Below are 56,047 nucleotides of genomic sequence, written 5' to 3' on the forward strand. Positions count from 1 at the left end.
ATCGCGCCGACCAGGGCCCCGAAGAAGCCCGCCGCCTGCCCGGCCTGGTAGATGCCCAGGGCCTGCCCGCCATAGGTGGCGGCCAGGGAGCCGGCGATGCCGAGGAGGATGGTCATGATCCAGCCCATGCTGTCGTCCCCGGGTTTCAGGAAGCGCGCCAGCAGGCCGACGATCAGGCCGATGAAGATGGTTCCAATGATGCCCATGGCAATCCCTCTGTGGTGAAGTGGAACAAGCCAAAGCCTAGACAGCGCTTTGGCTTGTCGCCATTTCAGAGGGGCGGTTGCCGTAAGAAGTTCGCTCAGCCGGCGATCAAAGCCTCTACTTCGGCGATCTTGGCCTTCAGCGTGGCCATGTCGGCGCAACGCAGGGTAGCGTGGCCAACCTTGCGCCCGACCTTGAAGGCCTTGCCGTAGTGGTGCAGGTGGCAATCGTCGATGGCGATGACTTTGTCTACCGCCGGCACTTCGCCGATGAAGTTGAGCATGGCGCTTTCGCCGACCTTGGCGGTCGAACCCAGCGGCAGGCCGGCAACGGCGCGCAGGTGGTTCTCGAACTGGCTGCACTCCGAGCCTTCGATGGTCCAGTGCCCGGAGTTGTGCACGCGCGGGGCGATTTCGTTGGCTTTCAGGCCACCGTCGACCTCGAAGAACTCGAAAGCCATCACGCCGACATAGTCCAGCTTCTGCAGCACGCGGCCAACGTAGTCTTCGGCCAGGGCCTGCAGCGGGTGCGCGTCGCTTGCCACCGACAGCTTGAGGATGCCGCTCTCGTGGGTGTTGTGCACCAGCGGGTAGAAGCAGGTTTCGCCATCGCGAGCGCGCACGGCCACCAGCGACACTTCGCCGGTGAACGGCACGAAGCCTTCCAGCAGGCACGGCACGCTGCCCAGTTCGGCGAAGGTGTCGATTACGTCTTCCGGTTTACGCAGGACTTTCTGGCCCTTGCCGTCATAACCCAGGGTGCGGGTCTTGAGCACGGCCGGCAGGCCGATGCTGGCCACGGCGGCGTCGAGGTCGGCTTGCGAGAGGATGTCGGCGAAGGCTGGGGTGGGGATCCCCAGGTCACGGAACATGCTCTTCTCGAACAGGCGGTCGCGGGCGATGCGCAGGGCTTCGGCGCTTGGGTACACCGGCACGAACTGCGACAGGAAGGCGACGGTTTCCGCCGGCACACTTTCGAACTCGAAGGTCACCAGGTCGACTTCGTCGGCCAGCTGGCGCAGGTGGTCCTGGTCGCCGTAGTCGGCGCGCAGGTGCTCGCCCAGGGGCGCGGCGCAGGCGTCCGGGGCCGGGTCGAGGAAGGCGAAGTTCATGCCCAGCGGGGTGCCCGCCAGGGCCAGCATGCGGCCCAGCTGGCCGCCACCGATTACACCGATCTTCATATCGTCAGCCTCAAGCCTGGCGCGGGTCTGGATTGTCCAGCACGGTGTCGGTCTGCTCGGTGCGGAACTGCTTGAGCGCCGCGTGGAACTGCGGGTGCTTGGCACCGAGGATGCTCGCCGACAGCAGGGCGGCGTTGATCGCGCCGGCCTTGCCGATGGCCAGGGTGGCCACCGGGATACCGGCCGGCATCTGCACGATCGACAGCAGCGAATCGACGCCCGAGAGCATCGACGACTGCACCGGTACGCCCAGCACCGGCAGATGCGTCTTGGCGGCGCACATGCCCGGCAGGTGGGCGGCGCCACCGGCACCGGCGATGATCACCTCGATGCCACGGCCTTCGGCCTCATCGGCATACTGGAACAGCAGATCCGGGGTGCGGTGGGCGGAAACCACCTTCACTTCGTAGGGAATGCCGAGTTTTTCCAGCATATCGGCGGTGTGGCTAAGGGTGGACCAATCGGACTTGGAGCCCATGATCACGCCAACCAGTGCACTCATCGTCGAGCCTCTTCGCTTGTGCGCCCGCAGGCGCGTCAAAAAACAACAAGCCACGCGGGACGACCGGCGTGGCTTGTTTGCTGATCTGGACCGGAGCTATCCGGTCGAAAGGCCGCGCAGTATACCGTAACGCAGGCCCATCACGGCACCCCCGGCGACCAACTGTCGCCCTTATTTTTCGGGGCCTTGGCTGACTTTTGGGTCAACTGAACCGCCTTCCAGCTTGCGCCACAGCAAGCGCACGTTGGCCTTGCGCACCAGGGCACAGCGATACAGGCGGATTTCCAGCGGTACATGCCACTGGCTGGCGCCGCAGACCACCAACTCGCCACGCTCCAGCTCGCCGCGCATGGACAACTTCGGCACCCAGGCGATGCCCATGCCTTCCAGTGCCATGCTCTTGAGGCTGTCGGCCATGGCCGTTTCATACACCGTGGTATAGCGCAGGTTGCGCTGGCGCAGCAGCAGGTTGACCGAACGGCCGAGGAAGGCGCCGGCGCTGTAGGCCAGCAACGGCACGCTGCCCTCGCCTTCCAGGTCGAACAACGGCTTGCCATCGGGGCCGACCGCACACACCGGGAGCATTTCGGTGTTGCCCATGTGCAAGGAAGGGAAGATTTCGGCGTCCATCTGCAGCGCGGCATCCGGGTCGTAGAACGCCAGCATCAGGTCGCAGCCACCCTCGCGCAATGCATGCACCGCATCACCCACGTTGGTGGCCACCAGGCGGGTGGCAATGTTCAAGCCGTCGTTGCGCAACTGGGCGACCCAACGCGGGAAAAACCCCGAAGCCAGCGAGTGCGCCGCCGCCACCTGGATCACCTCGCCCTGCCCGCCTTCAAGGTGATGCAAATGACGAAGAACTTCGCTCAACTGGTCGACAACAGTACGCGCGGTGACGAGAAACAGCTGCCCGGCCTCGGTCAGTTCGATGGGGGTGCGGGAACGATTCACCAAAGTCAGCCCCAAGGCCGCTTCCAGGCTGCGGATACGCCGGCTGAAGGCTGGCTGGGTGACGAAGCGGCGCTCGGCCGCTTGCGAGAAACTGCGGGTTGAGGCCAGGGCACTGAAGTCCTCCAGCCATTTGCTTTCGAGGTTCATCGACTACTCCGCAACGCGTGCACCAAAATGGAACACGCTCGATTGTCAATCGGCGTCACATCAAACCGTATGCCGTTTGTGCATAGGTTAGCGTGCAACAGCATTGGCCGACAAATCTGCCCAGCCCTAGCATTGGCGGCATTCCGGCAGGTGCCGGGTCAAAATCGAGATGATATCCATCATGTCCTCCGCTGCATCGTTCCGCGTCGAAAAAGATCTGCTTGGTACCCTTGAAGTCCCTGCCGATGCCTACTACGGCATCCAGACTCTGCGCGCTGCCAACAACTTCCACCTCTCCGGTGTTCCGCTGTCGCACTACCCGAAACTGGTAGTCGGCCTGGCGATGGTCAAGCAGGCAGCTGCTGACGCCAACCGTGAGCTGGGGCACCTGAGCGATGCCAAGCACGCCGCGATCAGCGCAGCCTGCGCACGACTGATCAAGGGCGACTACCACGAGCAGTTCGTGGTGGACATGATTCAAGGCGGTGCTGGTACTTCCACCAACATGAACGCCAACGAAGTCATCGCCAACATCGCGCTGGAGGCCATGGGCCATCAGAAGGGTGAGTACCAGTACCTGCACCCGAACAACGATGTGAACATGGCGCAGTCGACCAACGACGCCTACCCGACCGCGATCCGTCTGGGTCTGCTGCTGGGCCACGACGCCCTGCTGGCCAGCCTCGACAGCCTGATCCAGGCGTTCGCTGCCAAAGGTAAAGAATTCGACCACGTACTGAAGATGGGCCGCACCCAGCTGCAGGACGCCGTACCTATGACCCTGGGCCAGGAATTCCGCGCCTTCGCCACCACCATGACCGAAGACCTGCAGCGCCTGCGCTCGCTGGCTCCGGAACTGCTGACCGAAATCAACCTGGGCGGCACCGCCATCGGTACCGGCATCAACGCCGACCCTGGCTACCAGGCCCTGGCCGTACAGCGCCTGGCAACCATCAGCGGCCAGCCGCTGGTGCCGGCTGCCGACCTGATCGAAGCCACCTCCGACATGGGCGCCTTCGTGCTGTTCTCCGGCATGCTCAAGCGCACCGCGGTCAAGCTGTCGAAGATCTGCAACGACCTGCGCCTGCTGTCCAGCGGCCCACGCACCGGCATCAACGAGATCAACCTGCCGGCGCGTCAGCCAGGCAGCTCGATCATGCCAGGCAAGGTCAACCCGGTTATCCCGGAAGCCGTCAACCAAGTCGCCTTCGCCATCATGGGCAACGACCTGGCCCTGACCGTCGCTGCCGAAGGTGGCCAGCTGCAGCTGAACGTGATGGAGCCGCTGATCGCCTACAAGATCTTCGACTCGATCCGCCTGCTGCAACGCGCCATGGACATGCTGCGCGAGCACTGCATCGTCGGCATCACCGCCAACGAACAGCGCTGCCGTGAACTGGTCGAGCACTCGATCGGCCTGGTCACCGCCCTGAACCCGTACATCGGCTACGAAAACGCCACCCGTATCGCCCGCGTTGCCCTGGAAAGCGGCCGCGGCGTGCTGGAACTGGTGCGCGAAGAGAAGCTGCTGGACGAAGAGATGCTCAACGACATCCTGCGTCCGGAAAACATGATCGCTCCACGTCTGGTTCCGCTGAAGGCGTAACCCGACCGTAGCAAACAGTCTCACCAGGTCGAGGGACTAGACACCTCTCAACCTTTCAAGGGCCCGAGCGCACGCATCGGGCCCTTTTTTTATGCGCGTGTCACCCCACCTGTGGGAGCGGCTTTAGCCGCGAAGCAGACAACGCGGTGCCTGGCACCGGCTGCGCCGGTGTTCGCGGGTAAACCCGCTCCCACAGGGGCAACACACCCCGGCACACAACTTGCTCCATAATGCCCCTCAGCCCCACGGGACACCGAGCATGCTGCACAGCCACCTCACCACCCTCAATGCCGTTTCGCTGATCCTCCAGGTGTTCCAGGAACAAGACGTGGACCCGCAGCAGCTGCTCGCCGGCAGCGGCATTGGCCTGGCAGACCTTGAGCACCCGGACGCCCGCATCACCACCCAGCAAGAGCTGCAGGTATGCGCCAACGCCCTGGCCCGGCGCGAGGACATCGGCCTGGAGCTGGGCCGGCGCATGCATGTGTCGTGCTACGGCATGCTCGGTTACGCGCTGCTCTCCAGTGCCACTTTGGGTGACGCCCTGCGGCTGGCGCTGAGCTTTCCGGCACTGCTGGGAACAGTTTTCCAGTTGCGCCTGGTGGATGATGGCCAGCGTGTGTGGCTGTGCGCCAGCGACCACTACGACGCGCCAGGGCTGGCCGCCTTCAATGCCGAGTTCTGCCTGGTGTCGCTGAAAGTGATCTGCGACGACCTGCTCGGCCGCCCGCTGCCCTTGCTGGCGGCACGCTTCGAACACCCCCGCCCCGATTACCACGCGCTCTACGCCGGTGCATTCGCCTGCCCGCAGGGCTTCGATGCGGGCGACAACGCTTTCGCCTTCGAACGCCGCTGGCTGGACATGCCGCTGCCGCTGGCCGACCCGATCACCCACAAGGCGATGAGTGAACGCTGTCGGCGTTTGAACCTGGAGTTCACCGGGCGCCAGGCCTGGCTGGGGCGGATTCGCCAGCTGCTGCTCCAGCAGCTGGATGCGGCGCCTGGGCTGGAGGGCCTGGCACGGCAGATGAACTGTTCGTCGCGCACCTTGCGCCGGCACTTGCAGGCGCTGGGCAGCAGTTATCAACAGCTGCTCGACGAGCTGCGCTTCGAGCGGGCCAAGCAATTGCTGGCCGAGGACCAGATGCCGATCTACCGGATTGCCGAAACGCTGGGGTTCAGTGAGACGGCGAGTTTCAGGCATGCCTTCCAGCGTTGGAGCGGCGTGGCGCCGAGCCATTTTCGCGGTTGACCTGAACCGGCCCTATCGCGGGGCAAGCCCGCTCCCACGTGACACCTGTGGGAGCGGGCTTGCCCCGCGATAGGGTCTGCCAGGATGACTTGGCCACATTGATCCCCTTTTGGCCGTTTGCAACGTCCCCCGGTCTGCCGGCCGCCCACCAGAATGGGCCCACGCCAGTGATTACCCGGAGAACAACAAATGCTGACGATCTATTCCGATGACCACCGCCTGCACCACGGCCGCTGCGAGCTGATCGACGGCAAGCTGATGCCCTGCTTCGAGATGCCCTCGCGCGCCGACCATGTGCTGGAACAGGTGAAAAAGCGCAACCTTGGCGACGTCCAAGGCCCGACCGACTTCGGCCGCGCCCCGCTGCAGCGCATCCACAGCGCCGACTACCTGAACTTCTTCGAAGGCGCCTGGGCACGCTGGGCCGCGCTTGGTCACGACGGCGACCTGTTGCCCTTCACCTGGCCGGCACGCACCCTGCGCCAGGTCAAACCTACCGGCCTGCATGGCGAGCTCGGTTACTACAGTTTCGACGCCGGCGCGCCAATCACCGCCGGTACCTGGCAGGCCGCCTACAGCGCCGCGCAAGTCGCGCTCACCGCCCAGGCGGCAATCCAGCAAGGCGCCCACTCGGCCTTCGCCCTGTGCCGCCCACCAGGGCACCACGCCGCCGCCGAAGTGATGGGCGGATATTGCTACCTGAACAACGCCGCCATCGCCGCCCAGGCTTTCCTCGACCAGGGCCGGCGCAAAGTGGCCATCCTCGATGTCGACTACCACCACGGCAACGGCACCCAGGACATCTTCTACCAGCGCAACGATGTGTTCTTCGCCTCGATCCACGGCGACCCGCAGGACGAATTCCCGTTCTTCCTCGGCTATGCCGACGAGATCGGCGAGGGTGCGGGCGAAGGCTGCAACATCAACTACCCACTGCCCGCCGGCAGCGACTGGGCGGCCTGGAACACTGCGCTGGAAGCGGCCTGCCAGCGCATCGCCGAGTACGACGCCGACGTGCTGGTGATCTCCCTGGGCGTGGACACCTTCAAGGACGACCCGATCTCGCAGTTCAAGCTGGACAGCCCGGACTACCTGGAAATGGGCAAACGCATCGCCCAACTCGGCAAGCCGACCCTGTTCGTGATGGAAGGTGGCTACGCTGTGGAGGAAATCGGCATCAACGCGGTCAATGTGCTGGAAGGCTTCCAGCGCGCCCAGCCAGGAGCCTGAACATGGTCCGACTCAAGCGTCTGCTCGCCCCACTCATCGCAGCCAGCCTGTTCACCGGCGCCCTGCAGGCCAACGCCGCACCGGGCACCCTGCGGGTGTACAACTGGTTCGACTACATCACCCCGCAAACCCTCGTCGACTTCCAGAAGGACAGCGGGGTCAAGCTGATCTACGACATCTTCGACACCAACGAGGCGCTGGAAGCCAAGCTGCTGACCGGCAACTCCGGCTATGACGTGGTGGTGCCGTCCAACGTGTTCCTTGCCAAGCAGATCGAGGCCGGGGTGTTCCAACCCCTGGACCGCAGCAAGCTGCCCAACTGGCAGCACCTGGACCCGGCGCTGATGAAACTGATCGAAGCCAACGACCCGGGCAACAAATTCGCCGTGCCCTACATGTACGGCACCGTGCTGATCGGCTTCAACCCGGCCAAGGTCAAGGCAGTACTCGGTGATAACGCGCCGGTGGACAGCTGGGACCTGATCTTCAAGGAAGAGAACATCGCCAAGCTCAAACAGTGCGGCGTGGCGCTGCTCGACTCGCCGTCGGAGATTTTGCCGCTGGCGCTGTCGTACCTGGGCCTGGACCCCAACAGCGGCAAGCCGGCGGACTATCAGAGGGCTCAGGACCTGCTGATGAAGATCCGCCCGCACGTGACCTATTTCCACTCCTCCAAGTACATGGCCGACATCGCCAATGGCGACATCTGCGTGGCGGTGGGCTATTCCGGCAGCTTCTCCCAGGCGGCCAACCGTGCGCGCGAAGCCAAGAACGGCGTGGTGGTGGACATGCGCCTGCCCAAGGAAGGCGCGCCGATCTGGTTCGACATGCTGGCGATCCCGAAGAACGCGGCCAACCCGGAAGATGCCCACACCTTCATCAACTACCTGCTGCGGCCTGAGGTCATTGCACCGATCAGTGATTTCGTCGGCTACCCGAACCCGAACAAGGATGCGACCGACAAGGTCAGCCCGGCGATCCGCAACAACCCCAACCTGTACCCCACGGCCGAAGCGATGGCCAAGTTGTATACCCTCAAGCCGCTGCCGCGGGATGCCGAGCGGGCGCGGACGCGGGCCTGGACCAAGATCAAATCCGGCACCTGAACCATCGCGGGGCAAGCCCGCTCCCACGCAGCCTGTGTACGGCTCGTGGGAGCGGGCTTGCCCCGCGATAGCTACTTCCAGGCCTTGCGCAGCCGCATCAATGCATCCGCAATCTGCGCTTCAGGCACCGCCGCAAACCCCAGCACCAGCCCCGCCCGCTTATCCACAGGCACCTCGCTGTCATCCAGCCAGTAACTACTCAACGGATTGAGCTCCACCCCCACCGCCTCGGCCCGCGCCACCAGTTCCTGCTCGCGTGCAAAGTTATCCACAGCCACTTTCACATGCAGCCCCGCCGCCACTTCCGGCATTGCCCCCAGCCCCGGCACATCCACCGGCCAGCCAGCCTTCAACACATTCCTGCGCGCCAGCGCCGCCCGGCGCATGCGACGGATATGCCGCTGGAAATGCCCCTGGGCCATGAACTGCGCCATGACGCACTGGCTACCCACTTCCGAATGGCGCACCGCCAGCGCCTTGGCCTGGCTGAACACCTGCACCAGAGGTTTGGGCAGCACCAGGTAGCCCATTCGCAGCGCCGGGAAAGCGATCTTGCCGAAAGTGCCGACGTACAACACCCGGCCCTGCCGATCCAGCGCAGCCAGCGGCGCCAGGGGCGCGCCGCTGTAGCGATACTCGCCGTCGTAGTCGTCCTCGACGATCCACCCGCCCTGGCGCTCGGCCCAGGCCAGTAACGACAGGCGCCGGGCCAGGCTCATGGTGACGCCGGTCGGGTACTGGTGGGCCGGGGTCACATAGGCCAGCCGACAGTCCGGCAGCTCGGCCAGGCGCGCACAGTCCATGCCCTCTTCATCCACCGGCACGCCGCTGACCCTTGCCCCCGCCAGGGCGAAGGCGTGCCCGGCGGCGCGATAGCCTGGGTTTTCCACAGCCACGCCGTCACCGGGCTGTAACAGCAGCTGTGCACAAAGGCTGATCGCCTGCTGCGCGCCACTGGTGATCACAATTTGTTCAGCCGTGCAGGAAAGCCCCCGCGAGCGACGCAGATACGTGGCGATCAGCTCACGCAACTGCACCTCTCCCGCCGGGTCGCCATAACCGAGCAGCGCCGGGTCGGGATTTCGCCAGAAACCCGCTTGCAGCTTGGCCCAAACCTCGAAAGGAAACAGATCGAAGGCGGGCAGGCCGACCCTGAAAGCCTTCGGCGAGCCGCTTCTGGGTGGCGGCAAATGATGATTTTTCAGACGCTGCAATGGCTCGCTACACGCGATGAAACTGGATAAATCCTCAGTGTCAGATGCCTGAAATGTGGATAAACCTGTTGATAAACCCCGGGATAACCCTGTGGACAGTTGTGTGGATAGTTTTCCCAGCCGGCTCACGTAGGTGCCATCGCCTACCCGGCTTTCGATGAAGCCTTCGGCATACAGCTGGTCGTAGGCGCGCACCACGCTGTTGCGCGACAGCGCCAGCATCGCCGCTAGGTCGCGGGTAGCCGGTAGCCTTGTGCCACCTTCCAGGCGCCCATCCAGCACGCGGGCGCGCAGTGCCTGATACAGCTGTTGGCTGAGCCCGCGGCGGCGGCGGTCGAGGACGATGCCGGCCGGATCGAAAGGCAACGCGTGGGTACGCTCGCTCATGGCATTGGACCTATTAAAACAGTCATGAATGGCTCTTACACAGAACCAATAGCCTGCCTAGGATGAAGCCACTGCACAAGGATCCCCGGCATGTACAACAGCAAACCGCACCAGGAACACGACCTCGGCCGCCTGCACCAGCACATGCTGCAAACCCGCCTGGCCACACTGGTCAGCCATGGCGAACAGGGGCTGCTGGCCACCCATTTGCCGGTGCTGGTCGCCACCGACGAGGGCGAGTTCGGTACGGTCTATGGCCACCTCGCCCGGGCCAACCCTCAATGGCAGGACCTGGCGCAAGGCGCTGAAGCCTTGCTGGTATTCCCCGGCGCCGACGCCTATGTGAGCCCCGGGTTCTACCCGAGCAAGGCCGACAACCCCAAGGTGGTGCCCACCTGGAACTACACGGCGGTGCATGCCTGGGGCCCGGCGGCGGTGATCCACGAGCCCGCCGCCTTGCTCGACATCGTCAGCCGCCTGACCGACCGCCACGAGCAAAGCCGCGCAGCGCCGTGGCGCGTGGCCGATGCCCCTGCGGACTACCTCGACGGCATGCTGCGCGCCATCGTTGGCATCCGCCTGCCCATCACGCGTTTGCAGGGTGCACGCAAACTCAGCCAGAACCGTTCGGCACAAGACATCGCCGGGGTACGCGAAGGCCTGGCCGCCAGTGCCGACCCTGTGGATAACCAACTCGCCGCGCACATGCGCGACCTCTGAAGGAAAAGGCCCATGACCAGCATTACCCTGCGCCCGGTGGGCGCGAACGACCACGCCGCCTGGCTGCCCCTGTGGCAGGCCTACCTGCGCTTCTATGAAACCGAACTGCCCGAGGCGGTCAGCGCCAGCACCTGGCAACGCCTGCTGGACGGGTACGAGCCGACCCATTCGGCGCTGGCCTGGGTCGATGGCAAGGCAGTGGGGATGGTCAACTTCATCTACCATCGTTCCAACTGGAGCATCGAGCCTTCCTGCTACCTGCAGGACCTCTACGTGGACAGCGCAGTGCGGGGCCTGGGCATCGGCCGACAGCTGATCGAGCATGTCTACGCCACGGCCAAGGCCGACGGCTGCGCCAAGGTGCACTGGCTGACCCACGAAACCAACGCCACCGCCATCAGCCTGTACGAGCAGGTTGCCGAGCGCCCCGGCTTCATCCAATTTCGCAAAGTACTGTAGGCCGCCCATGACCGACGCATTGAACTGGAAACCCGCCGGTACGCCCAATGCCGCCCCCCTCGAAGGCCGTTTCATCCGCCTGGAGAAGCTCGACCCGGCGCGCCATGGCGATGACCTCTGGGAGGTGCTGCAAGGGCCAGGCTCGGACCCGGTGCTGTGGGACTACCTGCCTTATGGCCCGTTCGGCGAACGCGCCAGCTTCGACCGTTGGCTCGACGGTAACGCCGCCAGCCGCGACCCGCTGTTCTACAGCGTGATCGACCGTGCCAGCGGCCAGGTGCAGGGCATCCTCAGCTACATGTCGATCGTGCCGGAACAGGGCCGCTTCGAGATCGGCCATATCGCCTTCGGCGCGGCCATGCAGCGCACGCCCAAGGGCACCGAGGCGGTCTACCTGCTGAGCCAGCTGGGCTTCGCGCTGGGCAACCGCCGGCTCGAGTGGAAGTGCAACAACGCCAATGCTCGCTCCAAGCGTGCGGCAGAGCGGTTCGGCTTCGTCTTCGAAGGGGTGTTCCGCAATCACATGGTGGTGAAGGATCGCAACCGGGATACAGCCTGGTACTCGATTACCGATGCCGAGTGGCCGGCCGTGGCGGCGGGGTTCGAGCGTTGGTTGAGTGAGGAAAACCAACAGCCGCAGGGCCAGGTAGAAACCCTCGAGGCATGTCGCAAAGGCTGAAAAGTTGACTGGGGCAGCCGGCCTCTTCGCGGGTAAACCCGCTCCCACAGTACAGTGCAGGGCCTGAGGCTGGCGCGCTATCTGTGGGAGCGGGTTCACCCGCGAAGGGGCCAGCGAATTTAGCGCAAAAAAAGGGGAGCATTCGCTCCCCAGAGGTTAACCGCTTGTAGATGAAGGCTTATCTCAGCCTTCGATCTCGATCAGGATCTCGCCCGGGGTAACCCGGTCGCCCTTGGCCACATGGATGGCCACGACCTTGCCGGCGATCGCCGCCTGCACTTCGGTCTCCATCTTCATGGCTTCGGTGATCAGCACCGCTTGACCGGCCTTGACCACGTCACCTTCCTTGACCAGCACATCGACGATGTTGCCCGGCATGGTGGTGCTGACGTGGCCCGGTGCGCTGGCCTGCTTGCGCTTGCTGCTGCCACCGCCAACGAACTCGTTGAGTGGCTCGAACACCACTTCTTCCGGCATGCCGTCGATGGACAGGTAGAAGTGACGCTTGCCTTCGGCCTTGACGCCCACACCGGTGATGTCGACGCGGTAGGTTTCGCCGTGCACGTCGATGACGAACTCGGTCGGCACGCCTTCACCGCTCACCGAACCCACCGCGCCGGCTTCCGGAATCGGCAGCAGGGCTTCGGGGGTAAGGGTGCCGGCTTCGCGCTCTTCGAGGAACTTGCGCCCGATGTCCGGGAACATGGCGAAGGTCAGCACGTCTTCTTCACTGCGCGCCAGGGCGCCGATGTCACTGCGCAGCTTGGCCATTTCCGGCTTGAGCAGGTCGGCCGGGCGCACGTCGATCACTTCTTCGCTGCCGATGGCTTGGCGGCGCAGCTGCTCGTTGACCACACCCGGGGCCTTGCCGTAGCCGCCTTGCAGGTACAGCTTCACTTCGTTGGTGATGGTCTTGTAGCGCTCCCCGGCCAGCACGTTGAAGAACGCCTGGGTGCCGACGATCTGCGAGGTCGGGGTGACCAGCGGCGGGAAGCCGAGGTCTTCGCGCACCCGTGGGATCTCTGCCAGCACTTCGCCCATGCGGTTGAGCGCGCCTTGCTCCTTGAGCTGGTTGGCCAGGTTGGAAATCATCCCGCCCGGTACCTGGTTGACCTGCACGCGGGTATCCACGGCGGTGAACTCGCTCTCGAACTGGTGGTACTTCTTGCGCACGGCATAGAAATACAGGCCGATTTCCTGCAGCAGCTCCAGGTCCAGGCCGGTATCGAACTCGCTGCCCTTGAGCGCCGCGACCATCGACTCGGTGCCCGGGTGGCTGGTGCCCCAGGCGAAGCTGGAAATGGCGGTGTCGATGTGGTCGACGCCGTTCTCAACGGCCTTGAGCTGGCACATCGCGGCCAGGCCGGCGGTGTCGTGGGAGTGGATGAACACCGGCAGCGACTGTTCGGCCTTGAGTGCCTTGACCAGCTCGCCAGTGGCGAACGGGGTCAGCAGGCCGGCCATGTCCTTGATTGCCACCGAGTCGCAACCCATGGCTTCCATCTGCTGGGCCTGCTTCACGAAGGCATCGATGGTGTGCACGGGGCTGGTGGTATAGGCGATGGTGCCCTGGGCGTGCTTGCCGGCGGCCTTGACCGCCTCGATGGCCACACGCAGGTTACGCACGTCGTTCATGGCGTCGAAGATGCGGAATACGTCGATACCGTTGACCGCAGCCTTGGCGACGAAGGCTTTGACCACGTCGTCGCTGTAATGGCGGTAGCCCAGCAGGTTCTGGCCGCGCAGGAGCATCTGCAGGCGGGTGTTGGGCAGTGCGCTGCGCAGCTTGCGCAGGCGCTCCCACGGGTCTTCCTTCAAGAAGCGCACGCAGGCGTCGAAGGTGGCGCCGCCCCAGACTTCCAGCGACCAGTAGCCGACTTTGTCGAGCTTGTCGCAGATCGGCAGCATGTCTTCGGTGCGCATGCGGGTGGCCAGCAGGGACTGATGGGCGTCGCGCAGGATCGTGTCGGTAACAAAGATTTTCTTGGACATTATTCGGTTCCTCACAGGCCTGCGTGGGCGGCGATGGCGGCGGCGATGGCCAGGGCCAGCTCTTCGGGTTTGCGCTTGATCGAGTAGTTGGTCAGTTCAGGGTGGCTTTCGACGAAGCTGGTGTTGAACTGGCCGCTACGGAATTCCGGGTTGCGCAGGATTTCCTGGTAATACGCGGCGGTGGTCTTCACCCCCTGCACGCGCATGTCGTCCAGGGCCCGCAGGCCGCGGTCCATGGCTTCTTCCCAGGTCAGGGCCCACACCACCAGTTTCAGGCACATGGAGTCGTAGAACGGTGGAATGGTGTAGCCGGTGTAGATCGCCGTGTCGGTGCGCACGCCCGGGCCGCCGGGGGCGTAGTAACGGGTGATCTTGCCGAAGCTGGGCAGGAAGTTGTTCTTCGGGTCTTCGGCGTTGATGCGGAACTGCAGGGCGAAGCCGCGGTGCTGGATGTCTTCCTGCTTGATCGACAGCGGCAGGCCCGAGGCGATGCGGATCTGCTCGCGGACGATGTCGATGCCGGTGATTTCCTCGGTGATGGTGTGTTCCACCTGCACCCGGGTGTTCATTTCCATGAAATACACCTCGCCCTCGGCGAGCAGGAACTCCACGGTACCGGCGTTCTCGTAGTTCACCGCCTTGGCCGCACGCACGGCCAGATCGCCGATGTAGGCGCGCTGCTCAGGGGTGAGCTGCGGGCTGGGGGCGATCTCGATGAGCTTCTGGTTGCGACGCTGGATCGAGCAGTCGCGCTCGAACAGGTGCACCACGTTGCCGAAGCTGTCGCCGAGAATCTGCGCCTCGATGTGCTTGGGGTTGACGATGCATTTTTCCAGGAACACTTCTGCCGAGCCGAAGGCCTTGGTGGCTTCGGAAATGACCCGGGGGAAGTTCTGTTCCAGCTCCTCACGGCTGTTGCAGCGGCGGATGCCGCGCCCGCCACCGCCGGAAGTGGCCTTGAGCATCACCGGATAACCGATGCGGTCGCCTTCCTGCAGGGCTTCATGGATGTCGGCAACGTTGCCTTCAGTGCCCGGGGTCACCGGCACACCGGCCTGGATCATGGTGCGGCGCGCTTCGGTCTTGTCGCCCATGCGGCGGATCACGTCAGCGGCCGGGCCGATGAACTTGACCCCGCGTTCGGCGCAGATCTCCGCCAGTTCTGCGTTTTCCGACAGGAAACCATAGCCCGGGTGCAGGGCATCACAGCCGGTTTCCACAGCCAGGTTGACCAGCTTGCGCGGGTTCAGATAACCGGCCAGGGGCTCGGCACCAATGCTGTAGGCCTCATCGGCGCGCTTGACGTGCAAGGCGTGACGGTCGGCGTCGGAGTAGATCGCCACAGAGCGAATGCCCATCTCGGCGCAAGCGCGCACGATTCGAACTGCGATTTCACCCCGGTTGGCGATCAGGATTTTTTTTATCACTGGAGTCTTCCCAAAGCCGTAGGAACAGACGATCCGGTTTTACCGGTCGGCGCGTGACCAGACGTCGCTGGCCAGTCGCACAATCACCCTAGCGCTGTAGGTCGATAAACAAAAATCAATATTTGTTAGGGCCAGTATTAGCAAAGGCTTATAGTTCGGTAACAAGGTTTTGCCAAAACAGGTGAAAAGATGCGTAAGTCATTGATGCGTATGACATTGCGTCAGTTGCAGATCTTCAATGAAGTGTGTGATTTGCGCTCCTACAGCCGGGCGGCCGAGGAAATGGCGCTGACGCAACCCGCCGTAAGTCTACAGATACGTCAGCTCGAAGAACTGGTGGGCCAGCCGCTGTTCGAGTACGTCGGCAAGAAGCTCTACCTGACCGAGGCCGCAGAAGCGTTGCAACGCGCCAGCCGCGACATCTTCGGGCGCCTGGAGAACCTCGACATGCAGCTGTCGGACATGCAGGGCTCACTGCAGGGTCAGCTGAAACTGGCGATCGAATCCAGCGCCAAGTACTTCGTGCCACACCTGTTCGCCGCCTTCAAGCAGCGCCACCCGGAGGTCAACCTGACCTTGACGGTGGTCAACCGGGCCCAGGCAATCAGGCGCCTCTCGGACAACCGCGACGACCTGATCATCATGTCCATGGTGCCTCAGGACATGGGGCTGGAGTTCCTGCCCTTCCTCAACAACCCGATCGTCGCCGTGGCGCCGCCGGACCACCCTCTGTGCAAGCTCCAGAGCCTGCGCCTGCAGGACCTTGAACCTCATACCCTGCTGGTCCGCGAGCAAGGCTCGGGCACGCGCAAGGCCTGCGAGGAGTTCTTCAAGGACAAGCGCGTGCACTTCACCCAGACCCTGGAAGTCGCCTCCACCGATTCGCAGCGTGAATGCGTGGTGGCGGGCCTGGGTATAGCCCTGCTGACCCGCCATGCGGTCAACCTGGAACTGGCCACCGGCCTGCTCAAGGAGCTGCCGGTGGAGGAGCTGCCGCTGTACCGCAGCTGGTGCATCGTGCAGGCCAAGGCCAAGCGCCAGTCACCGGTGGCCCTGGCGTTCCAGGCATTCATCCGCGGCGAACGTGCGCAGATCAGCGCGCTTGTTGAGCGTTTTTCGGGGAAGTTGCCGCCGATACCTGCCACACCGTGATGTCCTGCAGCTCGGGGTAGTCGGCCAGCGAGCGCAGCAGTTCGCGGCGGTCGCAGTAGCTTTCGATCGCGCGGCGGAATTCCATGCGGCGCTGGTCCTTTTCCTGCTGCTTGCGAGCCTTGGCGTTGGGTTGGTACGAGCCGTCGTGTTCACGTGCCATTGCCTGTCTCCCAGATAGGATGGAGGGGAGTTTCAGACTGGCGCTGCAGGTTTACGGTTTGGCGGTGGAAGGGTGACAGATTCGTGAATTTTCGCTGGCTTTACCAGCCATATAACGGACCTGGACCGCTCCCATAGGTCTGGCGAATGGGCTTGAAATCAGCGCCTGTCCTGTGGGAGCGGCTTTAGCCGCGAAGCAAGCGACACGGCGCATGGCACCGGCTTCGCCGGTGTTCGCGGCTGAAGCCGCTCCCACAGAGCCGGTGCCGCTTCAGAAGTCAGTCGTCTGTAGCCTTGATCGACTTGGGCGACAAACGCAGGCTGCGCAAGCTGCGCTTCACGCTCTTGAGGTGGTTGACCAGGCTCGGGCCACGGGCCATGGCCACGCCCATGGCCAGCACGTCGATCACCACCAGGTGAGCGATGCGCGACGTCAGCGGGGTGTAGATTTCGGTGTCTTCGTGCACGTCGATCGCCAGGTTGACCGTCGACAGCTCGGCCAACGGTGTCTGGCTGGGACACAGGGTGATCAGGTTGGCACCGCTCTCGCGCACCAGGTTGGCGGTGATCAGCAGGTCCTTGGAGCGCCCCGACTGCGAGATGCACACTGCCACGTCACCCGGCTTCAAGGTCACCGCCGACATCGCCTGCATGTGCGGGTCGGAATAGGCCGCAGCAGTGAGCAGCAAGCGGAAGAACTTGTGCTGGGCGTCGGCGGCCACGGCGCCGGACGCGCCAAAACCATAGAACTCCACGCGCTGCGCCTGGGCCATGGCACTCACCGCCTGCTGCAGAGCCTGCGGGTCGAGGTGCTCACGCACTTCCATCAGTGTGTGCAAGGTGGTGTCGAAGATCTTCAGGCTGTAGTCGGCAACCGAGTCGTCTTCATGGATGGCGAACTGGCCGAAACTGGCCCCGGCGGCCAGGCTCTGCGCCAGCTTGAGCTTGAGGTCCTGGAAGCCCGAACAGCCGATCGCCCGGCAGAATCGCACGATGGTCGGCTCGCTGATCCCCACGTTGTGCGCCAGGTCGGCCATCGAACTGTGCATGACGGCAGCCGGATCGAGCAGCACGTGGTCGGCCACTTTGAGTTCCGATTTGCGCAACAGGTGGCGCGATTGGGCGATATGTTGCAACAGATTCACGGTCTGGACTCGGTTATGATCGGCTGGCCGGGATGTAGCTTTCTTGTAGTTATACTACATGCTCGCCAACCCGCCCAGTTAAACGAACGTGGAGAGTGGTGGTTTGACTATACCTTGCGACATCCTGGTCTTCGGCGGCACCGGCGATCTGGCCCTGCACAAGCTGCTTCCGGCGCTCTACCACCTGTATCGCGAGGCCCGCCTGCACAATGCCGTGCGGATCATCTCCCTGGCCCGCCGCCCGTTGCCGCGCAACGACTACGTCAAGCTCGCCGAACGCCACTGCCGCGCTCAGATCGCCCGCCAGGACTTCGACGAGGAGGTCTGGCAGCGCTTCTCGGCGCGCCTGGACTACTTCCCCATGGACGCCGCACAAAGCGCCGACTTCGGCCGCCTGGCGCGCTACCTGGGCGAGCCCGGCGGGCTGACGCGCATCTACTACCTGGCCACCGCGCCCCAGCTGTTCGTGCCCATCGCCAACCACCTGCGCATCGCCGGCCTGGCCGACCACGAAGCGCGCATCGTGCTGGAAAAGCCCATCGGCCATTCGCTGGAGTCGGCCACCGCGATCAACGAAGCGATCGGCGCAGTGTTCGAAGAGTCCCAGGTGTTCCGCATCGACCACTACCTGGGCAAGGAAACAGTGCAGAACCTCATGGCCCTGCGCTTCGCCAACGCCCTGCTGGAGCCGGTGTGGCGCAACAGCCAGGTGGACCATGTGCAGATCAGCGTCTGCGAAACCCTCGGTGTGGAGAGCCGCGGCGCCTACTACGACCGCGCTGGCGCCACCCGCGACATGTTGCAGAACCACCTGCTGCAGTTGCTGTGCCTGGTAGCCATGGAGCCGCCGGCACAGTTCGACGCCGAAGCCGTGCGGGACGAGAAGGTTAAGATCCTGCGCGCCCTCAAGCCGATCACTGGCCAGGACGTGCAGGACAAGACGGTGCGCGGCCAGTATGGCGTCGGCAAGATCGGCGGCCAGGAAGTACCCGCCTACTATTTCGAGAAAGATGTCGACAACGACAGCGATACCGAGACCTTCGTCGCCGTCCAGGCGCACATCGACAACTGGCGCTGGGCTGGGGTGCCGTTCTACCTGCGCACTGGCAAACGCATGGCCAAGCGCTCGTCGCAGATCGTCATCCAGTTCAAGCCGGTGCCCCACGAACTGTTCAGCGGCGGCCAGGTCAACCAGTTGCTGATCCAGCTACAGCCGGACGAGCACATCAGCCTGCGCATGATGACCAAGAGCCCCGGCAAAGGCATGCGCCTGGCACCCGTCGAGCTGGACCTCAACCTCGCCCAGGCGTTCGCCCAGACCCGCCGCTGGGACGCCTACGAGCGCTTGCTGCTGGATGTAATGGAAGGTGACTCGACGCTGTTCATGCGCCGCGACGAGGTCGAGGCGGCCTGGGCCTGGATCGACCCGATCCTGCAGGGCTGGGCAGAATACTTCCAGGCGCCGCGGCCCTACCCGGCCGGCAGCAACGGCCCGGAACAGGCCAACGGCCTGATTGCGCGCCAGGGCGGGCACTGGCACGGCTGAAGGGGAAGCGCCGGGCGTCGCGCAAGCATTTCCCTCTGATACCCGCGGCCGAAACCACCGACTCTTGCAACCGAGACGACACAGTCCGTGTCGCAATGATCAAGTAGGAGTCGCTACATGAAAATCGAAACCGCCGGTTGGGTTGCGCAGAACGACAAGATGCCGGGCAACGCTCGTCTGCGTGTCTACGGCACCGTCACCGTCGCCCACCCTGGCGTTCAGCCAAGCCTGGCCCTGCGAGCCCTCCAGGACAAATCCTTTGCCCTGGCCCTGGAGCTGACCCTGCAGACCCAGGATGGCATCTACCCACAGGTGGTCACTGACAAGGCCGTAGCCTTCGAAATGCCGGGCGACCACAGCATCATCCCGAAAGTGGATATTTTCCATGACGGCAAGCTGCTCACCAGCATCACCGATATCATCGACACCCATTGATTCGACCGAAGCCGCCTACGCTTACCTCGCCAGGTGAGTCGTGGGCCGCTCCAGCAAGGCCTTGAACGCCCCTGCGTCCACCGGCCGGCTGATCAGGTAACCCTGGACTTCGTCGCAGCCATGCTCACGCAGGAATGCCAGTTGCTCCAGGGTTTCCACCCCCTCGGCCACCACTTGCAGTTGCAGGCTCTTGGCCATGGCGATGATTGCCCGGGTGATGGCCGCATCCTGGTTGCCGTCGAGCAGGCCGCGTATGAATGCCTGGTCGATCTTCACGTAGTCCACCGGGAAGCGTTTCAGGTAGCTGAGCGATGAATAGCCAGTGCCGAAGTCGTCGATCGCCAGTTTGACCCCCAGTTCATGGAGCTGCTCGAAAGTGGCGATGATGTGCTCGACGCTGTCCAGCAACTGGCTTTCGGTGAGTTCCAACTCCAGCAGGTGCGGCGCCAGCCCGGACTCCTGCAGCACCTGGCGCACCAGGCTGACCAGCTTGCCCTGACGCAGCTGGTACACCGACAGGTTGACCGAGACCCGCACTTCCAGCCCCTGGCGCAACCACTCGCAGGCCTGCCAGCAGGCTTGGCGCAACACGAACTCGCCCATCGGCGCGATCAGCCCGGTCTCTTCCGCCAGACCGATGAATTCGCCCGGCGGCACCATGCCCCACTCCGGGTGCTGCCAGCGCACCAGCGCCTCGGCTGCATGCATCTGACCGGTGCGCAGGCACAGCTTGGGCTGGTAGTGGACCCGCAACTGCCCTTCGTCGATGGCCTTGCGCAGCTGGTTCTCCAGTTGCAGGCGCTCCAGGGTGCTGGCGCGCAAGCTCTCGGTGTAGAACTGGAAACTGTCGCCGCCCAGGTGCTTGGCGTGCTGCTTGGCCATGTCGGCCTGGCTGACCAGCGCATTGAGGTCGAAAGTGGCATCCGAAAGCACGCTGATACCCACCGACGCGCTGATCACGACTTCATGCCCACCCAGGCGCTGCGGCACCCGCAGCTTGTCGAGCAGGCGCGTGGTGACCCGCACCAGGCTGGACAGGTTGGTGTAACCATCGAACAGGATGGCGAACTCGTCGCCCGACAGGCGCGCCACGGTATCGGCCTCCGGTACCGCGTTGGCGATCCGCTGGGCCATCTTCTTGAGCAACTGGTCGGCCAGCTCATGGCCGAGGCTCTCGTTGAGCAGCTTGAAGCGATCCAGGTCGACGTGCAGCAAGGCCAGGCTGCGCCCGTTCAAGCGTATGCGCTGGGTGGCTTCGTGCAGGCGCAGGCGGAACAATGCCCGGTTGGCAAGCCCGGTCAGATCGTCGTAGTGCGCCAGGTAGCGCAGGCGCTCCTCTGACTCGCGGCGAGCTGAAAGATCGGTATAGAAGCCGACGATGTTGGCGATGCGGCCGCGCGCATCGCGCACGCTGTTGAGCTGCAACCACTGCGGGTAGAGCTCGCCGTCCTTGCGCGCCTCGACCAGTTCGCCCTGCCAGCGCCCCTGTTGCTCCAACGCCTGATCGATGGCCTGGCTGTGCCGCCGTGCATCGCGGCTGCAGGGCAGTTCCAGGGCGTTGCGAGCGATCAGCTCGGCACGGCCGTAGCCGGTAACGTCGCAGAACGCCTGGTTGACCGCCAACAACTGGAAGCTTGCGTCGAGGATCGCGATGCCTTCGCTGGCAGCCTCGAATACCGTGGCTGCCAGGCGTTGCTGTTCTTCCTGCTCCTTGTGCGCGGAGATATCACGGCGGGTGCCGAGCATGCGCACGACCTTGCCGTCGACATCGCGCTCCACCGCCCGGCCGCGGTCCTCGATCCAGCACCAGTGGCCCTGCACATGGCGTACCCGGTACTCGACCCGGTAGTCCTCGGTGCGCCCCTTGAGATGCTCGACCAAGGTGCGCCGCAGCAGTGGCAGGTCATCGGGGTGCAGCCGGGGCTTGAGGTCGGCGCGGACCGAGCGGACCTGGTCGGCATCGAGGCCGAACAGGGCATGCAACTGGGTGTGATGAACCTCGTCGCTTTCCAGGTTCCAGTCCCACAGGCCCAGCTCGCTGGCCTGCAGCGCCAGGGCCAGGCGTTGCTCGCTCTTGCTCAGCGCCTGGTTGGCCAGGTCCAGCTCATGGCTGCGCTGGGCCACGCGTTGTTCGAGGCCGCCATGGGCCAGGCGCAACTCGTCCTCGGCCTGGCGGCGTTGGCGCACCTCGGCGCTGAGCTGGTGGTTGAGGTCCTCGGCGTGACGCTGTGCGCTTTGCAGGTGCTCGATCAATGCCTGGTTCTGGAAGCGGCGCAGCAGGCCGCGCTCGATCAGCCGATTGACCTGCCAGGCCACCACCATCAGGGCGCCCAGCAGGATCAGCCCCAGCCAACCCCAACCACGCTGGTGGCCGGCGTCATAAACGAACAGGAAAAGGGTCGGCGGCAACAGGCAGGGCAAGGCGAAACTCAGGAATGCCGGCAGGCTGACGGCATAGGCAACGCTGGCCGACAACGCCGCGGTGCCCAGCAGGCCGAATACCCAGGCCTGTTGCTCGAAGTTGTCCACAGGTACCAGGGCAATTGCCGCGCTGGCCAGCGTCAGCCCGCTGAAGGCGGACCCGGCGAGGAACATGCGTCGCCAGTTCGGCCTGGCCTGGCGCGATGGGGTCGCCGCCTCGAACGCCGCCACCTGGATCACCCGCAGGGCGACCAGCGCCAGCAGCCAGGCCAGCCATACGCTCACCAGCAAATAACGCGCAGGGCTCCACAACAGCCAGGCGCAGAGCGTGCCGGTCAGCAGCATGAACAACGTGGGCAACAGGGAGCCCTGGTAGAGCAGGCGGGTGCGCTCGATAGACAGCTGAGTGGCGAATTGCCTGCGAACGCTCCGTGTCGTCTCTGGCGATGCTCCGATCGCCATGCAATCCTGGGTCATAGGGCTGGTTTCTTGTTGTGTTTTTGTTATGGCAGACCACAAATGTGCAGGGAGAATACACAAGCACCGCGCCGGACCAAACTGCTCTGGGTCATGATTTTGAAATTGTCCCGCCCGTCCAAATGCGACCGCTCAACCACGCTGGCTGGCGAGCCATGCCGATGAACGGTAAATCGCCCGTCTGACGATTAGCGTCGGCGGCGTTTGCCCCTGCCCCCTGCCCGGCCCTAGAATGGCCGGATGCGCAATGACGACCTCTCCCTCCTGCTGAACTCCCTCAACGACGCTCAACGCCAGGCCGTAGCGGCCCAGGTCGGGCGGCAATTGGTCCTGGCCGGTGCCGGCTCGGGCAAGACCCGCGTGCTGGTGCACCGTATCGCCTGGCTGATCCAGGTCGTAGGGGCCTCCCCACATTCGATCCTGTCGGTGACCTTCACCAACAAGGCGGCGGCGGAAATGCGCCAGCGGATCGAACAACTGCTGGGTATCAACCCGGCCGGCATGTGGGTAGGCACGTTCCACGGCCTGGCCCACCGCCTGTTGCGGGCGCACTGGCAGGAAGCGGGGCTGGTGCAGAACTTCCAGATTCTCGACAGCGACGACCAGCAGCGCCTGATCAAGCGGGTGATCCGCGAGCTCGGCTTCGACGAGCAGAAGTGGCCGGCGCGCCAGGTCCAGTGGTTCATCAACGGCCAGAAGGACGAGGGCTTGCGCCCACGCCACATCCAGGCTGGCGGCGACCTGTACCTGACCACCATGCGCGACATCTATAGCGCCTACGAACAAGCCTGCGAGCGCGCCGGTGTCATCGATTTCGCCGAGCTGTTACTACGCGCCCTCGACCTGTGGCGTGACCAGCCCGGCCTGCTCGAGCACTACCAGCGTCGCTTCCGGCACATCCTGGTGGACGAGTTCCAGGATACCAACGCCGTGCAGTACGCCTGGTTGCGCCTGCTCGGCGCCGGTGGCGACAGCCTGATGGCGGTGGGCGACGACGACCAGTCGATCTATGGCTGGCGCGGCGCGAAAATCGAGAACATCCACCAGTACACCAGTGACTTCCCTGACGCCGAAATGATCCGCCTGGAGCAGAACTACCGCTCCACCGGTGGCATCCTCAAGGCCGCCAACGCCCTGATCGCCAACAACAGCGGGCGCCTGGGCAAGGAGCTGTGGACCGACATGGGCGAGGGCGAGCCGATCACCCTCTACGCCGCGTACAACGAGCACGACGAAGCGCGCTACGTGGTCGAGACCATCGAAAGCCTGATCAAGCAGGGCAACGCGCGCAACGAAATCGCCATCCTGTACCGCTCCAACGCCCAGTCGCGGGTGCTGGAAGAGGCCCTGCTGCGCGAACGCATTCCCTATCGCATCTACGGCGGCCAGCGCTTCTTCGAACGCGCCGAGATCAAGAACGCCATGGCCTACTTGCGCCTGCTCGAGGGCCGCGGCAACGACGCCGCCCTGGAACGGGTGATCAACGTGCCGCCGCGCGGCATCGGTGAAAAAACCGTCGAGGCCATCCGCGACCATGCCCGCCACAGCCAGGTGTCGATGTGGGAGGCGATGTGCCAACTGCTCGCCGCCAAGGCCCTCAAAGGCCGCGCCGCCAGCGCTCTGGGCGCGTTCATCGAGCTGATCGAGCATCTGGCTGCCAAGGTGCTGGACATGCCGCTGCACCTGATGACCCAGACGGTCATCGAGCAGTCCGGGCTGATCATCTATCACCAGGAAGAAAAAGGCGAAAAGGGCCAGGCACGGGTAGAAAACCTTGAAGAACTGGTCAGCGCCGCACGCAACTTCGAGACCAGCGACGAAGACGCCGACCTGACGCCGTTGTCGGCGTTCCTCGGCCACGCCTCGCTGGAGGCCGGCGACACCCAGGCCGACGAGCACGAAGACAGCATCCAGCTGATGACCCTGCACAGTGCCAAGGGCCTGGAATTCCCCTACGTGTTCCTGGTGGGCATGGAAGAAGGGTTGTTCCCGCACAAGATGAGCCTGGAAGAGCCTGGCCGTCTGGAAGAGGAGCGCCGTCTGGCCTACGTGGGCATCACCCGGGCCATGCGCCAGCTGATCATGACCTACGCCGAGACCCGTCGCCTGTACGGCAGCGAAACCTACAACAAGGTGTCGCGTTTCGTACGCGAAATTCCAGCCGGTCTGGTTCAGGAGGTACGCCTGTCGAACTCGGTCAGCCGCCCGTTCGGCGGCGCCAAGGCCCCGGCCAGCAACCTGTTCGCCAACGCCAATATTCCGCAGACTGCCTTCAACCTCGGCCAGCGGGTGCAGCACGCGGTGTTCGGTGAAGGCGTGATCCTCAACTTCGAGGGTTCCGGCGCGCAGGCACGGGTGCAGGTGAACTTCGCCGAAGGCAGCAAGTGGTTGATGCTGGGGTATGCGAAGCTCGAGGCTATCTGAGCCAGATCGCGGGGCAAGCCCCGCGATGATCTACCAGGCCTGGTACATCGACACTCGATGCCTGTCAGGCAAAAGCTCGAAACATCTTGTCGCTAGCCATGGTCACAGGTTCATGTGCACCATGACGCGCGTGCAATCCACAAAATGGGAACCCCCAACTTATGCAACGTTTTCTTAGCATCGCTCTGGCGCTCTGCGTCGGCTTGACGCTGAGCCTCGACGCCAACGCCAAGCGCTTCGGTGGCGGCAAGAGCTCGGGCGCAGCGCCCATGCACCAGACTCGCCAGGCCGCACCGACCACCCCTGCCGCCGCACCGACCGCTCCAGGCCGTGCGCCGGCCGCCGCCAGCGGCGCTTCGCGCTGGCTGGGCCCTCTGGCCGGCCTCGCCGCCGGTGGCCTGCTGGCTTCCATGTTCATGGGTGACGGTTTCCAGGGCATGCAGATCATGGACTTCCTGATCATGGGCCTGATCGCCTTCCTGGTGTTCCGCTTCATCGCCGCGCGCCGTCGCCAGCAACAGCCGCAACACGCTGCTGCCGGCCACGCCCCGTACCAGCGCGAAGCCCAGCCGCAGGCCGCCCCGCAGTCGATCTTCGGTGGTTCCGCCGCGCCAGTCGCCGCCTCGCCGACCATCAACGCCCCGGCCTGGTTCAACGAAGCCAGCTTCCTGTCCGCCGCCCGTTCGCACTTCCAGTCGCTGCAGCAGCACTGGGACGCCAACGAGATGGACAAGATCGCCGAGTTCGTCACCCCACAGATGCTCGACTTCCTCAAGCGTGAGCGCGCTGAGCAGGGTGAAGGCTTCCAGTCCACCTACATCGACGACCTCGATGTGCAGCTGGAAGGCGTCGACGACCGCGCCGACAAGACCATCGCCACTCTGACCTTCCGTGGCGTGTCGAAGACCTCGCGCTTCGACCAGGGCGAGGCTTTCAACGAGAGCTGGCACATGGAACGCGCCCAGGGCGAAAACCAGCCTTGGATGCTCGCCGGTATCCGCCAAAACGGTTAACCCGCGCACGTTGCACAAAAACCCCGGGCCTGTCCCGGGGTTTTTGCTTTTGCCGGAGTCGGCTACTAGGGTATAACGCGCAGCGTTGTCATCAAGGCTAGAGGATGTGAACCGTGGAAGAAGTGATCGAACAACTGCGTGAAGCCAACGAGCCGGTACCGGTACCGCTGGAGCTGCCCGACGAAGACCAATTGGTCGAGATCGAGGAACAGCTGTTCATCAACATTCCGTTCGTGTTCAAGGAGTTCCTGCTGACCGTCAGCGATGTCGTGTACGGCTCGCTGGAACCTGTGACCGTCACCGACCCGCAATCCCATACCTACCTGCCGGACGTTGCCTCCAATGCCTGGGACGCCGGTGTACCACGTGACCTGATCCCCCTGTGCCAGGACGGCGACGACTACTATTGCGTAGAGGAAGACGGCACCGTTGTACTCTGGGAAGGGGAAGACGAAGCCATTGGTGAAGACAGCTGGGAATCGGTGTGGCACTGGGCACGGGATGTCTGGCTGGAAAGCTGAATGAGAAATACCCGCATAAAGTAATGGCTCATGGCCATTGAATACCCGTAAAATCGCCAGGCTTTCTGCGCCTGGCGACATCGCTACCGCTCCATCCCCTCGGACGACGATGAAATCTCGCGCAGAGAGCGTTCCCTCACTCAGTGCGAATGATCGCGGTTGTTCTCGAGCGTCTCCAGCAAGGCGATCTGCATCCGCGTATGCACGCGGATAAACCAGCGCCAGAGCAACGCCACCACCCCCGCCGCCACCACCGCAATGATCAACAGCAGCTCGCTGGTTGGCAGGATGCTTGCCGACAGTGCCGACAGCAGCAGGAAAATCACCAGCAACGACAGCAGCGGGATCACTTCGGCGACCACCCTGCGCACACGTTGCGTGTGCCGCCCGGCCATCTCCGGTTTGACCCCCATCTCTGCCAGCAACATCGACAGCGCCTTGAGCTTGCGGTACGCCGCAATCAGGAACGGCAGCGACAGCAGCAGCGCCGCCCCCCAGATCAGGGCCTTCTGCTGGCTGACATCCGCCACCCACTCGCCGAGCCATTCGCCGATGCGCCCGGCGAAATAACCGCCACTGAAGAAGATCGCGATCACCAGCGCCAGGTTGACCCCTACCTGCAACAGGATTCGCCGGATCATCGCCGCCAGCATCGCGCCCTCGCCCTGGGGCTGGATGCTGCGCAACCACTCGCCATACAGCGACAGCACCCGTGACAGGCGGCTCGGCATCACCTTGCCCAACTTGATCGACAGCGGGTCGGCCGCACGGATCAGGTAGGGCGTGAGCAGCGTAGTGATGGCCGACACCGCCACCGCGACCGGGTACAGGAAGTCGCTGGTGACCTGCAGGGTCATGCCCAGCGCCGCGATGATGAACGAGAACTCACCGATCTGCGAAAGGCCCATGCCCACCCGTAGCGAGGTGCGCCCGTCATTGCCGGCGATGAAGGCGCCCATGCCGCAGGAGAGCATCTTGCCCAGCACCACTGCCAGGGTGATCACCACGATGGGCCAGGCGTACTCGAGCAGAATCGAGGGGTCGATCATCAGGCCGATGGCGACGAAGAAAATGGCGCTGAACAGGTCGCGAACCGGCTCGATCAGACGCTCGATCTTCAGCAACTGGCGCGATTCGGCCATGATCGCGCCGATCAGGAAGGCCCCCAGCACCATGCTGTACTCGAGCTTCACCACCAGCAGGCAGAAACCGAAGCACAGCCCCAGTACCGTGATCAGCAGCATTTCGTTGCTTTCGAATTTCGCCACATAGGCCAGCAACCGCGGCACCAGCAGGATACCGATGACCAGCGCGACGATCATGAACAGCGACAGCTTGCCCACCGTCGAGAACACTTCCCCGGAACTGACCGTGCCACTGACGGCGATGCCCGACAGCAACGCGATGATGCCGATGCCCAGGATGTCCTCGACGATCAGCACGCCGAAGATCAGCTGGGCGAAGCGCTCGTTCTTCATCTTCAGGTCATTGAGCGCCTTGACGATGATGGTGGTCGAGGAAATGGCCAGGATCGCCCCAAGGAACAGCGAGTCCATGGTGTTCCAGCCGAACCAGCGGCCGATCTCGAAGCCGATCCAGATCATCAGCACGATTTCCAGGAACGCGGCGATGAATGCCGTGGCCCCGACCTTGAACAGCTTGCCCAGGCTGAACTCGAGGCCCAGGCAGAACATCAGGAAGATCACCCCCAGTTCGGCGAGGGTCTTGATGGTGTCTTCGTCGTGGATCAGGCCGAAAGGAGGGGTGTGCGGGCCGATGATGAAGCCGGCAACGATGTAGCCCAGCACCACGGGCTGCTTGAGACGATGGAAGAGGATGGTGACCACCCCGGCGACCAGCATGATCACCGCCAGATCCTGGATGAAGCTGATGGCATGCATGGCGCGAGTACTCCTTGTGTCGATGCACGTGGCGAACCACTCCTCCGTCGGAAACGTCTGACGCAGAAAGCAGGCACATACTGTTGCAATAGATAGAAAAGCCCACGTTGCATGGGCCCCGTCAGGTTAACATCGCGCCTTGCCGCAAAATGCCGATGCAATATGCAGAAACAGATCGGCCGAACCGGCGCCGCTGATGGCAAGATCGGCGTGACGATGGAGCGTCAGCCGACGTCCCGTACCAGGATGGGAAACCTCTATGAGGGGAACAGAAGTGTCAGCAGATACCAGCCCCGCTTCAGCGCAACTTCACCGTGAGCTCACTATGGAACCTGGAAACGCCCAGTTGACTATGACCGTCCTGATGACACCGGACATGGCCAACTTCTCTGGCAACGTACACGGCGGCACCCTGCTCAAGTACCTCGACGAAGTCGCCTACGCCTGCGCCAGCCGTTATGCCGGCACCTACGTGGTCACCCTGTCGGTGGACCAGGTGATTTTCCGCGAGCCGGTGCACGTCGGTGAGCTGGTGACCTTCCTGGCGTCGGTCAACTACACCGGCAATACCTCGATGGAAGTGGGCATCAAGGTGGTCACCGAGAACATCCGCGAGCGTTCGGTACGCCATTCCAACAGCTGCTTCTTCACCATGGTCGCAGTGGACGACGATCGCCGCCCGGTGAAGGTGCCGCCGCGCCAGCCGCTCAACAGCGAAGAGAAGCGCCGCTTCCTGCAGGGCCAGCAGCGCCGCCAGATCCGTCAGGAACTGGAGCAGCGCTATCAGGACCTGAAGACCGACGCGAACTAAAAGGCCAGGCGCTGCGCCTCGAAGCGCACGCGCGGATGGGCAATGCGGTCCTGGGCCCGTACCAGTTGCAGTTCGTAGCTGGCGCTGGCCTGGGTTTCCAGCAGCACCTCATGCACCGCGGCCGCGGCGAACTCAAACGCCTGCACCCAGCTGTCGCCGAGCAGCACCCGAGCCAGGAACAGACCTGAGGTGAGGTCGCCCACCCCCACCGGCTGACGCGGGAAGGCCAGCAGTGGGCGACGCAGGTGCCAGCTTTCCTTGGCCGTCACCAACAGCATCTCGAACGCATCCTCCGCGCGCCCCGGATAACTCAGGTGCTTGACCAGCACCACCTGCGGCCCACGCTCCAGCAGCCCACGGGCCATGCCGACGCAATCTTCAAGGGATTGCGCCTTGCGCCCGCAGAAGCTGTCCAGCTCCAGCTGGTTGGGGCAGAGGATGTCGGCCTGGGTGGCGGCCTGCTCGAGCAGGAATTCGCTCACCTCGGCGGGTACGATGCAGCCTTTCTCGGCGTGGCCCATGACTGGGTCGCACAGGTACAGCGCCTTGGGGTTGACCGCCTTGATCCGCGCGACACCGGCCAGGATTGCCCGCCCTTGCTCGGCACTGCCCAGGTAACCCGACAGCACGGCATCGCAATGGCCCAGTTCGCCGATGTTGGAAATGCCTTCCACCAACGCAGGAATTTGCGCTGGAGCAAGCACTTCCCCCGACCACTGTCCATACTGAGTGTGATTGGAGAACTGCACGGTGTTGAGTGGCCAGACGTTGACCCCGACCCGTTGCATCGGAAACACCGCGGCGCTGTTGCCGGCATGTCCAAAGACCACGTGGGACTGAATGGCGAGCAGATGCGGTGTACGTTTCATGCAGGACGATTCCGAAACTGTGTGAACAAATGTGCGGCCCGCAGTATGAACCCGAATGCCATCTGTACGACAGGCCGGCGGCCCTTTAAGCTGGCTCGACCTGTCTGGAGCTTACGCAAATGCTGACCCTCGAAAACATCTTCGTCCTGATGCTGGTGGCGTCCGCTGGCGCCTGGCTATGGCACAACCACGGGCTGCGCGAAAAGGCCCTGGCGCGGGTGAAACAGCATTGCGAAAAGCTCGACCTCGAGCTGCTGGACGACGCCGTGGCGCTCAAACGCATCGCCTTCGTGCGTGACGCAAATGGCCGCAAGCGCCTGGCACGCATCTACAACTTCGAATTCACCGTCACCGGCGAACAACGCCATCCGGGCACCGTCACCCAGTTCGGCGCGCACAGTGTGCAGATCGAGCTGGCGCCCTACCCCTTCGAGATCAAGACCCCGCCACGCACCGACAACGTCATCGAGATGCAGCAGTGGCGCCAGGAGCACAACCGCTGGCACAACTGATCAGTCACCCAGTCGGCAGGCCGCCAGCGCGGCTTGCAGCTCGGCCAATGGCTGGGCTTTTGCGAAGATCAATTCCAGACGTGAATCCCTGCGCCACTCGCTTGGCTGCCACTCGGGCTCGTGGCCTTCAAGGCCGTTGAATGACTGCCAGCCCTGCGGGCTGTGGATAACCCCTTTGGCCCGGCGCCATGGCCAGGCATGCAAGAAGGCGTTCAACTGCGCGGGATCTAAACGCTGACTGGGGTGCCAGCGCCAGCCCACACTCCAACCCCCTTCACCCTCACTGGCCTGGCACATCGGTTCGGATGGATCTATCCACAGCGCTGACGACGCGGCGCTAGAGTTGCCCACAGGCAACCGCTGCAACGCCGCCTCGGCGTCAGCGGCTGTGGAAAAACCGGGTAAGCGGTCCAACGGCAATGCACCATGATCCGTCCATATCCCCGGCAGACCGTGGAATCGCTTAGTTATCAACAGGCGCTTGGCTTCATCCACAGATGCCGACTTGTTGAAAACCAATAGTGCGGTTGCCGATAAAGCCGCCTGCTGCGCTTCAGGCAGCGGTTGCTCCTTGGCCAGTGCCTGGGCATCCAGCACCATCAGCAGCGGCTGCACGGCCAGCACTGCCTGCCACGGCGCCTGCCCCAGCTGCTGCAGCAATTGCTGCGGGTGGCCCAGCCCAGAGGGCTCGATGAACAGCCGATGCGGGCGCGCCTTGCGCAACAAGCGGCCAAGACCCACCTGGAACGGCATGCCATTGACACAACACAGGCAGCCCCCCGCCACTTCACCGATGGCAATGCCATCGTCATCACGCGCCAGAAGTGCCGCATCCAGGCCGATCTGCCCGAACTCGTTGACCAGCACCGCCCAGCGTTCGTTGGCCGGGCGCTGCGCCAGCAGTTGGCGGATCAGGCTGGTCTTGCCGGCGCCCAGTGGGCCTGCGATTACATGGGTGGGAATGTTCTGCAGCATAGGTAGGTATCAGGCAAGTGCGTGGCCCACTATGCCCCGTCAGGCCAGCCAGTCAAGGCTGAGCAGCAGGCGTCGCTCGCCGGGCGCCGTCAGCGGCGAGCGGTGGATAAGGCCTGCCCCTTCGTTGCCAAGCCATTTCTCGCCCTTGAGCAGCGCCACGTCACCCGCCGCCAGCTGGCGAATGTTATCCACAGCGGGTTGATCGAGTTGCAACCTTGAACGGTCTATCGCGCCCTCCTCCAGCCATTGGCTGGCGCTGCCGGCATAGGTGGTGAGCAGGCGCACCGGCACGTTATCCACATGGAAACGCGGGCACATCGCGCCATCCAGTACCCGCAGGCGCAAGCCGATGCGCCGTGCACCAAGCAGGCAGGTGTAAGCCGCCACCAGCCAAGCCACATCGGCGACGAAACCTTCGTAGCCATGCAGATCGGCCGCTTCCCGGAGCAGCCCCGCCAGCTGTGGCGGCTGCTGCTCGTCGACATCGATCACCCGCTCGTCCGCCAGTGTCTGCCCGAGGCTCAGCACCAGCGCACAGAAATCCTCGACCTGGGCCGGCAACTGGCGCTGCCAGACGGCCAGGTTGACGCCATCCTTGAGCACGTCCGTCATCACCTTGGGTGACGGCCCGAAGACCTGGCAGATATCCACAACCTGGGCCGCGAGCTTCATGCCGCCTGCTCCTCGATCCAAGGGCCGAACGGGTCTGCCAGCTGTAGCCAGGCCATGGGCCCCAAGGCCATTTCTTCCTCGCTCAGCAGGCAGGCGTCCAACGCTGTGGATAACTGCGCAAAGTCGATGTTCTGGCCAATGAACACCAGTTCCTGACGGCAGTCACCGGTGTCCACCGACCATTGCTTGAGGATCGCCGCCCTATCCGCTTCATCTTGCGGCCATTGCTCGCGCGGAACGAAGCGCCACCAACGCCCGGCCAGGCCATGGCGCATCATGCCGCCCGCCTGTGACCAGCTACCGGCCTCCTGGTACTTGCTGGCCAGCCAGAAAAACCCTTTTGAGCGCAGCAGCCGCCCATTGCTCCAAGGCGTGTTGATAAAGTCGAAGAAGCGCTGCGGGTGAAACGGCCGACGGGCCTGCCAGGTGGTCGCGGCGATGCCGTACTCCTCGGTTTCCGGTACGTGCTCACCGCGCAGCTCCTGCAGCCAGCCCGGCGCTTGCGCCGCCTGATCGAAGTCGAACAGGCCTGTATCGAGGATGCGCGACAGCGCCACCTGGCCCATGACCATCGGCACGATCTGCGCCCGGGCATTGAGGCTGCGCAGTATGGCGATCAACTCTTCACGTTCGTGCTGGCCGATCAGATCGATCTTGCTCAGCAGCAACACATCGGCGAACTCGACCTGCTCGATCAGCAGGTCGCTGATCGAACGTTCATCCTCTTCACCCAAGGTCTCGCCGCGGCTGGCCAGGCTGTCGGCAGCCTGGTAGTCACGCAGGAAGTTGAGCCCGTCGACCACGGTGACCATGGTGTCCAGCCGCGCCATGTCCGACAGGCTGCGGCCTTGTTCGTCACGGAAGGTGAAGGTCTCGGCCACCGGCAGCGGTTCGGAGATCCCGGTCGACTCGATCAACAGGTAATCGAAGCGGCCCTCACGCGCCAGGCGCGCAACCTCTTCCAGCAGGTCTTCACGCAGGGTGCAGCAGATGCAGCCGTTGCTCATCTCCACCAGTTTTTCTTCCGCGCGGTTGAGGCTGACGTTGCGCTGCACCTCGCTGGCGTCGATGTTGATTTCGCTCATGTCGTTGACGATCACGGCAACCCGCAGGTTATCGCGGTTGCGCAAAACGTGATTGAGCAGCGTGCTCTTGCCGGCGCCGAGGAAGCCGGACAGCACGGTGACAGGAAGACGGTTGGGCATGACGGACCTCATCGGGCAGGCGCATTCGAAACGATGCATTGCGTCATGTTATATTATAACAATACAATTTCGCCAAGCCGTCTCGACCGAAGGGTTGCCTGGAGTGCCTCATCGATGAAATTGCCCCGCGCCAGCGCGTTGCTGCTGATTGCCCTGCCGGCCTCTTTACTGGCCATGCCCCGCACCGACCTGGCGCTGTGTACGCGCAGCGCCACGCTGTTGGCCTGCCAGGACAGCCAGGGCAACTACTACAGCGTGCGCAGCGCAGGCAGCACCTTCTACCTGCGCGGTTACGAAGTGCAGGGCAAGAGGCTGTGGGCACAAACCAACAGCCGCTACGGCGCGCTCACCTTCTTCACTGGCCTGGCCAGCGATGGCGAAGCCTGGGTCGGTTACAGCCGGCGTGTCGGCTGGACCACCCTCAATCGCGTCTCGAGCTCCAGCGGCCAGCGCTTCGATCTGCACTGCAGCCTGCTCGGTGGTTGCCGTTGAGCCCTACTTTTTCAGGACACCTTTCATGACCAGCCTTAGCCTTTCCCTGCCCGACATCGCCACGCAAAGCAGCCAGCACAGCCTGCCGCTGGACTGGGTAGGCATGTGCGGTATCGCCCTGCCGCTGCAGGTGGAAGGTCACAGCCTGAACGCCCATGCCAGCGCAGGGGTCAGCCTGGACGACGATGCGACGCGTGGCATTCACATGTCGCGCTTGTACCTGGCGCTGGAAGCGCTCGAACACCACCCCTTGAGCCTGCCGCTGATTCGCCAGACCCTCGAGCAGTTTCTCTCCAGCCACCAGGGCCTTTCCAGGGCCGCCTACCTGCGGCTGGAGTTCGATCATCTGCTCAAACGCCCGGCGTTGATCAGCCCGCTGGCCGGATGGAAACGCTACCCGGTGCGGCTCGATGCACAGCTCAAAGATGAAATGTTCCACGTGGAACTATCCGTAGATATTCCCTACTCCTCCACTTGCCCCTGCTCGGCCGCACTGGCCAGGCAGTTGATCCAGGCGCAGTTCGACCAGGACTTCGCCAACCAACCGCTGGACCGGGACAGCGTGCGCCAATGGCTGGGCAGCAGCAGTGGCATCGTCGCCACACCTCACAGCCAACGGAGCACGGCCAAGCTGCAGGTGCGGCCAGGCGCTGATGCGTGGCCACTGACTGAGTTGATCGACCAGGCTGAGCAAGCGTTAGGAACAGCCGTGCAAACCGCCGTGAAGCGTGCCGACGAACAGGCCTTCGCTTTGGCCAACGGGCAGAACCTGATGTTCTGTGAGGACGCCGCGCGGCGCCTGCACCTGGCGTTGCGCCAGTTGCCGTGGGTGAGCGCGTTCAGCGTGCGCGTGGAACATGCAGAGAGCCTGCATGCCCACGACGCCGTCGCTGTCAGCCGCTGGCGGTGGTGATCAAGTACGGGGTTTGACGGTGCCGCAGTCGTTGCCCAACCATACCGCCCGCGTGTCCATGCTGCCCTGCTGCTGCACACCCGATGCGTTGAAGGTGCCGTTGACCTTGGTCAGGAACTCCTTGTCGCTGAGGAAGGTGGCCTGGCCTTGCCCTTGGGCTTTCGGACAACTGAACTGGAACTTCCAGACATTGCCGGTGCGGTCGGTGATCTTCTGGGTGCAACCCGACTGAGGGTCTTGCAGCGGGATATCGTTGGTCTTGACCTGCTCCGGGGTCAGGCACGAACGCACGCCCTTGCCACCCACGCTGATCCCTTGCTTGGCCAAGGCGCCTTCCATCATCGCCCGCTGCTCCGGCGGCAGATTCTTCAACTGGCCGAGCATGAACTGCATGTCGGGTAACGGCTTGCCATCGACCTGCATGTTGCTGGTGGTCAGCTCCCACAGGCCGGGTTGCAGCATCTGCGCGTGAACCAACGGGCTACCCAGGCCCACGACCAGGGCAAGCAGTGGCAGACGAATCTTCATGGATGAAAGCTCCTCGAATTACCGGCTCCGGCCGGACTGTGCCGTTAGACGTCATTTTCCCTTGCAGGTTGCAGCCACCCCCACGAACGTGGTCTGTTAAAGGCAGTGCTCACGGCAAGCAGGATGCGTATGGATTATCACAGCCCCTACTTCTTCGGTTACGTGCTCGGCCTGATTCATCTGCTCGGCATCATCGCGGCGTTGCATGCCGTGTTCACCGTGCGTACAGCCCAAGGTGCGATCGCCTGGGCCATGCCGCTGTTCTTCATCCCCTACTTCGCGCTCATCCCCTACCTGATCTTCGGTGCCCGTTCGTTCTATGCCTACATTAACGCCCGACGTCAGGCCAACCAGGAGATGCACGTGGCCATGGCCAATCTCAACTGGCGGCCATGGGTGGAGGAAGCCCTGACCGCGCGTGAGTCCGACAGCTATGCGGCCCTGCGCGCCATGCCCAAGCTGGGGCGCATGCCGTGCCTGGCCAATAATGAGGTGAAGCTGCTGATCGATGGCGAAGCCACCTTCAAGGCGATCTTTGCCGCCATCGACCAGGCCCGTGACACCGTACTGGTGCAGTTCTTCATCATCCACGACGACGGGCTCGGCCGAGAGCTCCAGCAGTTGCTGCTGCGCAAGGCGGCAGAAGGCGTAAGGGTCTTCGTGCTTTACGACCGGGTCGGCAGCCACGCGCTGCCGGCCAGCTACAGCCAGGTGCTGCGCGACGGCGGTGTGCAGATACAGGCTTTCGCCACCCGCCGCGGCTTGTTCAACCGCTTCCAGGTCAACTTTCGCAACCACCGCAAGATCGTCGTGGTGGATGGGCTGCTGGGCTTTCTCGGTGGGCATAACGTGGGCGACGAGTACCTCGGCGCGCACCCGCGCCTGTCGCCGTGGCGCGACACCCACGTGCAGATCAGCGGCCCGGTACTGGCCTGCCTGCAGGAGTCGTTCGCCGAGGATTGGTACTGGGCCACGCGCCAGCTGCCGCCGCTGATCCTGCCGGACACCTACCCTGAAGATGGCGTGCTGTGCCAGGCCCTGGCCAGCGGCCCGGCCGACCCCCAGGAAACCTGCGCGCTGTTCTTCCTCGAAGCCATCCACTCGGCCACTCGCCGGGTCTGGATCACCAGCCCGTATTTCATCCCCGACGAAGCGATCTTCGCCGCCCTGCGCCTGGCCGTGCTGCGCGGCGTCGATGTGCGCATCCTCATCCCCTCACGCCCCGACCACCGCATCGTCTATGCCGCCTCCAGCCTGTTCGCCTTCGAGGCGGTGCGCGCGGGCGTGCGGATGTTCCGCTATCAACCGGGGTTCCTGCATCAGAAAGTGGTGTTGGTAGATGATGAGGTCACGGCCATTGGCAGCGCCAACCTGGATAACCGTTCCTTCCGCCTGAACTTCGAGATCACCCTGCTCACCGTCGACCGCGCCTTCGCCGACCAGGTCGAGCAGATGCTGGTGAACGACTTCGAACAGGCCAGGGAGATCACCGCCGAGGACAGCCGCGACACCCATCGCCTGCAGCAACTGGGGATGCGTATCGCGCGTTTGATTTCGCCGATCCTGTAGCGCCTCGGCGTGCCGCACAGGGGCACGCCGGGCAGCCCGTCAGCGATAGATGTCCTCACGCGTCCACGGCAGCTCGTGATGGCCATCGGCGAAAGGTTTGACGGCGAGGATCTGGTGCAGGTTGATCCAGCCCTTGCTGAAGGCATAGGCGCATCCTGCCAGGTACAGGCGCCAGATCCGCAGGGTCTTCTCCGGCACCAGCGCGGCGGCGCGGTGCAACTGGTTCTCGAGGTTCTCGCTCCAGTGATTGAGGGTCTTGGCGTAGTGCAGGCGCAGGCTCTCCACGTCCACTACCTCCAGCCCCGCTTCACAGATGCGCGCGCTGATCATCGAGATGTGCGGCAACTCGCCGTGGGGGAACACGTAGCGGTCGATGAACTCGCCCGCGCCACGACCCACCGGGCGGCCGTCCACATGCTTGGCGGTGATGCCGTGATTCATCACCAGCCCGCCCTCGCGCACCGCACTGAACAGCTTGCGGCAATAGAGTTCGAGGTTGGCGTGGCCCACGTGCTCGAACATGCCGACGCTGACCACCTTGTCGAAGCGGCCATCCTCGGGCAGGTCACGGTAATCGAGAATGTGCAGGTCGACCTTGTCGGCCAGCCCCTCCTCCTTGACCCGCTGCCGGCCCAGTTTCAGTTGCTCTTTGCTCAAGGTGATGCCGTACACCTTGGCGCCATACTCACGGGCGGCAAAACGCGCCAGCCCGCCCCAACCGCAACCGACGTCCAGCAGGTAGTCACCGCCCTGCAGGCGCAACTTGCGGCACAGATGATCGAACTTGTCCTGCTGGGCCTGGGCCAGGGTGTTGTCGGGCTCTTTGAAATAGGCACAGGAATAGACCATGTCCGGGTCCAGCCACAGCTGGTAGAACGCATTGGACAGGTCGTAGTGGTAGGAGATGGCTTCGGCGTCGGTGCTCTTGTCGTGGGAGGTGCGCTGCGGCAGCACGTCGTCCTCGTCCTTGAGCAGCGTCTGGCTGAGCTCGTCACACACCCGGATCACTTCACCGATATCGCCTTCGAGCTCCAGCTTGCCTTCGACGAAAGCCGAACCCAGCGCTTCCAGGTTCGGGTGGGTCAACTGGGCGATCAGCTGGGGGTCCTTGACCACGATGGTGACCTGCGGGCTGGGCCCCAGATCGAACTGGTTGCCGTCCCACAGCTTGACGCGCAACGGTATGTCCAGGCTCTGCAAAACGGGTGGAAGTTGCGCAAGCATTCATGACCCTCCCTTTCACGGATTCGGAACGCCACGTCTTATCAAGTCGGACGCCACCGCATGAGGGTAGTTCATTCGTACGAAGTTTCCGTTAACCGCGACCATGGTCTAGAACTATCTGGCACGGCTAACGCAGCAGATTGTATACAATCCTTCGCACTCAGACTAACCTTATGCCCCTCTTCGCTTCCTCACCCTTGGAGTAACTAACCCATGAAATCCTATGACGTGGTGATCATCGGCGGCGGCCCCGGCGGCTACAACGCAGCGATCCGGGCCGGCCAGCTGGGCATGAGCGTGGCCTGCGTGGAAGGCCGTTCGACCCTCGGCGGCACCTGCCTGAACGTCGGTTGCATGCCCTCCAAGGCATTGCTGCACGCCTCCGAGCTGTTCGAGGCGGCCAGCGGTGACGAGTTTGCGCACCTGGGCATCGAGGTCAAGCCGAGCCTGAACCTGGCGCAGATGATGAAACAGAAGGACGAAAGCGTGACCGGCCTGACCAAGGGCATCGAGTACCTGTTCCGCAAGAACAAGGTCGACTGGGTCAAGGGCTGGGGCCGCCTGGACGGCGTCGGCAAGGTCGTGGTCAAGGCCGAGGACGGCAGCGAAACCACCTTGCAGGCCAAGGACATCGTCATCGCCACCGGCTCCGAACCGACCCCGCTGCCGGGCGTGACCATCGACAACCAGCGCATCATCGACTCCACCGGCGCCCTCTCCCTGCCCCAGGTGCCCAAGCACCTGATCGTGATCGGCGCCGGCGTGATCGGCCTGGAGCTGGGTTCGGTGTGGCGCCGCCTCGGCGCGCAGGTGACGGTCATCGAGTACCTGGACCGCATCTGCCCAGGCACCGATGCGGAAACCGCGAAGACCTTGCAGAAGGCCCTGGCCAAGCAAGGCATGACATTCAAGCTGGGCAGCAAGGTCACCCAGGCCACGCCATCGGCCGATGGCGTCAGCCTCACCCTGGAGCCCGCCGCCGGTGGCGCCGCCGAAACCCTGCAAGCCGACTATGTGCTGGTGGCCATCGGCCGTCGCCCGTACACCCAGGGCCTGAACCTGGAGAGCGTGGGCCTGGAGACCGACAAGCGCGGCATGCTGGTCAACGACCATCACCGCAGCTCGGTCCCGGGCATCTGGGTGATCGGCGACGTCACCTCCGGCCCGATGCTGGCGCACAAGGCCGAAGACGAAGCCGTGGCCTGCATCGAACGCATCCACGGCAAGCCGCACGAGGTCAATTACAACCTGATCCCGGGCGTCATCTACACCCGCCCGGAGATGGCCACGGTGGGCAAGACCGAAGAGCAGCTCAAGGCCGAAGGCCGTGCCTACAAGGTCGGCAAGTTCCCCTTCACCGCCAACAGCCGCGCCAAGATCAACCATGAGACCGAAGGCTTCGCCAAGGTGCTCGCCGACGCCAACACCGACGAGGTGCTGGGTGTGCACCTGGTCGGCCCGAGCGTCAGCGAAATGATCGGCGAGTTCTGCGTGGCCATGGAGTTCTCGGCCTCGGCCGAAGACATCGCCCTCACCTGCCACCCACACCCGACCCGCTCCGAGGCCCTGCGCCAGGCGGCGATGAATGTGGATGGGATGGCGATGCAGATCTGATCGGCAGGTCGATCGTTCGCCCCTGTGGGAGCGGGCTTGCCCCGCGATTGCGCCAGGCCAGGCAACATTGTTGTACCTGCCGACGATATCGCGGGGCAAGCCCGCTCCCACATTCGCCCTTCAGCCGTGCGCCAGCTTCTGGTCCACACCATCCCTAAACCGCGACGCCAGGAACGGCGTGATATCCAGCGGCAACTGCTCGTTGTGGACAACCTTGTCCAGCAACACCCCGGTGATCGCCGACGTGAGGATCCCGGTGCGGAAGTGTCCACAGGCATTGAAGTACCCCTCGACATTATCCACAGGCCCCAGGATCGGCAGCTCATCCGGCGACCCCGGACGTAGCCCGGCCCAGGTGCGCTTGAGATTCACCTGCGCCAGCTCCGGCACGCAACGGATGGCCCCCTGCACCAGCCCGCTGATCTCCGGGAAGGTGTTGCTGACATCGAAGCCTTTCTCTTCAGTGGTACTGCCGATCAGGATCTCGCCATTGTCCTTCTGCGCCATGTAGCAATCGCTGGTGGTGATGCAGCCGTCCAACAGCTTGGGCAGGCGTTCGGTCAACACGATCTGGCCCTTTACCGGCTTGACCGGAATGCTCAGGCCCGTCGCCCACTCGCTCAGCTCGGCAGCCCAGGCGCCCGCGGCGTTGATCAGTGTGTGGCAGTGGAACTCGCCGGCTTCGGCAGTGCGCACGCCCTTGATCCGCGAGCCTTGATGCAGCACCCCGGTGACATTCACGTTGGGGTACAGGTCGACACCGTTCTGCCGCGCCGCCTCCAGGAACGCGTCGCCCAGGCGGAACGGGCTGACCTGGTGATCGCAGAGGAACTCCAGCGCGCCATTGGCCTGCTGCGTTACCGCCGGCTCCGAAGCCCGCAGTGCGTCGCGGTCGAGCCAGCGCACCTGGTCGGCCAGATGGGGGATCTGCTTGACGATATGCTCGGCGTACAGCTGGTCCTCGTCATCCTGGATGATGTACTTGAGCCCGGTGCGCTCGAACTTGAAGTCCATGCCGTGGCGCTCGATCAGCTCACGGTGCAGCTGTGGATAAATCGCGTTGGACTGCAGGGCGAAGTCGAAGAAGCACGGCGGCAGGATATGCGGGGTACTGGAGTCGACCACCACCGCCGCGCCATTGGCCTCGCGCTTGCTGCGCGAGGACATCATGCGAAAGAAGATCACCCCGCAACCCAGCCCCACCGATTCGCCGATGGCCCACAGGCCACCCGCCGATGCGCGCGTGGCGTTGCCCGGGCGCTTGCTGTCGATCAGGGCGATTTTCAGGTTGCTGCGTTTGGACAGCTGGTAGGCGCAGGACGCGCCGATCACGCCGCCACCGGCGATGATGATGTCGTAGTGCTTGGCCATGCTCAGGCCTCCGTGCCGAGGTGTGCGAATGCGGAAAACGGGATCGGGTCCACCGGGAAGCGTGGCCGCAGCCAGCCGACATCCTGGCGCCCGGTGGCGCTGCGCAGGCGATCGCTGCAGTAACCGACGCACATGCGCCCCTGGCAGTCGCCCATGCTCACCCGGGTGCGCATCTTCAGGCTGGCCATGTCCTGCACGCCCTGTTCCAGCGCCAGGTCGATCTGCTCGCGGGTGACGTGTTCGCAACGGCAGATCACCGTGTCGGCCTGGGGCAGTTCGACCTGCGCCGCCCCCCGTGCGGTGAAGCGCTCCACACCTGCGCGGAAGCGCTTGATCGCGGCGAGCTTGCCCAGGTACAGCTCGCGCCGTTCGATGGCTTGTTCGGCATCGAGCTTGCCCATCTGCAGGAGCATCGACACCGCGGCGATACGCCCGGTCAGCATTGCCGCCTCACCGCCACGGATACCGGCCATGTCACCCGCCAGGTGGGTGTTCGGGCGGCTGCTCTGCTGCCACACGTTGCACACCGCGCGCAGATAGCCGTCTTCGCTGAAACCGTGTTCCAGGCCCAGTTGCTGGCTGAGCTGGGTGCGTGGGATGAAGCCGTAGCCCACTGCCAGCGTTTGCACCGTCTCGCGCTGCACGCGGGTCATGTCCGGCTTCCAGTCCTGGGTATAGGGCGCGACGCTGACCTCGCGCAGCTCATCCTCGCCCGTGGCCGCCACCACGCCCCAACCGTAGTGCATGGGGATGCCATTGAGCTTCATGTAGGCGAGCATGCTCAGGCCATCGAGGAACAGCTGCGGCTTGTTCATCAGCGCCAGGCTTTCCTTGGCGATGCGGTTGAACGCGCAGGCTTCATAGACTCCGCTGACCTTGGCCCCGGCGGCATGCAGCTGGCACGCAACCAAAGGCAGCAACGGCCCGGTACCGGCGATCAGGGTGCTGCCCAGCGGCTTGACCACGCCGCTCTTGATCTGCAGTTGCAGCCCGCCCAGAAGGATCACCCCCGGCAGGGTCCAGCCGGGGAACGGCACATTGCGCTCATGGCAGCCGGCGGCCAGCAGCAGGTGGGAATAGTCGATCTCGTGCAGTTGTTCGTCGGCATCGAGCACCATCAGGCGCTGGTCATCGCCGCCCACCACGCGGTGGTTCAGGCGCAGGTCGATATGGCTGGCGTTGGCGGCGAAATCCTCGTGCAGGGTGTTCAGGGCCTTGGCGTAGCGAGGGCCGAGGTAACCGAGGTCTACGCCGGCACGCAACGGGCCACGGTAGACCACGCCGCCGGGGCGCGAGGCTTCATCGAACAGCAGGCAATTCACATCGTGTTCCGCCAGCTCGATGGCCGCGCCCATGCCGGCCGAGCCGCCACCCACGATCACAGGACGAAGGCTCATGAGCGGGCCTCCCCTTGTACGCGGTTTACTTCGGTCTCGATCTGCATGCCCGGCTTGACCACCGTCTGACACGCCCGACGCTTGGGCCGCCCGTCGATCTGCACCAGGCAGCAGTGACATACACCCATGCCGCAAAAGGCGCCGCTGAGCTGGTCGTGGTCATTGCGCGCCAGCTGGCGCAGGCCAATGGCATTGAGCACGCTGAGGACAGTCTCTCCGGCGCTGGCCACCGCTGGCAGGCCGTTGACCAGCAGGGTCAGTTCGGCGCCGTCGAGTGGCTGGATATCGTGCTTTCGTTCCAGAGTCTGCATTTGTTGTCGTCCTTGATGACTGGGGAGTCGCGACGTTAGGGCAAACGCTGTGTGAAAACATTGATCCATGCCAGACGCATGCTGTAGGAAACTTCCTTGTCGACGGACGTGCGATGGACTTCACGTAAGTCGTGGGATTCGAAAACGCGGTCCCGGAAAAGACAAATGGGGCCGCTTTGCGGCCCTTCGCGGGTAAACCCGCTCCCACAGGATTGCGCAAAGCCTCAAGCTGGCGCGAAACCTGTGGGAGCGGGTTTACCCGCGAAGGGCTGTGCAGCAGCCCCATTAGTGGCGATGAAACGTTAACTGACTGGCATTAGCGCAGAGTCTGCCTGTTACTCCACCGTCACCGACTTGGCCAGGTTGCGTGGCTGGTCGACGTCGGTGCCCTTGAGCACGGCAACGTAGTACGACAGCAGTTGCAGCGGGATGGTGTAGAGGATCGGCGCCAGGGCGTCGGCGATGTGCGGCACCTTGATCACGTGGGTGCCCTCGCCATTGCTCATGCCGGCGTTCTCGTCAGCGAACACCACCAGCTCGCCGCCACGGGCGCGCACCTCCTGCAGGTTGGACTTGAGCTTTTCCAGCAGCTCGTTGTTCGGCGCCACAGTGACCACCGGCATGTCGTTGTCGACCAGCGCCAAGGGGCCGTGCTTGAGCTCACCGGCCGGGTAGGCTTCGGCGTGGATATAGGAAATTTCCTTGAGCTTCAACGCACCTTCCATGGCTACCGGGTACTGTGCGCCACGGCCGAGGAACAGGGTGTGGTGCTTGTCGGCGAACAGCTCGGCGATCTTCTCCACCACGCCGTCCATCGCCAGGGCTTCGCTCAGGCGGGCCGGCAGGCGGCGCAGCTCTTCCACCAGTTCGGCTTCCACACCGTCAGCCAACGTGCCACGTACTTGGCCCAGGGCCAAGGTCAACAGCATCAGCGACACCAGCTGGGTGGTGAAGGCCTTGGTGGAGGCGACGCCGATTTCCGGGCCGGCCAGGGTCAGCAGGGTCAGGTCGGATTCGCGCACCAGCGAGCTGATGCCCTTGTTGCAGATCGCCAGGCTACCGAGGAAGCCCAATTCCTTGGCATTGCGCAGGGCGGCCAGGGTATCGGCGGTTTCGCCGGACTGCGAGATGGAGACGAACAGGGTGTCCTGCTGCACTACCACCTTGCGGTAGCGGAACTCGCTGGCCACTTCCACCTGGCAGGGAATGCCGGCCAGCTCTTCGAGCCAGTAACGGGCGACCATCCCCGCGTGGTAGCTGGTACCACAGGCGACGATCTGCACGTTGCGCACCTTGGCGAACAGCTCGGCTGCCTGGGGGCCGAACGCCTGGACCATCACGTGGTCCTTGGCCAGACGGCCTTCGAGGGTGCGCTGTACCACGGTCGGTTGCTCGTGGATCTCCTTGAGCATGAAGTGGCGATAGTTGCCCTTCTCTGCCGCTTCGGCGCCTTCGTGGTACTGCACCGTCTCGCGCTCGACCGGCTGGCCGGCCTGGTCCCAGATCTGGACCTGGTCACGGCGGATCTCGGCGATATCGCCTTCTTCCAGGTACATGAAGCGGTCGGTGACCTGGCGCAGGGCCAGCTGGTCGGACGCCAGGAAGTTCTCGCCAAGGCCCAGGCCGATCACCAGCGGGCTGCCGCTGCGGGCAGCGACCAGGCGGTCGGGTTGGCTGGCGCTGATCACGGCCAGGCCATAGGCGCCATGCAGGCGTTTGACCGCAGCCTTGAGGGCGTCGGTCAGGTCCGGGATGGTCTTGAGCAGGTGGTGGATCAGGTGAACGATCACCTCGGTGTCGGTTTGCGAGGTGAACACGTAACCCAGTTGCTTGAGCTCTTCGCGCAGGGCTTCGTGGTTTTCGATGATGCCGTTGTGCACCACGGCCACGTCATGGCCAGAGAAGTGCGGGTGGGCGTTGCCTTCGGTCGGCGCTCCGTGGGTGGCCCAACGGGTGTGGGCGATACCGAGCTGCCCGGCCAGCGGTTCGGCGCTGACGGCGGCCTGGAGCTCGCTGACCTTGCCGATACGGCGGCGACGCTCGAGGCCGCCCTGCTGGCTGTAGACGGCCAGGCCGGCACTGTCGTAACCACGGTACTCAAGGCGCTTGAGGCCCTCGATGAGGATTGCTGTGATATTGCGCTCGGCAACGGCACCAACGATTCCACACATAAGTTGTTGCTCCTAGCTGATAGCGGCGCAGATCAGATTGATGCCGCGGGCTTGAATGCGGTCGCGTGCCTCAACGGGCAGGCGATCATCGGTAATAAGGGTATTGACGCTGCTCCAGGGCAGCTCCAGGTTGGGGATCTTGCGGCCGACCTTGTCCGACTCGACCATCACGATCACCTCGCGGGCCACTTCGGCCATGACCCGGCTCAGGCCCAGCAGTTCGTTGAAGGTGGTGGTGCCACGTTCCAGATCGATGCCGTCGGCGCCGATGAACAGCTGGTCGAAATCGTATGAGCGTAGAACCTGCTCGGCCACCTGGCCCTGGAACGACTCCGAATGCGGGTCCCAGGTGCCGCCGGTCATCAGCAGCACCGGCTCGTGTTCCTGCTCGCTGATGGCGCGGGCCACGTTGAGCGAGTTGGTCATCACCACCAGGCCAGGCTGGCGCCCGAGCTGGGGAATCATCGCCGCGGTGGTGCTGCCGCTGTCGATGATGATGCGCGCGTGCTCACGGATGCGTTCGACTGCGGCCCGGGCAATGGCCTGCTTGTACTGCGACACCGGCTGTACCGTATCCGCCAGCAGCTCCTGGGGCATGGTCACGGCGCCACCGTAACGACGCAACAGCAGGCCATTGGCTTCCAGGGCAGCGAGGTCCTTGCGGATGGTCACTTCCGAGGTTTCGAAACGTTTGGCCAGGGCATCGACGCTCACCTCGCCCTGCTCGGCGAGCAAAGCCAGGATATTGTGGCGACGCTGGGGGGTGTTTCGTTTCGACATGGCCGTTTTAAGTTTCGATTCGAAAGTTAAGTGGCGCAATCAAAACCCAAGATCGATGTTTAGTCAAGCACCGACAAAAAAGCCGACTTATTCACATAAGTCGGCCTTCAGCAAAGCAGCTGTGGATAACTCAGCTCTTCTTGATCTTCTCTGGCCGTTTCCAGCCTTCGATGTTGCGTTGCCGTGCACGCGCCACGCCCAACTGGCCGGCCGGGACCGTCTGGGTGATGGTCGAGCCTGCGGCAGTGGTGGCACCGGCCTGGATTTCCACAGGCGCCACCAGGGAGTTGTTGGAGCCGATGAACACGTCCTCGCCCATTACAGTGCGGAACTTGTTGGCGCCGTCGTAGTTGCAGGTGATGGTGCCCGCGCCGATGTTGGTACGCGCGCCGATCTCGGCATCGCCCAGGTAAGTCAGGTGGCCAGCCTTGGCACCTTCGCCCAGGTGGGCGTTCTTCAGCTCGACGAAGTTACCCACATGGGCCTTGGCCTCCAGCACGCTGCCTGGGCGCAGGCGGGCGAACGGGCCGGCATCGCTGCCTTCGCCCATCACGGCACCGTCAAGATGGCTGTTGGCCTTGACCACCACGCCCTTGCGCAGGGTGCTGTCCTTGATCACGCAGTTGGGGCCGATCTGCACGTTGTCCTCGATGACCACTTTGCCCTCGAGGATGACGTTGATATCGATCAGCACATCGCGCCCGACAGTCACCTCGCCACGCACATCGAAACGTGCCGGGTCGCGCAGGGTGACGCCCTGAGCCATCAGGCGCTGGCCTGCGCGCAGTTGATAGTGACGCTCAAGCTCCGACAGCTGGCGGCGGTCGTTGGCACCCTGCACTTCCATCGGGTCGTGGGGCTGCTCGGTGGCGACCACCAGGCCATCGGCCACGGCCATGGCGATCACGTCGGTGAGGTAGTACTCGCCCTGGGCGTTGTTGTTGGACAGGCGGCCCATCCAGTCGGCCAGGCGCGCCGCCGGCATGGCGAGGATACCGGTGTTGCCCTCTTTGATCGCCTTCTGCGCTTCGCTGGCATCCTTGTGCTCGACGATTGCGGTGACCTCGCCTTGCTCGTTACGCACGATGCGGCCATAGCCGGTCGGGTCGGCGAGGTTGACTGTCAACAGGCCCAACTGGCTGGCGCTGACCTTGGCCAGCAGGCGCTGCAGGGTATCCACCTCGATCAGCGGCACATCGCCGTAGAGCACCAACACGGTATCGGCGGTGACTGCCGGCAGGGCCTGGGCGACAGCGTGGCCAGTGCCCAGTTGCTTGTCCTGCATGACGAAGTTCAGGTCGTCCGCGGCCAGGCGTTCACGCACCAGCTCCGCACCGTGGCCAATGACCACGTGGATGCCCGTGGGCTGCAGTTGGCGAGCGCTGTGGATAACATGGCCGAGCATGGAGTTGCCGGCAACCGGGTGCAGCACCTTGGGCAGTGCCGAGCGCATACGGGTGCCTTGGCCTGCGGCGAGAATGACGATATCGAGGGACATTGACTGGCTACCAATCCTGGGCGGTCAGGGAAATGACCGGGGACTAAATTCTTGAAAAAGAAAAAGGGTAGCCGAGGCTACCCTTTAACTCAATCGCAGCGGAAGTGACTGGCCAAAGCCAGATTACTTGCCTTTGCGCATTTGCTGGACAGTACGCAGCTGAGCTGCGGCCTCGGCCAGACGTGCGGCAGCAGCGCCGTAGTCGAAGTCCGAGCCTTTGGTGTTCAGCGCGTTCTCGGCAGCCTTGAGGGCTTCCTGAGCCTGAGCTTCGTCCAGGTCGGCAGCGCGCTGCACGGTGTCGGCAAGAACCTTGACCATGTTCGGCTGCACTTCGAGGAAGCCACCGGAGATGTAGAACACCTCTTGAGTGCCACCCTGCTTGGTCAGCGTGATCGGACCAGGCTTGAGATTGGTGATCAGCGGCGCGTGGCCCGGAGCGATACCAAGATCACCCAGGTTACCGTGCGCTACTACCATCTCGACCAGGCCGGAGAAGATCTCTCCTTCCGCGCTGACGATGTCGCAATGGACTGTCATAGCCATCTGCTTGCCTCAACCTGATTAGCGCCCCTTGCGGGGCGCCGGGATTACAGTTTCTTGGCTTTCTCGATCGCTTCGTCGATGCTGCCGACCATGTAGAACGCTTGTTCTGGCAGGTGGTCGTAGTCACCTTTGAGGATGCCGCTGAAGCCAGCGATGGTGTCCTTGAGCGAAACGTACTTGCCTGGCGAGCCGGTAAAGACTTCAGCCACGAAGAACGGCTGCGACAGGAAGCGCTGGATCTTACGAGCGCGGGCAACCAGTTGCTTGTCGGCTTCGGACAGTTCGTCCATACCCAGGATCGCGATGATGTCTTTCAGCTCTTTGTAGCGCTGCAGAACATACTGAACGCCACGAGCGGTCTCGTAGTGCTCGTTGCCGATCACGTTCGGGTCCAGCTGGCGCGAAGTCGAGTCCAGTGGGTCGACCGCTGGGTAGATACCCAGGGAGGCGATGTCACGGGACAGAACGACGGTGGCGTCCAAGTGGGCGAAGGTGGTCGCTGGCGACGGGTCGGTCAGGTCGTCCGCAGGTACGTATACGGCCTGTACGGAGGTGATCGAACCTTCTTTGGTCGAAGTGATGCGCTCTTGCAGCACGCCCATCTCTTCAGCCAGGGTCGGCTGGTAACCTACTGCCGAAGGCATACGGCCCAGCAGTGCGGATACTTCGGTACCGGCCAGGGTGTAACGATAGATGTTGTCGACGAACAGCAGAACGTCGTTACCTTCGTCACGGAACTTCTCAGCCATGGTCAGGCCGGTCAGCGCTACGCGCAGACGGTTTCCTGGTGGCTCGTTCATCTGACCGTAGACCAGCGCTACCTTGTCGAGAACGTTGGAATCCTTCATCTCGTGGTAGAAGTCGTTACCCTCACGAGTACGCTCACCCACACCAGCGAACACGGAGTAACCGCTGTGTTCCATGGCGATGTTACGGATCAGTTCCATCATGTTTACGGTCTTGCCGACACCGGCACCACCGAACAGACCAACCTTACCACCCTTGGCAAACGGGCAAACCAGGTCGATAACCTTGATGCCGGTTTCCAGCAGGTCGTTGCCGCCTGCCTGGTCAGCGAACGAAGGCGCTGGCTGGTGGATACCGCGACGCTCTTCTTCGCCGATCGGGCCGGCTTCGTCGATCGGGTTGCCCAGAACGTCCATGATACGGCCCAGAGTGGCCTTACCAACTGGAACGGAAATGGCAGCGCCGGTGTCGACGACATCCAGACCGCGCTTCAGGCCTTCGGTCGAGCCCATCGCAATGGTACGAACCACGCCGTCGCCCAGCTGCTGCTGAACTTCCAGGGTGGTTTCCGCGCCTTGTACTTTCAGCGCGTTGTAAACACTCGGCACGACGTCACGTGGGAATTCCACGTCGATGACGGCGCCGATGATTTGAACGATACGTCCGCTACTCATAGCTGGATCCTCTGAATATTTGAACCGTTAAACCGCGGCAGCGCCGCCGACGATTTCCGAGATCTCCTGGGTGATCGCAGCCTGACGCGCCTTGTTGTAGATCAACTGCAGCTCTTTGATCAAATCACCGGCGTTGTCTGTGGCGTTCTTCATGGCGATCATCCGGGCCGCTTGTTCAGCAGCGTTGTTCTCGACCACCGCCTGGTATACCTGCGACTCCACGTAACGCACCATCAAGCCGTCCAGCAGCTCTTTTGCGTCGGGTTCGTACAGGTAATCCCAGTGATGCTTGAGATCCTGATCCGGGGTTGCCACCAACGGTACCAATTGCTCGACCGTCGGCTTTTGGGTCATGGTATTGATGAACTTGTTCGAAACCACCGAAAGGCGATCGATACGGCCGTCCAGGTAGGCGTCCAGCATCACTTTGACGGAGCCGATCAGATCGTTGATCGATGGCTCTTCGCCCAGGTGGCTGATCGCGGCTACGACGTTGCCGCCAAAGATGCGGAAGAAAGTCGCACCCTTGCTGCCGATCACGCACAGGTCGATTTCAACGCCCTGTTCGCGGTTTACGCTCATGTCCTTGACCAGGGCCTTGAACAGGTTGGTATTCAAGCCACCGCACAGACCACGGTCACTCGACACCACGACATAACCAACGCGCTTTACAGGGCGCTCGATCATGAACGGGTGGCGGTATTCCGGGTTGGCGTTGGCCAGATGACCGATCACCTGGCGGATACGCTCCGCGTAAGGACGGCTAGCAGCCATGCGCATTTGTGCCTTGCGCATCTTGCTTACCGCCACTTTCTCCATGGCGCTGGTAATTTTTTGCGTGCTTTTGATGCTCGCAATCTTACTGCGAATCTCTTTTGCGCCTGCCATGTATCACCTATCAGGTTAGCAAGCGGGGGCCGGAGCCCCCGCTGCGGCTTACCAGGTCTGGGTGGCCTTGAACTTCTCGATACCGGCTTTCATGCCAGCGTCGATTTCGTCGTTGAAGTCACCCTTCACGTTGATCTTGGCCATCAGTTCGGCGTGATCACGGTTGAAGAAGGCGATCAGCGCTTGCTCGAAGCTGCCGACCTTGGAGACTTCTACGTCAGTCAGGAAACCACGCTCAGCGGCGTACAGCGACAGGGCCATGTCGGCGATCGACATTGGCGCGTACTGCTTCTGCTTCATCAGCTCGGTTACGCGCTGACCATGCTCCAGCTGCTTGCGGGTCGCTTCGTCCAGATCGGAAGCGAACTGGGCGAATGCAGCCAGTTCACGGTACTGAGCCAGAGCGGTACGGATACCACCGGACAGCTTCTTGATGATCTTGGTCTGAGCGGCACCACCTACGCGGGATACCGAAACACCGGCGTTAACTGCAGGGCGGATGCCCGAGTTGAACATGGCCGATTCCAGGAAGATCTGACCGTCGGTGATCGAGATCACGTTGGTCGGAACGAACGCGGAAACGTCGCCAGCCTGGGTTTCGATGATCGGCAGAGCGGTCAGGGAACCGGTTTTGCCGGTGACTGCGCCGTTGGTGAACTTCTCGACGTACTCTTCCGAAACGCGCGATGCACGCTCCAGCAGACGGGAGTGGAGATAGAACACGTCGCCTGGATACGCTTCACGTCCTGGTGGACGGCGCAGCAGCAGGGAGATCTGACGGTAGGCAACGGCCTGTTTGGACAGGTCATCGTAGACGATCAGGGCGTCTTCACCGCGGTCACGGAAGAACTCGCCCATGGTGCAGCCGGCGTATGGCGCCAGGAACTGCAGTGCGGCGGATTCCGAAGCACTGGCAACGACCACGATGGTGTTGGCCAGGGCGCCGGCTTCTTCCAGCTTGCGAACGATGTTGGCAACGGTGGAACGCTTTTGGCCGACTGCAACATAAACGCAGAAAATACCGGAGTCTTTCTGGTTGATGATGGCGTCGATGGCCATGGCGGTCTTGCCGATCTGGCGGTCACCGATGATCAGCTCGCGCTGGCCACGGCCGACAGGGATCATGGCGTCGACGGACTTGTAGCCAGTCTGTACAGGCTGGTCTACCGACTTACGCCAGATCACGCCCGGGGCCACTTTCTCGACCGCGTCGGTCTGGGTGTTGCCCAGAGGACCTTTACCGTCGATTGGGTTACCCAGTGCGTCAACGACGCGGCCCAGCAGTTCCTTACCAACCGGAACTTCCAGGATGCGGCCGGTGCACTTGGCGCTCATGCCTTCGGCGAGGGTGTCATAGGCACCCAGGATCACCGCACCTACGGAGTCTTGCTCCAGGTTCAGTGCCATGCCGAAGACGCTGCCAGGGAACTCGATCATTTCGCCGTACATGACGTCGGCCAGACCGTGGATCCGCACGATACCGTCGGATACCGAAACGACGGTACCTTCGTTACGGGCTTGGGAGCCGACATCGAGTTTCTCGATGCGACCCTTGATGATTTCACTAATTTCGGAAGGATTGAGTTGCTGCATTGCTCTGCTGCCCCTTCAAACTCAAGATTTCAATGCTTCGGCCAGTTTCGCGATCTTGCCGCGAACCGAGCCATCGATTACCAGGTCGCCGGCGCGGATAACGACGCCGCCGATCAGGCTGGCATCCTCCGTCGCGTGCAGGCGCACTTCCCGGCTGAGCCGTGCACTGAGAACCTTGGCGAGTTTGTCTTGCTGTTCTTGGTTCAACGCAAAAGCACTGGTGACTTCCACGTCCACGGATTTCTCTTGCTCGGCCTTGTACAGGTCGAACAGAGCGGCAATCTCCGGCAGAAGCAGGAGACGGTCGTTTTCCGCGGCAACATGAATGAAATTCTGTGCCTGAGTGTCGAACTTGTCACCGCACACTTCGATGAATGCGGCGGCCTTGTTTGCGCTAGTCAGTTGCGGGGCCTTGAGCAGGCGCTGCATGGTGTCGTCTTGCGACACCGCAGCAGCCAGGCCGAGCATGGCTGACCAATTGGCCAGTTGCTGATGGGCCTGGGCGTGCTCGAAGGCAGCCTTAGCGTAAGGTCGGGCCAACGTGGTCAGTTCTGCCATGATCGCCCTCGCTTAAATTTCAGCGGCCAGTTTGTTAACCAGCTCCGCATGCGCGTTTTGATCGATTGTGGCGCCAAGGATCTTTTCAGCACCGCCAACAGCCAGGGCACCCACTTGGGCACGCAGGGCGTCTTTGACGCTGTTAATTTCCTGTTCGATCTCGGCTAGAGCCTGGGCCTTCACACGGTCAGCTTCGACGCGAGCCTGTTCACGGGCTTCGTCTACAAGCTGAGCAGCGCGTTTCTTGCTTTGCTCAATGATTTCAGCTGCCTGTGCCTTCGCTTCACGCAGTTGCTGACCCGCTTTCTCTTGGGCCAGCTCCAGGTCGCGAGCTGCGCGGTTGGCAGCGTCCAAGCCGTCGGCGATCTTCTTTTGACGCTCTTGCAGGGCAGTGATGACCGGAGGCCATACGTACTTCATGCAGAAAGCTACGAAAATGAAGAAAGCAACGGTTTGGCCAATCAGGGTTGCATTAATGTTCACGCCAACACCTCGCTCGGTCTTTGTCCATCACAGCAATCAACTCGTAAAAACGAGTGATTAGCCGGCGATCTGACCAACGAAGGGATTCGCGAAGGTGAAGAACAGAGCGATACCAACACCGATCATGGTTACGGCGTCGAGCAGACCGGCAACGATGAACATTTTGACCTGCAGCATTGGAACCATTTCTGGCTGGCGAGCAGCGCCTTCCAGGAACTTGCCGCCCAGCAGGCCGAAACCAATGGCGGTACCCAGAGCACCCAGGCCGATCAGCAGAGCAACAGCGATAGCGGTCAGACCAACTACAGTTTCCATCTTTCCTCCCGACTTTTACGTCGTATTGGTTAGGTTTTTAGTTTGAAGCGGTAAAACAAATCGTTTGGTACAGCATGCCCTTGCGGACTTTTTAAGCCCTCCCCCCAAACGGGCGGGGAAGGCTATCAGACACGCCAGGCGGTCTTAATGGTTATCTTCGTGCGCCATCGACAGGTAGACGATGGTCAGCATCATGAAGATGAAGGCTTGCAGGGTGATGATCAGGATGTGGAACACCGCCCACGCCCATTGCAGCACCACACCCAGGCCGGACAGCCACAGCAGGCCGGAACCGAACATCACCGCGATCAGGATGAACACCAGTTCGCCGGCGTACATGTTGCCGAACAGACGCAGTGCCAGCGAGATCGGCTTGGCGATCAGGGTGACGAATTCGAGCAGGAAGTTCACCGGGATCAGCAGGATCTTCACGAAGATGTTCTTGCTGCCGAACGGGTGCAGGGTCAGCTCGCCGATGAAGCCGCCGAGGCCCTTGACCTTGATGCTGTAGAAGATGATCAGGGCGAACACGCTGAAGGCCATGGCCAGGGTCGCATTCGGGTCAGTGGTCGGCACGGCGCGGAAGAAGATGTGCTCGTTGCCGGACAGCTTCTGTGCAGCCCACGGCAACCAGTCGACCGGTACCAGGTCGATGGCGTTCATCAGGAACACCCAGACGAAGATGGTCAGCGCCAGCGGGGCGATCACCGCGCTGCGGCCGTGGAAGGAGTCCTTCACGCTGCCATTGACGAAGTCCACCAGTACTTCGACGAAGTTCTGCAGGCCGCCAGGCTGGCCGGAAGTCGCCTTCTTGGCCGCCATGCGGAAGATGATCAGGAAGATCAGACCCATCGCAACGGACCAGCCCAGGGTGTCCAGGTGGAACGCCCAGAAGCCCATTGCCTTGGCTTCTGCAGCCGAATGGGCCAAGCCCCAGCTGCCGTCTGGTAGTTGACCGTAGGTCAGGTTCTGCAAGTGGTGCTGGATATAACCCGAAGCGGTTTCTTCTGCCATGGTTGCCTCAAACGCCCTAAGGTCTCGAAAGTCTTTTATTCATCAGCAGGGGCGCGAACCAGCTGACCATAAGGGTCAGCACGAAGACGCCGAATACTGCCAACGGCGCCAATGGCTTCACTCCTGCGAAGGTCAGTGCAAACAGCACTGCCGTCAAAATCATCTTGCCTGCCTCGCCAGCGTAAAACGACTTGACGATGGCCTGCGCCGCTCGGGCTCCGCTGAAGCGAAAAGCCTTCCAGGCGAAATACATATTGGGCAGCCAGGCAATCAGTCCCCCACAGAGGCCTGAATATCCACTGACTCCCCCTTTCCACTGCCACAACACCAATGTTGCCAGCAGCAGTACAACAAATTGAGCCAGCAGTACCGGGAAAACCGCCCAGCGATGGAAAGGCAGGCGGTTTGGCGTGCGGATTTCCATCACAACTGCTCCTCGGAAGTCGACTGCCTGGTCAGCAATGACTTGGCATAATTTGTGCCGACAAAATGCGCGCAGAGTATAGGGGCGGATTAACCCCTATTCAACTATTGGGTAGTGATTTCCGACTGCACGCTACAACGGGAATTGTTTCAGCGGATGTGAGCAAGCACACCTTGCAACTCGTCAAGCGAGTTGTAACGAATGACCAACTGGCCTTTGCCCTTGTTGCCATGGCGGATTTGCACCGCCGAGCCCAGGCGCTCTGCCAGACGCTGTTCGAGGCGGGCGATATCCGGATCAGGTTTGCTCGGTTCGACCGGATCAGGTTTGCCGTTGAGCCACTGGCGCACCAGTGCCTCGGTTTGGCGCACGGTGAGGCCACGTGCGACAACATGACGCGCCCCTTCTTCCTGACGGGCTTCGTCCAGGCCGAGCAAGGCACGGGCATGACCCATCTCCAGGTCGCCGTGGGCGAGCATGGTCTTGATCGCCTCGGGCAGCGAGATCAGGCGCAGCAGGTTGGCCACGGTCACCCGCGACTTGCCGACGGCATCGGCCACTTGCTGCTGGGTCAGTTCGAACTCGTGCTGCAGGCGCTGCAGGGCAATCGCCTCCTCCAGCGGGTTGAGGTCTTCACGCTGGATGTTCTCGATCAGCGCCATGGCGATGGCGGCTTCGTCGGGCACCTCGCGGACCATGGCCGGGATGCTGTCCAGGCCGGCCTGCTGGGTGGCGCGCCAGCGGCGCTCACCGGCGATGATCTCGTAACGGTTGTCGCCGATCGGGCGGACCACGATCGGTTGCATGACACCGTGGTTGCGGATCGAGTGCGCCAGTTCTTCCAGCGCCTCGGGATCCATGTCGCGGCGAGGCTGATACTTGCCGCGCTGGATCAGCTCGACCGGCAGCTGTTGCAGTTCTTTCTGGTCGATCTTGACAGCCTGCTCTTCGAGCGCGCTGACGGAAGGACCACTGAGCAGTGCATCCAACCCACGTCCGAGACCGCGTTTCTTGATGGCCATGCGGATTCCTTAAGTTGTTTGTGCAGTGCGTGATGGACGGCGCTGACGGCGAACCAGTTCCCCGGCAAGCGCAAGATAGGCGAGCGCGCCACGGGATTGCTTGTCGTAGGCCAGCGCCGGCATGCCGAAGCTCGGCGCCTCGGCCAGGCGGATGTTGCGTGGGATCACCGTGTCGTACAGCTGGTCGCCGAAGTGTTCCTTGAGCTGCGCCGAAACATCGTTGTTCAGGCTCAGGCGCGGGTCGTACATGGTCCGCAGCAGGCCTTCGATCTTCAGCGCCGGGTTCAACCGTGCGGCGATGCGCTTGATGTTATCCACAAGGTCGCTGAGACCTTCCAGTGCGTAGTACTCGCACTGCATGGGGATGATCACGCCATCGGAGGCGACCAGGGCGTTGAGGGTCAGCATCGACAGCGACGGCGGGCAGTCGATGAGGATGTAGTCGTAGCTCTCGCGGATCGGCGCCAGGGCGTTGCGCAGGCGGCTTTCCTTCATCTGCATCTCGAGCAGGACCACCTCGGCGGCGGTCAGGTCGCGGTTGGCCGGCAGCAGCTGGTAACCACCGTGCTCGGAGTAGTGCATGGCCTGGGTCAGGTCGCACTCCCCGATCAGCAGGTCGTA

At 63.1% G+C, this 56,047-nt stretch carries 53 protein-coding genes (2 of these 53 only partly in view); 19 read left to right on the plus strand and 34 right to left on the minus strand.

All coding sequences use genetic code 11. From position 1 onward, the window contains the following. From F6X61_RS11685 to F6X61_RS11700, 4 genes are all read right to left on the minus strand, one after another. Positions 1–206: the 5' portion of a GlsB/YeaQ/YmgE family stress response membrane protein gene (locus tag F6X61_RS11685; RefSeq protein WP_050707557.1), read on the minus strand. Its footprint begins 40 nt before the window's first position; only the first 206 of its 246 coding nucleotides appear in the window; it begins with the start codon at positions 204–206; the stop codon falls past the left edge of the window. 95 nt (positions 207–301) lie between these two features. Further along, positions 302–1,384, minus strand: coding sequence for a 5-(carboxyamino)imidazole ribonucleotide synthase (locus tag F6X61_RS11690; RefSeq protein WP_153786765.1), 1,083 nt, complete (start codon positions 1,382–1,384; stop codon positions 302–304). Positions 1,385–1,394: 10 nt separating this feature from the next. Further along, the gene (gene purE / locus F6X61_RS11695) at positions 1,395–1,886 is read right to left on the minus strand and encodes a 5-(carboxyamino)imidazole ribonucleotide mutase (protein WP_110995095.1); all 492 of its coding nucleotides are present in this window, start codon (positions 1,884–1,886) and stop codon (positions 1,395–1,397) included. A 171-nt stretch (positions 1,887–2,057) separates the two neighbouring features. Then, entirely contained in the window at positions 2,058–2,987 is a 930-nt protein-coding gene (locus tag F6X61_RS11700; protein ID WP_153786766.1) for a LysR substrate-binding domain-containing protein, read from the minus strand. 181 nt (positions 2,988–3,168) lie between these two features. Between F6X61_RS11700 and aspA the strand changes: the two genes are divergently transcribed. The 4 genes from aspA (at position 3,169) to F6X61_RS11720 (ending at position 8,181) form a co-directional block, all read left to right on the plus strand. Beyond that, the gene (aspA, locus tag F6X61_RS11705) at positions 3,169–4,593 is read left to right on the plus strand and encodes an aspartate ammonia-lyase (RefSeq protein ID WP_110995093.1); all 1,425 of its coding nucleotides are present in this window, start codon (positions 3,169–3,171) and stop codon (positions 4,591–4,593) included. A 259-nt stretch (positions 4,594–4,852) separates the two neighbouring features. Continuing rightward, positions 4,853–5,845 carry an AraC family transcriptional regulator gene (locus tag F6X61_RS11710; RefSeq protein WP_153786767.1) on the plus strand — a complete coding sequence of 331 codons (993 nt, stop codon included), beginning with the start codon at positions 4,853–4,855 and terminating at the stop codon, positions 5,843–5,845. Positions 5,846–6,034: 189 nt separating this feature from the next. Continuing rightward, the gene (locus tag F6X61_RS11715; RefSeq protein WP_153786768.1) at positions 6,035–7,075 is read left to right on the plus strand and encodes a histone deacetylase family protein; all 1,041 of its coding nucleotides are present in this window, start codon (positions 6,035–6,037) and stop codon (positions 7,073–7,075) included. Positions 7,076–7,077: 2 nt separating this feature from the next. After that, the gene (locus tag F6X61_RS11720) at positions 7,078–8,181 is read left to right on the plus strand and encodes a polyamine ABC transporter substrate-binding protein (protein WP_153786769.1); all 1,104 of its coding nucleotides are present in this window, start codon (positions 7,078–7,080) and stop codon (positions 8,179–8,181) included. A gap of 71 nt (positions 8,182–8,252) precedes the next feature. Here the strand turns inward: F6X61_RS11720 and F6X61_RS11725 are convergent, their stop codons facing one another. Beyond that, positions 8,253–9,782 carry a PLP-dependent aminotransferase family protein gene (locus tag F6X61_RS11725; RefSeq protein ID WP_153786770.1) on the minus strand — a complete coding sequence of 510 codons (1,530 nt, stop codon included), beginning with the start codon at positions 9,780–9,782 and terminating at the stop codon, positions 8,253–8,255. Between the two features lie 90 nt (positions 9,783–9,872). Between F6X61_RS11725 and F6X61_RS11730 the strand changes: the two genes are divergently transcribed. From F6X61_RS11730 to F6X61_RS11740, 3 genes are read left to right on the plus strand one after another with little or no spacing between them, the layout of a single operon-like run. Beyond that, a complete protein-coding gene (locus F6X61_RS11730; RefSeq protein WP_153786771.1) occupies positions 9,873–10,502 on the plus strand; it encodes an FMN-binding negative transcriptional regulator in 630 nt (209 codons plus the stop codon). Positions 10,503–10,514: 12 nt separating this feature from the next. Then, positions 10,515–10,961 carry a GNAT family N-acetyltransferase gene (locus F6X61_RS11735; RefSeq protein ID WP_153786772.1) on the plus strand — a complete coding sequence of 149 codons (447 nt, stop codon included), beginning with the start codon at positions 10,515–10,517 and terminating at the stop codon, positions 10,959–10,961. A gap of 7 nt (positions 10,962–10,968) precedes the next feature. Continuing rightward, positions 10,969–11,640, plus strand: coding sequence for a GNAT family N-acetyltransferase (locus F6X61_RS11740; protein WP_153786773.1), 672 nt, complete (start codon positions 10,969–10,971; stop codon positions 11,638–11,640). Positions 11,641–11,823: 183 nt separating this feature from the next. On the opposite strand, the gene oadA is transcribed toward F6X61_RS11740, so the two are convergent. Next, positions 11,824–13,632: a sodium-extruding oxaloacetate decarboxylase subunit alpha gene (gene oadA, locus F6X61_RS11745; protein WP_153786774.1), complete on the minus strand. Its 1,809-nt coding sequence runs from the start codon at positions 13,630–13,632 to the stop codon at positions 11,824–11,826. 11 nt (positions 13,633–13,643) lie between these two features. Then, complete coding sequence (locus F6X61_RS11750) at positions 13,644–15,059, minus strand: acetyl-CoA carboxylase biotin carboxylase subunit (protein WP_153786775.1); 1,416 nt, start codon at positions 15,057–15,059, stop codon at positions 13,644–13,646. A gap of 204 nt (positions 15,060–15,263) precedes the next feature. Between F6X61_RS11750 and F6X61_RS11755 the strand changes: the two genes are divergently transcribed. Next, positions 15,264–16,211 (plus strand): LysR family transcriptional regulator, encoded by a 948-nt coding sequence (locus F6X61_RS11755; RefSeq protein WP_167409846.1) that lies wholly within the window; start codon positions 15,264–15,266, stop codon positions 16,209–16,211. On the opposite strand, the gene F6X61_RS11760 is transcribed toward F6X61_RS11755, so the two are convergent. Both F6X61_RS11760 and hexR read right to left on the minus strand, forming a co-directional pair. Next, complete coding sequence (locus F6X61_RS11760; RefSeq protein WP_125861177.1) at positions 16,153–16,371, minus strand: PA3496 family putative envelope integrity protein; 219 nt, start codon at positions 16,369–16,371, stop codon at positions 16,153–16,155. The two genes, F6X61_RS11755 and F6X61_RS11760, sit on opposite strands and share 59 nt — an antisense overlap. Positions 16,372–16,648: 277 nt before the next feature. Next, complete coding sequence (hexR, locus tag F6X61_RS11765; protein WP_110995081.1) at positions 16,649–17,515, minus strand: transcriptional regulator HexR; 867 nt, start codon at positions 17,513–17,515, stop codon at positions 16,649–16,651. A 103-nt stretch (positions 17,516–17,618) separates the two neighbouring features. On the opposite strand from hexR, the gene zwf reads away from it, so the two are divergent. Together zwf and F6X61_RS11775 are read left to right on the plus strand one after the other, a co-directional pair. Continuing rightward, the gene (zwf, locus tag F6X61_RS11770) at positions 17,619–19,061 is read left to right on the plus strand and encodes a glucose-6-phosphate dehydrogenase (protein ID WP_153786776.1); all 1,443 of its coding nucleotides are present in this window, start codon (positions 17,619–17,621) and stop codon (positions 19,059–19,061) included. Positions 19,062–19,178: 117 nt separating this feature from the next. Continuing rightward, the gene (locus F6X61_RS11775; protein ID WP_153786777.1) at positions 19,179–19,496 is read left to right on the plus strand and encodes a hypothetical protein; all 318 of its coding nucleotides are present in this window, start codon (positions 19,179–19,181) and stop codon (positions 19,494–19,496) included. Between the two features lie 21 nt (positions 19,497–19,517). On the opposite strand, the gene F6X61_RS11780 is transcribed toward F6X61_RS11775, so the two are convergent. Continuing rightward, a complete protein-coding gene (locus tag F6X61_RS11780) occupies positions 19,518–22,394 on the minus strand; it encodes a bifunctional diguanylate cyclase/phosphodiesterase (protein ID WP_153786778.1) in 2,877 nt (958 codons plus the stop codon). A gap of 240 nt (positions 22,395–22,634) precedes the next feature. On the opposite strand from F6X61_RS11780, the gene uvrD reads away from it, so the two are divergent. The 3 genes from uvrD to F6X61_RS11795 all read left to right on the plus strand — a co-directional run bounded on the left by uvrD (position 22,635) and on the right by F6X61_RS11795 (position 26,352). Beyond that, the gene (gene uvrD / locus F6X61_RS11785; RefSeq protein ID WP_153786779.1) at positions 22,635–24,818 is read left to right on the plus strand and encodes a DNA helicase II; all 2,184 of its coding nucleotides are present in this window, start codon (positions 22,635–22,637) and stop codon (positions 24,816–24,818) included. Between the two features lie 161 nt (positions 24,819–24,979). Then, positions 24,980–25,831: a Tim44 domain-containing protein gene (locus F6X61_RS11790; protein WP_153786780.1), complete on the plus strand. Its 852-nt coding sequence runs from the start codon at positions 24,980–24,982 to the stop codon at positions 25,829–25,831. A 113-nt stretch (positions 25,832–25,944) separates the two neighbouring features. Then, entirely contained in the window at positions 25,945–26,352 is a 408-nt protein-coding gene (locus tag F6X61_RS11795) for an SMI1/KNR4 family protein (protein WP_153786781.1), read from the plus strand. Positions 26,353–26,492: 140 nt separating this feature from the next. Here F6X61_RS11795 and F6X61_RS11800 read toward each other — a convergent pair whose 3' ends face one another. Next, on the minus strand, positions 26,493–28,253 hold the full coding sequence (locus F6X61_RS11800) for a cation:proton antiporter (RefSeq protein ID WP_153786782.1): 1,761 nt from the start codon (positions 28,251–28,253) through the stop codon (positions 26,493–26,495). A gap of 325 nt (positions 28,254–28,578) precedes the next feature. Between F6X61_RS11800 and F6X61_RS11805 the strand changes: the two genes are divergently transcribed. Further along, positions 28,579–29,064, plus strand: coding sequence for an acyl-CoA thioesterase (locus F6X61_RS11805; RefSeq protein WP_125861185.1), 486 nt, complete (start codon positions 28,579–28,581; stop codon positions 29,062–29,064). Here F6X61_RS11805 and pdxY read toward each other — a convergent pair. Beyond that, the gene (gene pdxY, locus F6X61_RS11810; protein ID WP_153786783.1) at positions 29,061–29,933 is read right to left on the minus strand and encodes a pyridoxal kinase PdxY; all 873 of its coding nucleotides are present in this window, start codon (positions 29,931–29,933) and stop codon (positions 29,061–29,063) included. The two genes, F6X61_RS11805 and pdxY, sit on opposite strands and share 4 nt — an antisense overlap. A 119-nt stretch (positions 29,934–30,052) precedes the next feature. Between pdxY and F6X61_RS11815 the strand changes: the two genes are divergently transcribed. After that, complete coding sequence (locus F6X61_RS11815) at positions 30,053–30,445, plus strand: DUF3301 domain-containing protein (RefSeq protein ID WP_153786784.1); 393 nt, start codon at positions 30,053–30,055, stop codon at positions 30,443–30,445. Here the strand turns inward: F6X61_RS11815 and F6X61_RS11820 are convergent, their stop codons facing one another. Genes F6X61_RS11820 through zigA form a run of 3 tightly spaced genes read right to left on the minus strand, consistent with a single transcriptional unit; the run spans position 30,446 to position 33,297 of the window. After that, positions 30,446–31,420, minus strand: a complete 975-nt coding sequence (locus F6X61_RS11820) for a GTP-binding protein (protein WP_153786785.1) — start codon at positions 31,418–31,420, stop codon at positions 30,446–30,448. Positions 31,421–31,459: 39 nt separating this feature from the next. Beyond that, positions 31,460–32,092, minus strand: coding sequence for a DUF1826 domain-containing protein (locus tag F6X61_RS11825; protein WP_153786786.1), 633 nt, complete (start codon positions 32,090–32,092; stop codon positions 31,460–31,462). Then, positions 32,089–33,297 carry a zinc metallochaperone GTPase ZigA gene (zigA, locus tag F6X61_RS11830; RefSeq protein WP_153786787.1) on the minus strand — a complete coding sequence of 403 codons (1,209 nt, stop codon included), beginning with the start codon at positions 33,295–33,297 and terminating at the stop codon, positions 32,089–32,091. Before zigA ends, F6X61_RS11825 begins: the two co-directional genes overlap by 4 nt. 114 nt (positions 33,298–33,411) lie before the next feature. Between zigA and F6X61_RS11835 the strand changes: the two genes are divergently transcribed. Both F6X61_RS11835 and folE2 read left to right on the plus strand, forming a co-directional pair. Continuing rightward, positions 33,412–33,789, plus strand: a complete 378-nt coding sequence (locus tag F6X61_RS11835) for a glutamine synthetase (RefSeq protein WP_153786788.1) — start codon at positions 33,412–33,414, stop codon at positions 33,787–33,789. Positions 33,790–33,814: 25 nt separating this feature from the next. Continuing rightward, positions 33,815–34,702 (plus strand): GTP cyclohydrolase FolE2, encoded by an 888-nt coding sequence (gene folE2 / locus F6X61_RS11840; protein ID WP_153786789.1) that lies wholly within the window; start codon positions 33,815–33,817, stop codon positions 34,700–34,702. On the opposite strand, the gene F6X61_RS11845 is transcribed toward folE2, so the two are convergent. After that, on the minus strand, positions 34,703–35,230 hold the full coding sequence (locus tag F6X61_RS11845; RefSeq protein WP_153786790.1) for a DUF3617 domain-containing protein: 528 nt from the start codon (positions 35,228–35,230) through the stop codon (positions 34,703–34,705). Between the two features lie 129 nt (positions 35,231–35,359). Between F6X61_RS11845 and cls the strand changes: the two genes are divergently transcribed. Next, complete coding sequence (cls, locus tag F6X61_RS11850) at positions 35,360–36,799, plus strand: cardiolipin synthase (RefSeq protein ID WP_153786791.1); 1,440 nt, start codon at positions 35,360–35,362, stop codon at positions 36,797–36,799. Positions 36,800–36,838: 39 nt separating this feature from the next. On the opposite strand, the gene cfaB is transcribed toward cls, so the two are convergent. Continuing rightward, entirely contained in the window at positions 36,839–38,023 is a 1,185-nt protein-coding gene (gene cfaB, locus F6X61_RS11855; RefSeq protein WP_153786792.1) for a C17 cyclopropane fatty acid synthase CfaB, read from the minus strand. Between the two features lie 213 nt (positions 38,024–38,236). Here cfaB and lpdA point away from each other — a divergent pair, with 213 nt between their 5' ends. Further along, on the plus strand, positions 38,237–39,637 hold the full coding sequence (gene lpdA / locus F6X61_RS11860; protein ID WP_153786793.1) for a dihydrolipoyl dehydrogenase: 1,401 nt from the start codon (positions 38,237–38,239) through the stop codon (positions 39,635–39,637). Positions 39,638–39,757: 120 nt separating this feature from the next. Here the strand turns inward: lpdA and hcnC are convergent, their stop codons facing one another. The 17 genes from hcnC to F6X61_RS11945 all read right to left on the minus strand — a co-directional run. Continuing rightward, positions 39,758–41,008: a cyanide-forming glycine dehydrogenase subunit HcnC gene (gene hcnC, locus F6X61_RS11865; RefSeq protein WP_153786794.1), complete on the minus strand. Its 1,251-nt coding sequence runs from the start codon at positions 41,006–41,008 to the stop codon at positions 39,758–39,760. Positions 41,009–41,010: 2 nt separating this feature from the next. After that, positions 41,011–42,405 carry a cyanide-forming glycine dehydrogenase subunit HcnB gene (gene hcnB / locus F6X61_RS11870; RefSeq protein ID WP_153786795.1) on the minus strand — a complete coding sequence of 465 codons (1,395 nt, stop codon included), beginning with the start codon at positions 42,403–42,405 and terminating at the stop codon, positions 41,011–41,013. After that, positions 42,402–42,716, minus strand: coding sequence for a cyanide-forming glycine dehydrogenase subunit HcnA (hcnA, locus tag F6X61_RS11875; RefSeq protein WP_153786796.1), 315 nt, complete (start codon positions 42,714–42,716; stop codon positions 42,402–42,404). Before hcnA ends, hcnB begins: the two co-directional genes overlap by 4 nt. 335 nt (positions 42,717–43,051) lie before the next feature. Beyond that, a complete protein-coding gene (gene glmS / locus F6X61_RS11880) occupies positions 43,052–44,887 on the minus strand; it encodes a glutamine--fructose-6-phosphate transaminase (isomerizing) (protein ID WP_153786797.1) in 1,836 nt (611 codons plus the stop codon). A gap of 12 nt (positions 44,888–44,899) precedes the next feature. After that, complete coding sequence (locus tag F6X61_RS11885; RefSeq protein WP_153786798.1) at positions 44,900–45,667, minus strand: DeoR/GlpR family DNA-binding transcription regulator; 768 nt, start codon at positions 45,665–45,667, stop codon at positions 44,900–44,902. A 130-nt stretch (positions 45,668–45,797) separates the two neighbouring features. Beyond that, positions 45,798–47,165, minus strand: coding sequence for a bifunctional UDP-N-acetylglucosamine diphosphorylase/glucosamine-1-phosphate N-acetyltransferase GlmU (gene glmU / locus F6X61_RS11890; RefSeq protein ID WP_153786799.1), 1,368 nt, complete (start codon positions 47,163–47,165; stop codon positions 45,798–45,800). Between the two features lie 123 nt (positions 47,166–47,288). Then, positions 47,289–47,708 carry a F0F1 ATP synthase subunit epsilon gene (locus F6X61_RS11895; protein WP_110994045.1) on the minus strand — a complete coding sequence of 140 codons (420 nt, stop codon included), beginning with the start codon at positions 47,706–47,708 and terminating at the stop codon, positions 47,289–47,291. A 44-nt stretch (positions 47,709–47,752) separates the two neighbouring features. Beyond that, positions 47,753–49,129 (minus strand): F0F1 ATP synthase subunit beta, encoded by a 1,377-nt coding sequence (atpD, locus tag F6X61_RS11900; protein ID WP_003253197.1) that lies wholly within the window; start codon positions 49,127–49,129, stop codon positions 47,753–47,755. Positions 49,130–49,156: 27 nt separating this feature from the next. After that, positions 49,157–50,017, minus strand: coding sequence for a F0F1 ATP synthase subunit gamma (gene atpG / locus F6X61_RS11905; protein ID WP_153786800.1), 861 nt, complete (start codon positions 50,015–50,017; stop codon positions 49,157–49,159). Positions 50,018–50,065: 48 nt separating this feature from the next. Beyond that, a complete protein-coding gene (gene atpA, locus F6X61_RS11910) occupies positions 50,066–51,610 on the minus strand; it encodes a F0F1 ATP synthase subunit alpha (RefSeq protein ID WP_110994047.1) in 1,545 nt (514 codons plus the stop codon). A gap of 21 nt (positions 51,611–51,631) precedes the next feature. Beyond that, entirely contained in the window at positions 51,632–52,168 is a 537-nt protein-coding gene (locus F6X61_RS11915; RefSeq protein WP_110994048.1) for a F0F1 ATP synthase subunit delta, read from the minus strand. A gap of 12 nt (positions 52,169–52,180) precedes the next feature. After that, the gene (locus tag F6X61_RS11920; RefSeq protein ID WP_153786801.1) at positions 52,181–52,651 is read right to left on the minus strand and encodes a F0F1 ATP synthase subunit B; all 471 of its coding nucleotides are present in this window, start codon (positions 52,649–52,651) and stop codon (positions 52,181–52,183) included. Positions 52,652–52,708: 57 nt separating this feature from the next. Beyond that, positions 52,709–52,966 (minus strand): F0F1 ATP synthase subunit C, encoded by a 258-nt coding sequence (atpE, locus tag F6X61_RS11925; protein WP_003097235.1) that lies wholly within the window; start codon positions 52,964–52,966, stop codon positions 52,709–52,711. 144 nt (positions 52,967–53,110) lie between these two features. Then, positions 53,111–53,980: a F0F1 ATP synthase subunit A gene (gene atpB, locus F6X61_RS11930; RefSeq protein ID WP_153786802.1), complete on the minus strand. Its 870-nt coding sequence runs from the start codon at positions 53,978–53,980 to the stop codon at positions 53,111–53,113. Between the two features lie 16 nt (positions 53,981–53,996). After that, on the minus strand, positions 53,997–54,404 hold the full coding sequence (locus tag F6X61_RS11935) for a F0F1 ATP synthase subunit I (RefSeq protein WP_110994051.1): 408 nt from the start codon (positions 54,402–54,404) through the stop codon (positions 53,997–53,999). Between the two features lie 149 nt (positions 54,405–54,553). Next, positions 54,554–55,426, minus strand: coding sequence for a ParB/RepB/Spo0J family partition protein (locus F6X61_RS11940; protein WP_153786803.1), 873 nt, complete (start codon positions 55,424–55,426; stop codon positions 54,554–54,556). A gap of 9 nt (positions 55,427–55,435) precedes the next feature. Next, a protein-coding gene (locus tag F6X61_RS11945; RefSeq protein WP_110994053.1) for a ParA family protein crosses the window boundary here: on the minus strand, positions 55,436–56,047 show its 3' portion. Its footprint extends 180 nt past the window's final position; 612 of the gene's 792 nt are visible here — the last part of the coding sequence; its start codon lies off the right edge, out of view — the gene reads right to left on this strand; the stop codon is at positions 55,436–55,438.

Origin of the sequence: Pseudomonas sp. EMN2 (assembly GCF_009650555.1) — a bacterium.
Taxonomy (GTDB): Bacteria; Pseudomonadota; Gammaproteobacteria; order Pseudomonadales; family Pseudomonadaceae; genus Aquipseudomonas; species Aquipseudomonas sichuanensis.

What these genes read in the sequence shown, in the direction of transcription:
- F6X61_RS11690 (WP_153786765.1), bottom strand. Translation starts at nt 1,384, where the DNA reads ATGAAGATCGGTGTAATCGGTGGCGGCCAGCTGGGCCGCATGCTGGCC.
- purE (WP_110995095.1), bottom strand. Translation starts at nt 1,886, where the DNA reads ATGAGTGCACTGGTTGGCGTGATCATGGGCTCCAAGTCCGATTGGTCC.
- F6X61_RS11700 (WP_153786766.1), bottom strand. Translation starts at nt 2,987, where the DNA reads ATGAACCTCGAAAGCAAATGGCTGGAGGACTTCAGTGCCCTGGCCTCA.
- aspA (WP_110995093.1), top strand. Translation starts at nt 3,169, where the DNA reads ATGTCCTCCGCTGCATCGTTCCGCGTCGAAAAAGATCTGCTTGGTACC.
- F6X61_RS11710 (WP_153786767.1), top strand. Translation starts at nt 4,853, where the DNA reads ATGCTGCACAGCCACCTCACCACCCTCAATGCCGTTTCGCTGATCCTC.
- F6X61_RS11715 (WP_153786768.1), top strand. Translation starts at nt 6,035, where the DNA reads ATGCTGACGATCTATTCCGATGACCACCGCCTGCACCACGGCCGCTGC.
- F6X61_RS11720 (WP_153786769.1), top strand. Translation starts at nt 7,078, where the DNA reads ATGGTCCGACTCAAGCGTCTGCTCGCCCCACTCATCGCAGCCAGCCTG.
- F6X61_RS11725 (WP_153786770.1), bottom strand. Translation starts at nt 9,782, where the DNA reads ATGAGCGAGCGTACCCACGCGTTGCCTTTCGATCCGGCCGGCATCGTC.
- F6X61_RS11730 (WP_153786771.1), top strand. Translation starts at nt 9,873, where the DNA reads ATGTACAACAGCAAACCGCACCAGGAACACGACCTCGGCCGCCTGCAC.
- F6X61_RS11735 (WP_153786772.1), top strand. Translation starts at nt 10,515, where the DNA reads ATGACCAGCATTACCCTGCGCCCGGTGGGCGCGAACGACCACGCCGCC.
- F6X61_RS11740 (WP_153786773.1), top strand. Translation starts at nt 10,969, where the DNA reads ATGACCGACGCATTGAACTGGAAACCCGCCGGTACGCCCAATGCCGCC.
- oadA (WP_153786774.1), bottom strand. Translation starts at nt 13,632, where the DNA reads ATGTCCAAGAAAATCTTTGTTACCGACACGATCCTGCGCGACGCCCAT.
- F6X61_RS11755 (WP_167409846.1), top strand. Translation starts at nt 15,264, where the DNA reads ATGCGTATGACATTGCGTCAGTTGCAGATCTTCAATGAAGTGTGTGAT.
- F6X61_RS11760 (WP_125861177.1), bottom strand. Translation starts at nt 16,371, where the DNA reads ATGGCACGTGAACACGACGGCTCGTACCAACCCAACGCCAAGGCTCGC.
- F6X61_RS11775 (WP_153786777.1), top strand. Translation starts at nt 19,179, where the DNA reads ATGAAAATCGAAACCGCCGGTTGGGTTGCGCAGAACGACAAGATGCCG.
- F6X61_RS11780 (WP_153786778.1), bottom strand. Translation starts at nt 22,394, where the DNA reads ATGACCCAGGATTGCATGGCGATCGGAGCATCGCCAGAGACGACACGG.
- uvrD (WP_153786779.1), top strand. Translation starts at nt 22,635, where the DNA reads ATGCGCAATGACGACCTCTCCCTCCTGCTGAACTCCCTCAACGACGCT.
- F6X61_RS11790 (WP_153786780.1), top strand. Translation starts at nt 24,980, where the DNA reads ATGCAACGTTTTCTTAGCATCGCTCTGGCGCTCTGCGTCGGCTTGACG.
- F6X61_RS11800 (WP_153786782.1), bottom strand. Translation starts at nt 28,253, where the DNA reads ATGCATGCCATCAGCTTCATCCAGGATCTGGCGGTGATCATGCTGGTC.
- F6X61_RS11805 (WP_125861185.1), top strand. Translation starts at nt 28,579, where the DNA reads ATGGAACCTGGAAACGCCCAGTTGACTATGACCGTCCTGATGACACCG.
- pdxY (WP_153786783.1), bottom strand. Translation starts at nt 29,933, where the DNA reads ATGAAACGTACACCGCATCTGCTCGCCATTCAGTCCCACGTGGTCTTT.
- F6X61_RS11815 (WP_153786784.1), top strand. Translation starts at nt 30,053, where the DNA reads ATGCTGACCCTCGAAAACATCTTCGTCCTGATGCTGGTGGCGTCCGCT.
- F6X61_RS11820 (WP_153786785.1), bottom strand. Translation starts at nt 31,420, where the DNA reads ATGCTGCAGAACATTCCCACCCATGTAATCGCAGGCCCACTGGGCGCC.
- F6X61_RS11825 (WP_153786786.1), bottom strand. Translation starts at nt 32,092, where the DNA reads ATGAAGCTCGCGGCCCAGGTTGTGGATATCTGCCAGGTCTTCGGGCCG.
- zigA (WP_153786787.1), bottom strand. Translation starts at nt 33,297, where the DNA reads ATGCCCAACCGTCTTCCTGTCACCGTGCTGTCCGGCTTCCTCGGCGCC.
- F6X61_RS11835 (WP_153786788.1), top strand. Translation starts at nt 33,412, where the DNA reads ATGAAATTGCCCCGCGCCAGCGCGTTGCTGCTGATTGCCCTGCCGGCC.
- folE2 (WP_153786789.1), top strand. Translation starts at nt 33,815, where the DNA reads ATGACCAGCCTTAGCCTTTCCCTGCCCGACATCGCCACGCAAAGCAGC.
- F6X61_RS11845 (WP_153786790.1), bottom strand. Translation starts at nt 35,230, where the DNA reads ATGAAGATTCGTCTGCCACTGCTTGCCCTGGTCGTGGGCCTGGGTAGC.
- cls (WP_153786791.1), top strand. Translation starts at nt 35,360, where the DNA reads ATGGATTATCACAGCCCCTACTTCTTCGGTTACGTGCTCGGCCTGATT.
- cfaB (WP_153786792.1), bottom strand. Translation starts at nt 38,023, where the DNA reads ATGCTTGCGCAACTTCCACCCGTTTTGCAGAGCCTGGACATACCGTTG.
- lpdA (WP_153786793.1), top strand. Translation starts at nt 38,237, where the DNA reads ATGAAATCCTATGACGTGGTGATCATCGGCGGCGGCCCCGGCGGCTAC.
- hcnC (WP_153786794.1), bottom strand. Translation starts at nt 41,008, where the DNA reads ATGGCCAAGCACTACGACATCATCATCGCCGGTGGCGGCGTGATCGGC.
- hcnB (WP_153786795.1), bottom strand. Translation starts at nt 42,405, where the DNA reads ATGAGCCTTCGTCCTGTGATCGTGGGTGGCGGCTCGGCCGGCATGGGC.
- hcnA (WP_153786796.1), bottom strand. Translation starts at nt 42,716, where the DNA reads ATGCAGACTCTGGAACGAAAGCACGATATCCAGCCACTCGACGGCGCC.
- glmS (WP_153786797.1), bottom strand. Translation starts at nt 44,887, where the DNA reads ATGTGTGGAATCGTTGGTGCCGTTGCCGAGCGCAATATCACAGCAATC.
- F6X61_RS11885 (WP_153786798.1), bottom strand. Translation starts at nt 45,667, where the DNA reads ATGTCGAAACGAAACACCCCCCAGCGTCGCCACAATATCCTGGCTTTG.
- glmU (WP_153786799.1), bottom strand. Translation starts at nt 47,165, where the DNA reads ATGTCCCTCGATATCGTCATTCTCGCCGCAGGCCAAGGCACCCGTATG.
- F6X61_RS11895 (WP_110994045.1), bottom strand. Translation starts at nt 47,708, where the DNA reads ATGGCTATGACAGTCCATTGCGACATCGTCAGCGCGGAAGGAGAGATC.
- atpD (WP_003253197.1), bottom strand. Translation starts at nt 49,129, where the DNA reads ATGAGTAGCGGACGTATCGTTCAAATCATCGGCGCCGTCATCGACGTG.
- atpG (WP_153786800.1), bottom strand. Translation starts at nt 50,017, where the DNA reads ATGGCAGGCGCAAAAGAGATTCGCAGTAAGATTGCGAGCATCAAAAGC.
- atpA (WP_110994047.1), bottom strand. Translation starts at nt 51,610, where the DNA reads ATGCAGCAACTCAATCCTTCCGAAATTAGTGAAATCATCAAGGGTCGC.
- F6X61_RS11915 (WP_110994048.1), bottom strand. Translation starts at nt 52,168, where the DNA reads ATGGCAGAACTGACCACGTTGGCCCGACCTTACGCTAAGGCTGCCTTC.
- atpE (WP_003097235.1), bottom strand. Translation starts at nt 52,966, where the DNA reads ATGGAAACTGTAGTTGGTCTGACCGCTATCGCTGTTGCTCTGCTGATC.
- atpB (WP_153786802.1), bottom strand. Translation starts at nt 53,980, where the DNA reads ATGGCAGAAGAAACCGCTTCGGGTTATATCCAGCACCACTTGCAGAAC.
- F6X61_RS11935 (WP_110994051.1), bottom strand. Translation starts at nt 54,404, where the DNA reads ATGGAAATCCGCACGCCAAACCGCCTGCCTTTCCATCGCTGGGCGGTT.
- F6X61_RS11940 (WP_153786803.1), bottom strand. Translation starts at nt 55,426, where the DNA reads ATGGCCATCAAGAAACGCGGTCTCGGACGTGGGTTGGATGCACTGCTC.